This is a genomic window from Paenarthrobacter sp. NPDC057981 (assembly GCF_042886835.1).
Taxonomy (GTDB): domain Bacteria; phylum Actinomycetota; class Actinomycetes; order Actinomycetales; family Micrococcaceae; genus Arthrobacter.
Window position 1 is genome coordinate 1 of sequence record NZ_JBHVQI010000011.1, and the last position, 56,159, is coordinate 56,159.

Below are 56,159 nucleotides of genomic sequence, written 5' to 3' on the forward strand. Positions count from 1 at the left end.
CACTCCGCGGTCTCTTCCGGATCACGATCAGGCAGCTGGGCAGTCAACCCGCTGAGGATGTGTGAGGTCTCTTCTCCTGCAGCCACGTCCAACCTTCCTTTTGGCGCATTCATCGGCGCCTCAAGTCCGGCAGGGTGACTGCCCGTCGTGAACGCGTCGTGTGCGACATCTCGGTTTCAACAGCCCGGTCGGATGCGCCGGGCAGGTCTTGTGAGCGCCTGGCTGCCCAGTAGAATTCTGCGGGGCGATCGCCCTGCAGCCATAGCGCTCATGGCCACTCTAGCTTTCACTGCGCCGCTATGCGTAGCCGCAGGCCCCGCAGGGCGTTGTATGTCACACCCAAACGGCCTCCGTGACGTAAAGCACGCTGCTGCCACGAGCTGTAAACGCCGTCGATGGTGCGGAATGTGCCCTCCTACAGGGACAATGGCTTGAAGCACACGCCCAAAGGGTGTTGGCTGTTAGTAATGGAAGTCACTTCAAAGGAGGAAACGTGAGCGAGGCCGACGCCGCCACATCGGTAAATGTGGCGGAACGAATGGGTTTCAAAGATGGGGATCTGATTCAGGAGCTCGGCTACGACGACGACGTCGACTTCGACTTGCGTGACGATATTGAAGATGTCACGGGCTCCGAATTGCTGGATGAAGACGATCACGATGTCGTTGACGCAGTCATTTTCTGGTGGCGCGATGGCGATGGAGACCTTGTTGATGCCCTCATGGATTCGTTGACCACGCTGAAGGAAGGTGGCGTTGTCTGGGTCCTGACACCCAAGTCGGGCAGGGACAACTATGTTTCTCCCGCCGACATCCAGGACGCGGCTCCTACCTCCGGCCTTCACCTGACGACTTCCGCCGGAGTTTCGAAGGACTGGAGCGCCACGCGACTGGTGCCCAAGAAGAACAAATGACCGAAGTCCAGCAGGCCCCGGCTTCGGTCGGAGTTCCCCAAGCAGGGCAGCCTGCGCCGGATTTCGAACTGCTGAACCAATACGGTGAGCCGGTCCGCTTGACGGACTACCGCGGCGTCAACGTGGTTGTTGTGTTTTTCCCCTTTGCCTTTTCCGGCATCTGCACCGGTGAGTTATGCGAGATCCGCGACAACATTGCCCAGTTCAAGGATTCGAACGCGACCGTGCTGGCAATTTCCGTGGACAGCAAGTTCGCCCAGCGGGCTTACGCGGAGCACGAGGGTTTTGACTTCGATCTCCTGGCGGATTTCTGGCCGCACGGGGCTGTCGCCCGGGAGTACGGAGTGTTTGACGACACCAGTGGAATGGCGTTGAGGGGCACGTTCATCATCGATGCCGCCGGTATTGTCCGTTACGTCGTGGTCAACCCGCGCGGCAAAGCAAGGGACTTCGCCGAGTATCGGCGGGCGTTGGCTTCGCTGGTGGATCAAGGGCCATGACCAACCCCGGGCCCGGAGTCGGAATGACGGGGTTTGCCAGCATGGCGCCCGTAGCTGACGTGCAACTCGATCCTCCGGAGCAGAAAGCCCTTGGTACCGCTGTGCAGGTCCTGCAGGGCAAGCGCCTGGCAGTGCTGACCGGAGCCGGTTTGAGCACAGATTCCGGCATTCCCGATTACCGGGGGCCGGGGTCTGCACCGCGGAATCCCATGACGTACCAGGAGTTCATCGGCAGCGAGGCCAACAGGCGTCGTTACTGGGCGCGCAACCACCTTGGCTGGTCCCATCTCCGGCATGCCGACCCCAATGCCGGCCACGCCGCCGTCGCCCTGATGGAACGGCGGGGCCTGATGACCGGCCTGATTACCCAAAACGTCGATAGGCTGCATGAGGACGCTGGAAGCGTTAACGTCGTTGACCTGCATGGTCGTTTCGACCAGGTGATCTGCCTCTCGCACGGACATACCTTCAGCCGGCAGTTGATTGCGGCGATCCTGGAAGAGATCAATCCTGGTTTTGTGGAAGCCGCAGTGGAATCCGGGCTGGTCGAGATGGCACCCGATGCTGACGCCACGGTAGAGGATCCTGAGCTCATCAGGTCGTTCGTCATGGCGGTCTGCCCGATCTGTGGAGGCATTCTTAAGCCCGACTTTGTCTATTTTGGCGAGAACGTCCCAAAAGATCGTGTTGTGCGCGCCTACGCCATGGTTGATGACGCGGACGCCCTTCTGGTGGCGGGGTCCTCACTGACGGTGCAGAGCGGCCTTCGGTTCGTCCGCCATGCATCCAAAGCCGAAAAGCCTGTGGTCATCATCAACCGGGGAAACACCCGGGGGGACGGATTCGCGGCCGTGAAACTTGAACTTGGAGTCAGCGGTGCTTTGCGCTACTTGGCACGGGTTTTGCCGGACCTGCCCGACGCCAGGGACTCGATTGGTGTTTCCGGCGGTTGATCATGTAGAGTCATTGTTCGTTGGCTGAAGCGCTAAGGAACACAAAGGGCGCGGAAACAACGATTTGGGTCTTTAGCTCAGCTGGTAGAGCGCCACGTTTACACCGTGGATGTCATCGGTTCGATCCCGGTAGGACCCACCAAAGAAAAACCCGCTTCCATCCTTGGAAGCGGGTTTTTTTGTTTCCCGGCCGTGTATTTCCAGCACCCTTTTAATGTCAGGCCTGCCCCCTACGGTTTCCTTTCATGGAGCACGTATACATCCGTACAACCGCACAAGGTGAGCCCGCCGTCGTCGTCAGAGGAGGGCGGGAGTGGCAGCTTGCCGTCGAGCCTGTCCGCTGGTTCGAAAGGATTCCCTGGTGGGAGGAGCGCAGGCGGATGCCCCGGGGAGCCGGGCGCGTGGACATTGAGGTCCTGCAGGTCCAGGTGCGCTTGGGGAACAACGTCCGGTCCGCTCTGGCCACTTGGGAATTGGTGCGTGACGGTTCTGGAGGGGGCTGGTGCCTGAGGGGCGAGGGAGCTGTGGCCGCCTAGTGCCACCGAACCGACACGTGCTGCGCCCGGAAATGGATGAGCTCTCCACCGCGACTATTGGGGGATGCCGCGGTGGAGAGCTCGAAAATGAATATACAGCCAACTTTTAGGTTTGAAAAGCCGGCAGGTTCGAGGCCGCTGGCATGCCACTATGATGGGTATTGTTCAGTGGATTGAACGCCGATTTGCGACGACGAAGGAGAATCATGGCCGATTCCCGCACCACCCGCTCCGAGGGGTTGGGCGCTTCGTCGCCTGCCCCCGCCGTGACCCGCGCTGCAGCCGTCCTGGAAGCCTTGGCAGATTCCCCGTCCGGACGCTTGACGCTCAGTGACTTGTCGCGGGAGCTCGGTATTCCCAAGTCTTCGACATCGAACCTGCTGCTGGCGCTCGAGGAAGCGCGCCTGATTACCAGGCAGGGCGCCGACTTCGCTTTGGGGCGAAAGCTGGTGGAGCTGGGGGCTGCCTATCTGAGCCGCCTCGATGAGGTGCAGGAGTTCTACAAGTACTGCGAGCAGGCTCCTGCGCTTTCCGGAGAGACGGTCCGGATTGCCATGCTCGACGGCGACCACGTCATCTACCTGGCGCGTTACGAGGGTCACCCAGCTGTCAGGCTGACCTCGAACATTGGAGACAAAATGCCCGTATCGCTGTGCAGCGTTGGCAAGGCGTTGGTGGCTCAACTGCACGATCACGATATCGAGGCCATGTTCCCGGACGGCATGCAGTTGCCCACGCTGACCGCCAACTCCCTCAAAACTGCCGAAGAACTCAAGGCGCAGATCGCCACCATCCGCAAGCAGGGTTTTGCCTTCGAGGATGAAGAGTCGACGGTTGGCGTCGTTTGCCTCGCTGTTCCCGTGCCGACCCATGGTGCACATGGCCCCAGTTTGGGTCTGTCGGTTACGGCCTTGAAGGCGACGTATTCAGAGGAGCAGGGCGCTCTCATGGTTAAGGAACTCAAGGAGTTGGCGCGGTCCCTCGGCAACCCCATGGGCTGATTGGCATAAATCTGATTTTAATCTTGGCAACTAGTTCAGCAAGCTGTACTCTGTTCAACATAGTGATCTTGGCGGTGATGCCATCGCTATCTCACGGGGCCAACGGGGGTCCGGTGTGATTTTGAGGGAGTGCTTGTGACAACTCGTACTAAGACAAAGTTCGCAGCTGATGCTGACGAAGCCGTCGTAGAACCGGAGCAGCTGCGGCGGGCAACGCTGGCCAGCTCCGTAGGTTCTGCTCTGGAGTACTACGACTTCTACATCTATGGCCTTGCCTCGGCCCTGATCTTCGGACCATTGTTCTTCTCGCCGCTGGGTCCGGACGGAGCATTGATCGCTTCCTTCGCCACCTACGGTGTTGGATTCGCGGCCCGGCCGTTTGGCGGAGTGATCTTCGGCTATATCGGTGACAGGTTCGGCCGCAAGATGGTGCTGATCCTGACCATTGCTCTGATGGGAACGGCCAGCTTTGCCATCGGTCTTCTGCCCACGTTCGAGCAGGCCGGAATGCTTGGCGCCGTGTTGCTCGTCACCCTGCGCATCATCCAGGGTCTCGGTGCTGGAGCGGAGCAGGCTGGCGCCACGACGCTGATCTCCGAAGTTGCTCCGCGTCGTCGCCGCGGTTTCTTCGCGTCCTTGCCCTTTGTCGGTATCCAGCTGGGCACGCTGCTTGGGGCTGGAACATTCGCTCTTATTGCCCTTGCCGATAAGTCTGTCCTGCAGGGTTGGTTGTGGCGCGTTCCTTTCCTCGCCAGCTTTGTCCTGATTGTCATCGCCGTGTTCATCCGGCTCAAGCTCAAAGAAACTCCCGCATTCCAGGAATTGGAAAAGCACAAGAATGTGGTCAAGAACCCTATCGGTGCCCTTTGGAAGCACTCCAAGAAGAACGTGCTGATTGGAATCGGCCTTCGCATGGGAGAAAACGGCAACTCCTCGATTTACTCGGCCCTGCTGGTTTCCTTCATGAGCATGCCGGCGGGTGTATTTGCTGGTAACAACTCCATCGGCCCGGTCGGTCTGCTGATTGCAGCCGGATTCGCAGCCGTGCTGGTCGTGACCTTCGGCGCTTTGTCTGACAGGTACGGACGTGTTCCGGTCTACCGCTACGGTGCCTTGTTCCAGGCAATCATTGCCGTTCCCGCGTTCTACTTGGTCACCCTGGGCAATGTCACCGTGGTGTGGGTGGTCATGGCTGTAGGAATTGCCATTGGCGTCCAGTCGATGCTTGGCCCGCAATGCCCCCTCCTGCCCGAGCTTTTCGGATCGCAGTACAGGTTCACTGGGGTTGCCATGAGCCGGGAGATCTCTGCAGTGCTGGCTGGTGGCCTGGCGCCCCTGCTTGGTGCGCTTCTGCTGGCCGCCACCAACCACTCCTGGCTGGTCCTTGCCATCTACTCGCTGGTCCTGGCCCTGATCTCGTTCGTCACTACATTCTTCACTCCGGAGACCGCAGGCCGCGACCTCGTCAGCACGGAAGACGCAAAGTAGACAACCTCACGTCCTGGACATACACAGCGCGGCGCCCCTTCACCAGGAGGGGCGCCGCACTGCTTCGGTTAAAGCGCTGTTCAGCTAATTCGTGGCGGTGCGATTGCTGGCCGCCCGGGTGCTGGAATTTCGGAAGGTGCGGTGCAGAATTGGTGCAGCGATAGAGGAGCGTGTCCATGACGGCAACCAAAGGTGTGGCATCGCCGGAAAGCCCCGGTTTGCTTCGGCGCGCCACTGGCACCAGGTTTCGTCCTGAGATCCAGGGGCTCCGTTCCCTGGCCGTACTCATGGTGGTGTCCTATCACATCTGGTTCGGCAGGGTTTCGGGAGGCGTGGACGTCTTCCTGCTGATTTCGGCGTTCTTGATGACACTCCAGTTCGTCAACCGCTACGAGGAGTCGCGGCCTGTATCACTGGTTCGGCACTGGCTGCACTTGTTCTGGCGTCTGCTTCCCGCCGTCGTCGTTGTCCTGACGGGCACGTTGGCGGCAACCTTCATGATCGTCCCCCGGACCCGGTGGGCGGAGATCGTCAACCAGGCGTGGGCCTCGCTCTTCTACGTCCAGAACTGGTTGCTCCAGCGGCAGGTAGTCAACTACTACGCGGCAGACCATAGCCTGGCCAGCCCAATGCAGCACTTCTGGTCCTTGTCCATCCAGGGGCAGGTTTTCATCCTGTGGCCGACGATTTTCGTTGCTGCAGGTTTCTTTTGCCGCAGGGCCGGACTGCGTTACCGGACGGTGTTGCTCTGCGTTTTCGGACTGATTTTCGTGGCGTCGCTGGGCTACTCGATCTATTTCACTGCCGCCCACCAGGAACTGGCCTACTTCGATACTCTTTCCCGACTGTGGGAATTTGCGCTGGGCACCCTGGTTGCCTTGCTCCTTCCCTTCCTTCGTCCCGGCCGCGGTGTCGCGGCCGTGCTGGGTTGGCTGGGCGTGGCTGCAATGCTCAGCTGCGGCATGATCCTTCAGGTAAGGACGGCGTTTCCAGGTTTTGTGGCGCTGTGGCCCACCCTGGCGGCTGTGGCTGTCATCATTGCCGGGCAGACGGGAAGCCGTTTTGGCGTCGACCGGATCCTGTCATCGAAGGTGCTGGTGGGGCTTGGGGCCAACTCGTATGCACTGTATCTCTGGCACTGGCCGCTGTTGGTGATTACCTTGGTCTGGATCGGCGAAGACCACGCGGATGCGCTTACCGGGGCTTTGATTGTGGCTGTGTCCCTCCTGTTGGCCTATCTGACCACCAGGTTCGTGGAGCAGCCACTGCGGTCGTGGAGGTGGCCGGAGGTAAAGCGGTGGCGCTTGGCAGTGTCGGTCCTTGCCTGCCTTGCGGTGGCTGCCACTCCGATGGCGTGGTTCGGGTATCAGCAACAGGTGGAGAAGAACGCCGTTGCCGGCCAGGACGTTGATGACAACCCCGGCGCCAGGGCCTTGCTCCCGGGCTATGTCAACCGCGTCGGAAAGGATGCGAGGACGCTGCCTACGCCTGAGCAGCTGCCGGCGGACTGGGGGAAGCTTGATGGGCCCTGCTCAGGTGATCTGCGGCCCCGGGACCCGGTGCTGTTCGCGGAGTGTCAGCAGAACGACATCGGTGCAGATGCGGACAAGACCGTCTTCGTCGTAGGGCAGTCACATTCCCTGCAATGGCTCGGCGCCATCGGTCCCCTTGCCAAGGAGCACCATTGGCGGGTCCAGGCCATCACCTTTGGCGCGTGCCCCTTCATGACCCCAACGGACGAGGTGGGCGATGAATGCAACGCCTTCAACCGCAAGGTCCGTGAGCATATTCGGCTCCATCATCCGGACGCGGTGTTCCTGGTGGGAACAGCAGCCGTGCCGGATTCTCCCGATGAGGACCTCACCTGGGGGCTTGACGAGCTCGTGGGGGAAATCACCGATCAGGGAGTGGAAGTCATTGCCATGCGCGACAACCCGCGCTTCTCCTTCAGCCCCAGCGAATGCGCCATGGCCTCCGGCGTCAATGACCCGCGCTGCCGCCCTGCTTTGTCGTCCGTGCTTGCCGCCACCAATCCGCTGGATCAGCTGGAAGGGAACTACACGGGCTTGTCCATTCTGGACATGACGGACCTGATCTGTGACGGCGCGTCCTGCCCGGGGGTCATCGGCAATGTTTATGTGTACCTGGACGACAACCACCTCTCGAGCACGTACACCAGGAGTATGGCCGATGCATTGTCCGAGAGGTGGTTAAACGCCACTGGGTGGTAGGCAGGCCTAGTAGAAGTGGACCGGGTCCACGAGGTGGGGGAGTTCGCCGCCGTCGAGGAAAGTGCGCAGGTTGCTGCAGAAGCGCTCGGCGATCAGCCGGTTCTCGGCTGCGCTCAAGGCGGAGGTGTGCGGTGAGACCAGGACCTTGGGGTGGTTCCACAGCGGGCTCTCCTGGGGTAACGGTTCCACTGCAAAGACGTCAAGGCATGCGTACGCAACGTGGCCGTTGTCGAGGGCTTCGAGCAAGGCGTCTTCGTCAACAACCGTTCCGCGTCCGACGTTGACGAAAACCGTTCCGGGCTTCATGGCAGAGAAGATGTCCTTGTTGAACAACTTTTCCGTGTAGGGAGTTCCCGGAAGAGTGTTGACTACTGCGTCGGCGTCGGCAACCAGTGCGGCGAGACCGCCGTTGTTGGTGACTTCCTCGATTCCCTCAATGGCAGCTACGTTGCGTTTGGTTCCACTGACCCTCATGCCCAGGGCGCGTGCAATGCGCGCAGTTTCCATGCCGATTTCACCGAGGCCGGCTATGACTACCTTGGAGCCGTTGGCCAGCTTGGTGGGCGTCCGAAGCTCGGGCCAGACCTTGGCGGCCTGATCCGTGGCCATCTCCGCACTGCGCTTGAAACCGTTCAGGATTCCGAAGGCCGAGAATTCCGCCAAGGGCAAGGCGTGGACCCCGGCTGAGGTGCTGACGTGGAATTTCCGGAGAGTTTCGGTGTCCAGACCTGAGGCCTTTACGGCGCCGCCGGCTCCTGCGGCCATGGCGTGGATCCATTGCAGGTGCGGATTGCTGGTGGCGATGCGTGCCAATCCGGCGGGGCTTTCATTCGGAAAGCCGTACAGGACTTGGGCGCGGTTCAGCATCGCCCAATAGCGTTCTTCCTGCTCAGGCGTCCTTGTGAAGGAGGGATCACCGGCGTGGTCCGCGGGGAACCGCTCCGGGGGCAGGAGGTCGGGTTCGTAGAGAACTGTTACGGAGGGGTCCACAGCGCGGATCTGCTCTACATACTCAGCTTCGAGCGGTACAGCGATGGCGATGGTAAGTTCATCAGTCGTCATAGTGTTCATCATACTGAATGACGGCTAGGATATTGAACAGATTTTCCTTAGATGACCACAACGAAGTGAGGTGTTGCCAGCCATGACCATCCAAAGGCTAGGTTTCGTCGGACTGGGGCTGATGGGAGCTCCCATGGCCTCAAACATTGCCGCCGCCGGATGGAACGTCACCGCGTGGAATCGATCCGAAGCTGCCTTTGGCGGTCTTCCCGGCGTCAAGCGTGCCGCCACTGTCGCCGGGTTGCGGGATCAAGATGTCATCATTTTCATGCTTCCGGACCTTCCCTTCATCGAGGAGGCGGCCGCGGAATTGCTCGATTCCTGGCGGAACCAACCACCCAACCCGGGTACCGCCGTCGTCGTCATGAGCAGTGTCTCGCCCACGGAAGTCCAGCGCTTCGGCGAAACTGTCGGGGAAGCAAGCGGCGGCAATGCCGTGGTGGTGGACGCTCCTGTCAGTGGAGGGACGGCGGGCGCGCGCAGTGGAACCCTGGCCATCATGGTGGGGGCTTCCGTCGAGGGCTTCGAGCAGCTTGAACCGCTTTTCGGGACCATGGGCACCACCATCCGGCGCATGGGCCCACTGGGTGCCGGGTCCCTTGCCAAGGCGTGCAACCAGTTGATCGTCGGAACCACGACGGCGGCCCTCGCCGAAGCGGCCGAACTCGCCGAACGCTCCGGGATGGATGTGGAGGCGCTCTTCGAGGTGCTGTCCGGGGGATTGGCTGGAAGCAGGGTGCTCGAGATCGTGGGTCCGCGCCTGGCCGCGAAGGACTATGCACCCACAGGTCCGGCAAAGTTCATGCACAAGGACCTTGGTTTCGTCCTTGCCAGCGCGGCCGCTGCAGGCTCCGCCGTGCCCATGGCATCAGCGGCCATCGACCTTTATGCAGAACTCAAACGCCAGGGCCTCGGCGACCAGGACCTCGCCGTCGTCCGGCAGACGATCGCGAACCTGGGCGGCGCACTGGCCGCCACACCGTCCAACAGCAACTGAACAGTCCACTACGAACTGAACCGCGCAACCTACGAAGGAATGACAATCACACCATGAGCGCTCTTTTTGATCTGACCGGCCGGGTGGCCTTGGTCACCGGCTCAAGCAGGGGGATAGGCAACGCCCTTGCCCGGGGTCTCGCGGATGCGGGGGCTACCGTAGTACTGAACGGCATCAATCCCGAACGCCTGGAGGCAGCGCGGGAGGCGATGGCTTCGCAGTACCCCGAGGGCAGGGTCCACAGCCGCGCCTTCGACGTCACTGATGCCGATTCGGCCGCTGAAGGGGTCGCTTGGGTGGAGCAGAACGTTGGACCGTTGGACATCCTGGTGAACAACGCAGGCATCCAGCACCGCGTGCCCATGCTGGACCTGGACGTCAAGGACTGGGAGCGGGTCATCACGACGGACCTCACCAGCGCCTTCCTGGTGGGTCGGGAGGCCGCCCGCCACATGATTCCCCGCGGCCAAGGCAAGATCATCAACATCTGCTCTGTCCAGACAGACTTGGCCCGTCCCACCATCGCGCCCTACGTTGCGGCCAAGGGCGGGTTGCGGAACCTTACCCGTGCCATGACAGCGGAGTGGGCTTCCTCCGGCCTGCAGATCAACGGCATCGCGCCGGGCTACATCCACACCGAAATGACGCAGAACCTCGTCGATGACAAGGACTTCAACTCCTGGATCCTCGGCCGTACTCCGGCCAAGCGATGGGGCACCACGGCCGACCTCGCCGGACCGACGGTGTGGCTCGCATCCCAGGCATCGAACTTCGTGAACGGACAGACGATCTTCGTAGACGGCGGAATGACGGTGGTGGTCTGATGAGCATCGACCTTCCTACTTTGGGTCCGGCAGTGGTCGCCCACGGCAAAGGCGACTTGCGCATCGAGGACATTCCACTGACGCCGCCTGCCGCCGCTGAGTCCGTCGTGGAGATTGCCTACGGCGGAATCTGCGGTTCGGACCTCCACTACTGGTTGCACGGCGCGGCCGGAGAATCCATCCTCAAAGAGCCCATGGTGCTCGGCCACGAAATCGTTGGCGTGGTAGTCCGGCAGGCGGCTGACGGAACCGGCCCGGCAGCAGGTACGCCCGTGGCGGTCCATCCTGCGACACCCGCACCCGGAGATGCCAGGTACCCCGAGGACCGGCCAAACCTCTCACCGGGATGCACCTACCTGGGCAGCGCGGCCCGCTACCCCCACACAGACGGTGCCTTCAGCCGCTACGCAAACCTTCCGTCCCGGATGCTGCGTGAACTCCCGGAGTCCTTGGATCTTCGGACGGCGGCACTCGTGGAGCCTGCGAGCGTGGCTTGGCACGCGGTCGCCCGTGCCGGCGACGTGGCGGGCAAGAGCGCCCTCGTCATCGGCAGCGGCCCCATCGGTGCCCTGTGTGTCGCAGTCCTGAAACGTGCCGGCGCGGCCCGGATCGTCGCCGTCGACATGCATGACAAGCCGTTGGAGATCGCCCGGTCTGTTGGTGCCGACGTCGTCCTCAAGGGGGACGATGCGGAAGCTATCGCGGCGGTGGACGCCGACGTCGTCATTGAATCCTCAGGCAGCCACTACGGCCTTGCCTCCGCCATCAAAGGTGCCACGCGCGGTGGCAAAGTGGTGATGGTGGGGCTGCTGCCGTCCGGACCGCAGCCGGTGTTCATCTCCCTGGCCATCACGCGGGAACTGGAGTTGCTGGGCTCGTTCCGTTTCAATAACGAGATCGACGACGTCATCGCGGCACTTGCCGACGGCTCCCTGTACGCGGATCCCGTGGTGACGCATGAATTCGACCTCGCCCACGGCCTGGAGGCGTTCGAGGTTGCCAGGAACTCCGCCGAGTCCGGCAAGGTGTTGCTTAGCTTCCGGGAGTAGCCGGTTTCTGTGCGACAGGGACGAAGACGCGGGGCTGGTCGTCCCAACTGGGTGCCAGCTCCGCGATCGTCTGCCGCATGATCTTGGCCGCTGCCTCACGGGCCAAGGTGCCATCGCCGGCATCAATCGCATGAGCCACGTCCATGTGCCACTGGAGCGCTTCCTTTTGTGGATGCTCCGGCATCAGGCCATGAACGGTCCGGCCCGTGAGGGTTTCGGTGACTTGCCCGATCAGGTTGGCGAACATTTCGTTGCCCGAACCGGACAGCACCAGGGCGTGGAAGCGGATATCGAGGTCAAGGAACGTTGCCATGTCCCCGGCGTCGCCCGCCTGTTTCATCGCCAGCGAGATACCCACCAGCTCCTGCCGGAGGCTCTCGGGCGCATTGCCTGCGGCAAGCTCGGCAGCTACGGGTTCGACGGCGGAACGCAACTCGGCCAACGACCGCAACTGCGCGCCACGGCCGTCGCCGGCCAACCGCCACCGAATGACCAAAGGATCGAAGGGATTCCAGCGATGTGCGGGCAGGACCCGGATGCCAACCCGCTTGATGGTTTCCACGAGCCCGAGTGATTGGAGGACACGCACGGCTTCACGCACCACGGACCGTGAGACGTTGAGTTCATCTTCCAGGTGCTCAGCCAACATCACGTGGCCCGAGGGAAGCGCGCCACCCACAATCCGGGTTCCCAAATGCTCAATGGCGCGGTGGTGAAGGCTCGTTGACATAGAGGTAAGCATAATGGCGCGGGCAGGTCCAGGTGCGGGCAGTGGTGCCCGGCGGTTGTCCCGGGCCGTCGTGTCGGGGCGCGGACATCATAGACTGTTTATGACGCGGCAGCTTCCACAACGTGGGCGCCGCTTTCCCGCCCAAGGTTTTAATACGTATGGTTTATTTCAGCCCCTGGTTTTGAAATCGCTTCCTGCGTGTCCGCTGAGGGTACGTTGGGACTGTTTGTACACGAACGAATTGGAGTTTTGATGTCAGCACACATCGGTGTCACCGGCCTTGCGGTGATGGGCGCCAACCTGGCCCGCAACCTCGCACGCAACGGCTTCACCGTGGCTCTCCACAACCGCTCCGTGGAAAAGACCGACGCCCTGTTGGAAAAGCACGGCTCGGAAGGCGACTTCATCCGCACGGAAACGCTGCAGGAACTGGTCGACTCCCTCGAAAAGCCCCGCCGCGTCCTCATCATGGTCAAGGCAGGCGCCCCCGTCGACAACGTGATCGAGCAGCTGGAACCGCTGCTTGAAGCTGGTGACATCATCATCGACGCCGGAAACTCGCACTACGAGGACACCCGCCGCCGGGAAGCCGCGCTGGCCAAGAAGGACCTTCACTTCGTAGGCGTCGGTGTCTCCGGTGGCGAAGAGGGCGCACTGAACGGCCCGTCCATCATGCCCGGTGGCTCCCGCGAGTCCTACGACGCCCTCGGCCCGCTGCTGGAGAAGATCTCCGCCAAGGTCGACGGCGAGCCCTGCTGCGCATGGATCGGCACCGACGGCGCCGGCCACTTCGTCAAGATGGTCCACAACGGCATTGAATACGCCGACATGCAGGTCATCGGCGAGGCCTTCGACCTCCTCCGCTCCGGCGCTGGCATCGAGCCGGCCGAGCAGTCCAAGATCTTCGCAGAATGGAACAAGGGCGATCTGTCCTCCTTCCTGATCGAAATCTCCGCCGAGGTCCTCGGCCACGTTGACGCCAAGACGGGCAAGCCCTTCGTGGATGTCGTTGTTGACGCCGCCGGCCAGAAGGGTACCGGCCGCTGGACCGTCATCTCCGCCCTTGAACTCGGATCGCCTGTCTCGGGCATCGCTGAGTCTGTGTTCGCCCGCGCGCTGTCCTCCCAGACCGAGCAGCGCAAGCTCGGTCAGGAACTGCTGGCTGGCGAAGAGGCTTCCGTGGAGATCCCGGAAACGTTCGTTGAGGATGTCCGTCAGGCGCTGTACGCCTCCAAGCTGGTCTCCTATGCCCAGGGCCTGGACATGCTGACCTCCGCTGCCAAGGAGTACGGCTGGGACCTCAAGCTGGACGAGATCGCTTCCTTGTGGCGCGCAGGCTGCATCATCCGTGCCGAACTGCTCAAGGACATCACCAAGGCCTACGCAGCCGACGAGAAGCCCGCCAACCTGCTGTTCGCTCCGGCCTTCACCAAAGCCATTGCAGAGGCTCTCCCGGCCTGGCGCCGCGTTGTCGCTACCGCCGTGCAGCTCGGTATTCCGGTACCGGTCTTCTCCTCGTCGCTGGCGTACTACGACGGCCTCCGCCGCAAGCGCGTTGCCGCTGCCCTGATCCAGGGCCAGCGCGATCTCTTCGGCGCACACACCTACGGCCGCGTGGACACCGAAGGAACGTTCCACACCCTCTGGGGCGAAGACAAGTCCGAGATCTCGGCAGTCGACACCCACTAGCACCACCAACTGCAAAGGCCGGGTCCTCCCCATTAGGCTGGGAGGGGCCGGCCTTTGCCGTACGGAGTTCCCGTCCGGTGTCGAGGCCGCCAGCAAAGGAATGATGCCATGGCACCCCGCGTCGCGCTGGTCACGGGAGCTTCCACAGGAATCGGCTTCGAAACAGCCTTGGCCCTGAATGCCGCGGGCTTCACCGTCTACGCAGGGGCGCGCAGGGTTGAGTTGATGGAGCCGCTCAAGGAACACGGCATTTTCGTGGTGTCGCTGGATGTGACTTCAGAGGAGTCAATGACCCTGGCGGTAGCCGAGGTGGAAGCTGTCCATGGGCACGTCGATGTCCTGGTCAACAATGCCGGTTATGGATCCTATGGCTCACTTGAGGAAGTCCCTTTGGCCGAGGGTCGGCGGCAGTTCGACGTCAATGTCATGGGGCTTGCGAGGATGACCCAGTTGGTGATCCCCGGGATGCGGAGTGCCCGGACAGGCCGGATCATCAACGTCACGTCCATCGGAGGGAAGATCTACGAGCCCCTCGGCGCCTGGTATCACGGCACCAAGTTCGCAGTTGAGGGCATCAGCGACTCGCTGCGCCTGGAACTGAAACCGCACGGCATCGACGTCGTAATCATTGAACCTTCGGGTACCGACACCGAGTGGGGAACCATAGCGGGCGAGGGCTTGCTGGCCACTTCGGGCGACGGTCCGTATGCCGATCAGGCGCACATGGTGGCGGCAGCCCTGGCGTCGACGTCCGGCCAAGGGCACGTCCTCTCCACCCCGGCGCAGGCGGTGGCCAAGACCATGGTTCGTGCTGCAACGGCGAAACGCCCCGGTACCCGCTACCCGGTGGGTAGGGGTGCCTGGGGCGTTCTGGCCATGAGAAGGATTCTGCCGGACCGCGTGTTTGACGCCGTCTTCCTGAACTTCTATAAGAGGTTGGCCGGCTAGATCCGGTATTCGATGTAGTACTCTGCCGGATCCACGGCGGGTTTGGTCTCGGACCGGGCATCGCGGTGCCGCCACGTCGCCGGGATGCCCGTGATGATTGACTCCGGGGGAGCGTCCTTGACCACCACTGCATTTGCCCCGACTGCGCTGTCCGCTCCGATGGTGATGGGGCCCAGAACCTTTGCGCCGGCACCGATCGTGACGCGGTCACCAATGGTGGGGTGGCGCTTGACCTTGGCCAATGAACGGCCGCCGAGGGTGACACCGTGATAGATCATCACGTCGTCGCCGATCTCGGACGTCTCACCGATGACGACGCCCATCCCGTGGTCGATGAAGAACCTGCGGCCAATCGTGGCGCCGGGGTGGATTTCGATGCCGGTCAGGAACCTGGCGAGCTGCGAAATCAGGCGCGCGGGAAACCTCAGCGCCGGGTTTTGCCAGAGCTTATGGGTGACACGGTGCGCCCAAATGGCATGCAAGCCGGAGTATGCGAAAAAGTTCTCGAAAGAACCTCGCGCCGCCGGGTCGTGGGACCGGGCGGCGTCGAGGTCTTCCTTAAGTCTTGCGAAGAAGCTCACAAAGACCTTTCTACAGGAAATGAAGGAATGCAGGCGTTGTGTTAGCTGCGGATGTCATCGAACAGCACGGTGGAGATGTAGCGCTCTCCAAAGTCACAGACGACAGCAACGATCAGCTTGCCGGCGTTCTCCGGACGCTTGGCCAGTTCCAGGGCGCCCCACACGATGGCACCGGAAGAAATGCCACCGAGGATACCTTCGCGGGCACCGAGGTCACGGGCGACGCGGACGGAATCTTCGAGCGTGGCATCCAGGACCTCGTCGTAGACGTTGGTGTCCAGGATTTCGGGGACAAAGTTGGCGCCGATTCCCTGGATCTTGTGGGGCCCGGGGGCTCCGCCGTTGAGGATGGCCGAGTCTTTCGGTTCGACAGCAACAATCTGCACGCCGGGCTTGCGTTCCTTGAGGACCTGGCCGACGCCGGTGACGGTGCCGCCGGTGCCGACGCCTGCAACGAAGATGTCCACTTCGCCGTCGGTGTCTTCCCAGACTTCCTCAGCCGTGGTGGCACGGTGGATTGCCGGGTTTGCCTCGTTGGCGAACTGCTGTGCCCAGATGGCGTTTTCCGTGGTGGCGACGATTTCCTGGGCCTTCTCGACAGCGCCGCGCATGCCTTCGGAGCCGGGGGTGAGGACGATCTCGGCACCGTAGGCGCGCAGCATGACGCGACGCTCGGTGGACATCGTTTCAGGCATGGTCAAGATGACCTTGTAACCGCGGGCAGCACCGACCAGGGCCAGTGCGATACCGGTGTTGCCGGAGGTGCCCTCAACGATCGTTCCGCCGGGCTTCAAGGCACCGGACTTTTCCGCAGCGTCAACGATGGCCACGCCGATGCGGTCCTTGACGCTGTTGGCCGGGTTGTAGAACTCGAGCTTGACCGCAACCTGGGCGCCCAGGCCCTCGGTCAGCCGGTTCAACCGAACCAGCGGAGTGCGGCCGACCAGCTGGGTGACGTCGTCGTAGATCCTTGCCATGAAAATTTACGCCTATCTCTGAAGAGGGAATGCTGAGGTCAGCCTAACCAGCGAGAACGAAACCTTGCTAAGCAGTAAGCCATGCAGAGTAATATTTCCTCGCCTTGGCCAGCTTGGGATTAATGATCACCTGGCAATACCCCTGGTAAGGGAACTTCGCATAGTAATTCTGGTGAACTTCCTCGGCCTCGTAGAAGTCCGGGAGGGGGACCACCTCAGTCACAATCGGATCGGACCAGAGGGCCTGGGCGCGTTCGATGGCTTCCTCGAACAGCACCTTCTCTTCCGTGGTGGTGTAGAACATGGATGACCGGTACTGGGTTCCGACGTCGTAGCCCTGGCGGTTCAACGTGGTGGGGTCGTGGAGGGCAAAGAACATGTCCAGAATGACGTCCTCGGGAACCACGGTTTCGTCAAAGGTCACTGCAACGACCTCCGCGTGGCCCGTGGTTCCGGAGCATACCTCGTAGTAGTCGGGATTGCGGACGTGGCCCCCGGTGTAGCCGGAGACCACCGAGCTGACGCCACGGGTCTTCTGGTAAACGGCGTCGAGGCACCAGAAGCAGCCGCCGCCAAGTACGAAAGTTTTCATGTTCTCTTCAATGGTTGGGAAGTCCTGATGATTCCCGTTTCACCTTACGGGAGAATTACGGCTCCCGGCAGATACCCGGCGGCAAGGACTGCCTGATCCGGCACGGTAGTGAAGAATAGAAACATGGAAGCAGTAAACACTGGCATTTCTGATGCGGATTCCGTCGAAGAGGACGAAACAGAACACGACGAAACAGAGGGAGCCAGCGCCGAACCCAGCCTCGGCCAGGTGTTGTTGGCTGTAGAAGAGCTCTGGCCCGAGTCGCTGGCCGAGGATTGGGACGAAGTCGGTCTGGTGGTCGGGCGGCCCACGGTTCCGGTGACCAAAGTACTGTTCGCCGTGGACCCCACCCTGGCTGTCATTGACGAAGCCATCGAATGGGGCGCCGAACTGCTCATCACCCACCACCCCTTGCTGCTCAAAGGCGTGAATTCGGTGGCGGCAACAACGGCCAAGGGCCTTGCCGTTCACCGGTTGATTGAAGCGGGCACCGGCCTGCTGACAGTGCATACGAATGGTGACTCAGCCGTCGGTGGAGTGTCGGACGTGCTCGCCGACGCCTTCGGGCTGGAGAACGTCGCGCCGCTGACAGCCGCATCCAACGGATTGCCTGAGGAAGGAATCGGCAGGGTGGGCGATCTTCCGGAGCTTGAAACCCTGGGTGACTTTGCAGCACGCGTCTTTGAAATGCTCCCGGCCGTTGCCGGCGGTGTGCGGGTGGCCGGTGACAAGGACGGTCTTGTGCGGCGCGTGGCGGTCTGCGGGGGCGCCGGAGACAGCCTGTTCGACGCCGTCCGGGCCAACCACGCCGACGTTTACGTCACGGCAGACATGAGGCACCATCCGGCTTCGGAAGCGCGGGAAGGCGCCACCAACGGCCGTCCCTACCTGATTGACGTTTCGCATTTTGCCAGTGAATGGCTGTGGCTCCCGGCTGCCGCCGAAGCATTGGGCAATGTCCTCGCGGACCAAGGCTACGACGTCGACATCCGCGTCAGCAGCACCAACAGCGACCCTTGGGACTTCATACTGACTCCTGGCGGCGACTAGAGTCTAGGAAAGATCCGGAACTGATCTCCAGGACCGGCGGCGACAAGCGGAGGTAAGCGTGGCAAAAGCAGCACCGGCAGAACAATTGAAATTGCTTGAACTGCAGGGACTGGATGCCAAGCTCAAGTCGCTGGCCGGCCGCCGGAAAGTGTTGGAAAACGATCCCCGCATTACTGACCTGACCGATGCCCTCGCGGTGGCCAACGGTGAACTGGGGGCTGCCAAAGTAGCCGTCCACGACGCTGAAGCCGAACTCCGCCGGGCGGAAGCCGACGTCGAACAGGTTGCCTCCCGCATCGAGCGCGACGAAACCAGGCTCAACAGCGGGACCGGCCTGTCCAAGGACCTGGTGGCGCTGCAGAACGACATTGCCTCGTTGTCCAAGCGCCGATCGGACCTCGAAGACGTTGAACTGGAAATCCTGGAGCGCCTGGACACCCTGCGCGAACGCCAAGCTGCCCAGCAGGCCATCGTCGATGACATCCAGGGCTCCTTCGGGAGCATCCGTGCGGAGCTGGATGAAGCTATCGCAGAGATCGCTGCTGAGGAAACGGTGGTCCGCGGACAGCGGGCAGCCTTTGCCGAGGCCTTGGATGCAGGGATGCTCGCGGTCTACGAAAAGACCATCGCCAAGCGGGGCGTCGGCGCTGCCCGGCTGTTCCACGGCAAGTCCGAAGGCTCGGGGATGATGCTCAGCCCCGGCGACCTCGCCGAGGTCAAGGCCGCCGCCGAAGACGACATCGTTTTCTGCCCGGACTCCGGCGTGATCCTGGTTCGATCGGCGGAGTGGAACTGACCTCGGCTGCGGATCCGGGGCTTAGCCCGTCAGGATGATGTTCAGCGCGTGCGGTTTGCGGGCGGTGCCCTCAACGAGTTCGGTGGTCCAGTGCTCACTGGATGCTTTCAGGAGCTGTTGGGGAGTTGCCGGCGCCTTGCCACGCCTCGTCAGCAGATGCCTGGCCAGTTCACCACGGGTGTGCTTGGCAAAGTGGCTCACCACCGTGCGCTTGCCGTTGGCCTCGTTGAACACGTTGACGGTGACCGTCTGCTCGGCCGGGGGAGCCCACGCCGCGGCGTAGGTGCTCGAGCGGCAGTCGATAAGCAGCTCTCCTTCCGAGCGTTTGGCCAGGGCGGCGTTAAGCTGCGGCTTCCAGTAGGAGGCGAGGCGTCCGACGTCGGGCAGTGCGGTTCCCATGGACAGGCGGTAGGCCGGCACGTGGTCGCCGAAGCCGATGGCGCCCCAGAGCGCCGAGACGACAAGGATGGATTCTGTGGCCTTGCGCCGCTGTGCCGGGGTCATGCTCTTGAAGCCCAGGGCGTCGTACAAGACGCCGGAGTAGACCTGGTGCGCGGGGGCCGCCGGTTCGGCGTGGAGGCGGGTATTGCGCTCGACGTCGTCACGCAAGGAGGCGCCGACGCCCAGCAACGCAAGGGCGTCCTCGTGCGTGCTCACTGTTCCCAAGGCTTCGAGGACCTTCGCCCGATACGGGTTCAGTTCCGGAAAGCTCAATGACTCCCAGTCAATGGCGGGGCCTTTGGTGGCGGGGGTCTTGCCTTCTGAAGGCGGAAGGAGAATCAGCACCAGTCGATATTACCGGTGACTCGGGCCGCCTTGGACGCCGGTAGACTGTACGGCGGATGGGTTGACCAGGCGGCCGCGCGTCACGAAAGTGGCTCGAGGAACGTCCGGGCTCCGCAGAGCAGGGTGGTGGGTAACGCCCACTCGGGGTAACCCGCAGGCCAGTGCCACAGAGAACAGACCGCCTGCGTTTCCGGTATTGCACCGGTTGCAGCAGGTAAGGGTGAAACGGTGGTGTAAGAGACCACCAGCTCTCCGGGTGACCGGGGAGGCTAGGTAAACCCCACCCGGAGCAAGGCCAGACAGGACACGTTCGAGGGCTGCTCGCCCGAGTGTCCGGGTAGGCCGCTGGAGGGCGTCGGCAACGGCGTTCGTAGATGGATGGCCGCCACTCCCTTGTCGGCAACGATGGGGGATGACAGAACCCGGCGTATCGGTCAACCCATCCATTTATGACTGCCGGGATCACGGGCGTGTGAGTGATTTCACGCCTTCGGGACGACTATGCCCCGCCCTTCCCGCCTAGAATGGTTACTGAACGTAGATGTTCTGCCGCCGGGACTGCGTTCGCAGCCGGCGGATTTTCTTTGCTCTCGTTCAAGGCGCTGTGGGTGGACCGAAGCCCGCTGGCGCATGTGCCGCAGGACTAACTCCGGGCGGCCGCTGCCATCTGCATACGAGGACGTATGTGGTTGACCCAAGGAAGGTAGTTCTGTGAGCCAGACGTCAGATTCTTGTCTTGATAAGTGGATGGGCCGGGAGGCTCTCGCCGAGGCCATGATTCCGGTGATCGGCCGGTTGTACCGGGAAAACAACGTGGTCACCAGCATCCACGGCCGGAGCTTGATCAACAAGTCCACCATGAACATCCTCAAGGCCCACCGCTTTGCACGCCGGATGAGCAACCACGAGCTCCTGCTCGAAGAGACCGCACCCCTTCTCAACGCCCTCTCTGAGCTTGAACTCGGTGCCGCAGCCATCGATATCGCACGCTTGACGGAGAAGTACCGGGCAGAAGGCAATGGCGCCTCTCTGGACGAGTACTTGCGGTCCGAATTGGCCGAGATCGTGGGCAGGCGCGGAGCTGACGACCGCACCAGCACCGACGTCGTTCTTTACGGTTTTGGGCGCATCGGCCGCCTGCTGGCCCGCCTCTTGATCGAAAAGGCTGGTGGCGGCCACGGCCTCCGCCTGCGCGCCATCGTGGTTCGCAAGGGTGCAGACAACGACCTCGTCAAGCGTGCCAGCCTGCTGCGCCGCGACTCCGTCCACGGCTCCTTCGAAGGCACCATCCGCGTGGATGAGGAAGCCAACACCATCACGGCCAACGGCGTCCAGATCCAGGTCATCTACTCGGACAACCCCGCGACCGTCGACTACACCGCGTACGGCATCAAGGATGCGCTGGTTGTCGACAACACGGGGCGTTGGCGCGACGCCGACGGCCTCTCCCAGCACCTGCAGAGCAAGGGCGTTGCCCGCGTCCTGCTGACGGCACCGGGCAAGGGCGACCTCAAGAACATCGTCCACGGCATCAACCACCGCGACATCAACGACGACGACAAGATCGTCACCGCGGCGTCCTGCACCACCAATGCCATCACCCCTGTGCTGAAGGCCATCAACGACAAGTTCGGCATCATCCACGGCCACGTCGAAACGGTCCACTCGTTCACGAATGACCAGAACCTGATCGACAACTTCCACAAGGGTGACCGCCGTGGACGCTCGGCCGCACTGAACATGGTGATCACCGAGACCGGCGCTGCAAAGGCTGTCGCCAAGGCCCTTCCCGAACTTCAGGGAAAGCTCACGGGCAACGCCATCCGCGTACCCACGCCCGATGTTTCCATGGCCATCCTCAACCTCAACCTTGAGAACGGCACCACGCGTGAGGAAGTCAACGACTTCCTCCGCGAAATGTCCCTCCACTCCGATCTCCGCAAGCAGATCGACTACATCGATTCCCCTGACGTGGTCTCCACCGACTTCGTTGGATCCCGCCGGGCCGGCATCGTTGACGGACTCGCGACCATCTCCAACGACAAGAACCTCGTGCTGTACGTCTGGTACGACAACGAGTTTGGCTACTCCTGCCAGGTTGTCCGCGTCATGGAAGAAATGGCAGGCGTGAACCCGCCGTCGTTCCCCGCCAAGGACGTCATCGCACCGATTGCTGTACTGGAAACTGCTGACGCCTGATACCCAAGCGGTTCTCACGGGTTTCCCGGCCGGGTCACTGGAATCGGCCGGGAAACCTGAGCACAATGGCACTCATGGACAACGAATCAACCATCGAACATGAGACCACGCTCGAACATGCCTTGGACGTCGCCAAGGCCAACCATAAGCAAGCCCAGAAACTCTTGGACCAAGCGGTCGCGGCCAACGCTGCCGGAGATGTCTCCGACGAGCGCGTGCAGCAACTGCGCGGACTCCTGGACGTGGCTGCCGAGGACCTTCAACGCGTGATGCGCGAGCAATAAAGGACCCTGCTTTCAGCCACAGTGCGGTGTGACTTCTCCTACACACTGTGGATACCGACTCTGACTGTCGGGGCCTTGCCATACGCTCGTAGGACACACCCTGCCCCACTGGATGGAGTCCCTTGAGCATCACCTGGTCCGCCTACAAACGCGCCCGACGTCGGTCACGCCAAGCATGGGCGGTTCTGGCCCTGGCTGCTGCCACCATCGTTGCCGGGTTGTCCTGGTTCTTCACCGCCGGCCAGTTCGATGCAGCCCAACCTGCGCAGTCCGGACCGAGTGAAGCTCCAGTCTTCAACCCCGAGTGGATGAAACCTGTCCGCGGTGCAGCAGCGGTAGCCCCTGAAAAAGCTGCAGACGCCCTGGAGCGCCTTCCGGTCAAAGGCCGGGCTGCGAAATCGGACTACGACAGGGCCGCGTTCGGGCAGGCCTGGGCCGATGCGGACCGTAACGGCTGCGACACCAGGAACGACATCCTCAGGCGCGACCTGACGGCGGTCACGTTTACCGAAGGTTCCTCCTGCAGGGTAGCCTCCGGCATGCTGAACGAACCCTACACGGGGCGGCCAGTGTCCTTCACACGGGGACAGGACACCAGCTCAGCCGTTCAAATTGACCACGTGGTGGCCCTTGCCGACGCCTGGCAGAAAGGGGCCCAGCAGCTGACCGTCCAGCAGCGGCAAACCCTCGCCAACGACCCCCTGAATCTGATTGCCGCCGATGGGCCGGCAAACGTCAAGAAGGGGGCGGGGGATGCCGCCACGTGGCTCCCCGCGAACAAGAACTTCCGCTGCCACTATGTCGCCCGGCAAATTTCTGTCAAGACCGCTTACCACCTGTGGGTTACCCAGGCCGAGAAGGATGCCATGAAGGGCGTGCTCTCGTCCTGCCCCGGACAGCAAACGATCTACAGCGCCAGGTGACCGTGCCCCAGCTGCCAGGTGCCGCCGTCGTCAATCCGCTCCAGCACCACCCGCTGGAGGGACGTTTCCCGGGGGAGCTTGTCCAGGTTCTCCAAGCCCCGCTGACGGAAGGTGAAGTAGACAGCGTCGGTTGGTGCATCGGTGCAGCGGTCAACCGTGAACCGCCGCGCAAATGAGGCGATGTTGCTGTTCGGGAGCCGCTCCGAAAGATACGGATCCAACATCCATGAATCGCAGGTGGCCACTGTTGCGGGCTTGTCGGGAAAGTGATGCGGGAAAAAGGCGCGGGCTTCGGCGAAACTCTCGTCCACCAGGGCAGGGGAGAGGCCGCCGTCCTCCGGGATATGCACACCCAACACCCAGCCCGAAGCAGCACCGTCGGCCGGGACGAGGTGGAACTGCAGCCTGCCAAGCCGGAAGAGGTTGCCGGCCATATGCAGCGTCAGCCAACCCCACGTATCCAATCCGAACCGGCCGTGAACCCGTCGGTTGATCCGCAGCTGCAAGCCCACATCGGCCAGTGACGCCGCGGAAACGGCAGGGCTGATGCCCAACGCCACGTGGTAGGCATGGACGGTGGGGGCGAAGCGCAGGAGTGCTTCGATCCAGGTCGCCTCCGAAGCGTCCTCTGCCTTGATGCTTTCCAATGGAAAGGTGCCCAACCGCGCTGTCATGGCATCCAGGGCTTGCGTCACGCCGGTGTCAGGAGGGGTGGACAGCAGACGTGCACACTCCGGCGCATCCTCGGCGCTGATGTCCAGGAGCGTAAAGAGCTCGTTGTGGGTGCCGGCGGTCATGGGTCAGTGTCCGAACGGATCAGGGTCGACGCCGGGCATCCAGGTCAGGCCGGGCACGCCCCAGCCGTTCTTCTTGGCTTGCTTCATGGCCTTTTTCGAGTAGCGGTCCACCAGGCGGTTGACGTAGAGCTTGCCATCCAGGTGATCGAACTCGTGTTGAATGATCCGGGCGAACCAGCCGGTCGCTTCGAATTCCACGGGGTTGCCATCGCCATCAAAGCCTTGGACCCGTGTCCATTCGGCGCGCTGCAACGGGTAGTACTCGCCAGGGAAGGACAAGCAGCCTTCAACGTCTTCGTCGGGATCGGGAAGGGCACCTGAGACTTTGGACAGGGTCAGTACGGGATTGACCACTACGCCCTGCGGTGGGACGTCGTCGTCGTTGTCGTACTTGTAGACGAAGATGCGTTTGCCTACGCCGACCTGGGGAGCGGCAAGCCCGACGCCGTTCGCGGCGTCATTGGTCTCGAACATGTCCGCAATCAAGGCGCGCAGTTCGTCGTCGAAGACTTCCACTTCGCTTGCCCGGCGGTGCAAGACGGGTTCGCCCCATATGGTGACTGGCAGGACGGTCATGTCGGTTCTTCCTCTGGTGATCGCTGGGGTCCGGGATGTTCCGGATCCGGGTTAAAAGCAAAGGCCGCACCGGATAACCGGTGCGGCCTTTGTGGAAACCGGCTCTGCAGCCAATCTCGGTGGGGTGAGCTACGGGGGTTGAACCCGCGACCTCCTGGACCACAACCAGGCGCTCTGCCAACTGAGCTAAGCCCACCATGTGCCTTCCGTGGTCAGTCCGTTTGACCGGCTTTCCTCGAAGGCAACGACAAATAGCTTACCTGCTGTTTTGGGGTGCAAAGTCCACTTTTGCCGGTTTTTGCGAAAAAACCTTCAAAAATGGCGCAGATCACACCGTCTCGCTGGATCCAAGGGTTTCGGCAGTGGCCATGATCTCCTTGGAAATGCGCTGGGCTGTGGCCGTATCGGGACCCGGTGCTGGAACAAAGACGGCCTCGCGGTAGTAGCGGAGCTCGTCAATGGAGTCCTTGATGTCACCCAGGGCGCGATGGCCACCATGCTTTGCCGGCGACTGGAAGTAGGCCCGCGGGAACCATCGCCGTGAAAGCTCCTTGATGGTGCTGACATCAATAACGCGGTAATGCAGGTGCTCAACAATGTTCGGCATGTCCCGGGCCAGGAACATGCGGTCAGTTCCCACGGAGTTGCCACCCAGGGGGGCCTTGCGGGGATCCGGAACCCATTTCTCGATGTATTCCAGAACCTGGGCTTCGGCCTCGGCCATCGTCTTTCCGAACGGGAGTTCATCCAGGAGCTTGGACCGAGTATGCATGTCGCGAACGAAATCGTTCATTTGTTCCAGCGCGGCATCGTCGGGCTTGATGACGACGTCGACGCCGTCACCCAGGATGTTGAGCTCGGAGTCCGTGACCAAGGCGGCCACTTCGATCAAGGCGTCGTTCTTGAGGTCAAGACCGGTCATTTCGCAGTCGATCCAGACGATGCGTTCATTAGTAATAGGCACGCGCCTAGCCTATCCTTCCGGCTGTTCCAAGTGCTCCGATGGTACGATTTTTGAGCGCAGCAGTGTCGTTTCTTCCTGCTGCTGAAGCCCCGAAGACGCAGAACTTTTGTCCCGAAATTACCGGGCGAACGATTGGATGACGACTACATGACGGTGCCCGTACCCGCCGCCCAGAAGGCAGGGACAGCAGCGCCGACGGCGGATGCTGCAACCAGCGAGGTGGATAACGCGCGTTCGCCGCTGATCGCCGGTTTCATCGGTTCGATGTTCATGGTGTTCGGTTCCCTGGGTGTCGGTTGGCTGGCGCCGGTGTCCGAACTCCGGCGGTTGCCGCTCTTCATTTGGATGCGGACCGAGGGCGCTGGTGTCGCACTCTCCATCGTTCTTTTGGCCATCGGCGGGATGCTGTTGGTCCGGGCCTGGCTGCGCTTGGGCCAACGAGTGCGCGTCTGGGGTCTGGAGGCCAGGAAAGCAACGCTGCAGGCAGTGGTGGCCTGGGGTCTGCCGATGATGTTCACGGTCCCCTTGTTCAGCAGGGATGTCTACGCCTACATCGGCCAAGGCCGTCTGATGGTCGAGGGGATGAACCCGTACAAGAACGGCATCTCTGCCCTTCCCAATTACTTCCAATTGGGTGCCGACAAGATGTGGACCGAAGCTCCGGTCCCGTACGGGCAGTTGTTCTTGTGGATCGAGCAGTTCGTTGTCTGGGTAACGAATGTCCAACCCGAAGCCAGCATCATGCTGTTCCGGCTGGTTGCTTTGGTGGGGATCGTTCTCTGCATTGTCTACGTGCCCAAGCTGGCGGAACTTCACGGGGTCAATCCACACCGGGCTCTGTGGCTGACTGCGGCCAATCCGCTCTTCCTGACCAACTTCATCGCCAGCGTCCACAACGATGCCCTCATGATCGGACTCGCTCTGGCGGGCCTCTATTACTGCGCCACCCGCCGTGTCATCCTTGGCATCGTCCTGGTCACTCTCTCGATCTCCGTCAAGCCCATCACCATTGTGTTCCTGCCGTTTATCGGGCTCCTGTGGGCGGGCAAAGGGGCGTCCTGGCCGCGAAAATTCCTTTATTGGTTCCTCACCGCGGCCATCAGCTTCGGGCTGTTGTACGGACTGAGCCTGGTGAATGGCTTTGGGTTCGGCTGGATCAACGGGCTTTCCGCTCCGGGCAGCATCTGGATCTGGTACGCGCCCGTAGGACTGATTGGGTTGGTTGTAGCATCCATAGTCAACGTCTTTGGCCTGGACGGATGGGGCATGGCCAAGTGGGTTTACGACGCCGGGAAGGTCCTCATGGTCGGCGCCGTTGCGTGGCAGATCTTCCGCGGTGACTACGACCGCCTGATGCGTCGATTGACGTTGGCTTTTGCTGCGATCGTCATTCTCGCTCCGATGATCCAGTCCTGGTACGTGGTGTGGTTGATTCCGCTCTTCGCAGTTACTGGCATCCGCAACGACTGGCAGGTCAAGGCGGTCTACTTCATCGTGTCGTTCTTCATGGTGTACGCCATCTCCGACCAGTTGGACGTATTCCCATACCTGCAAAGTGAAGACCTGGGCCTGGCACTGACCCTGGCCAGGAACGCGGCCGCGATCATCGCGCTCCTCTTCGCCGTCTACCTGATCTTTGTGGACCCGAAGACCAAGAGCTTGTTCCGCAAGCGCGATGAGCCTGGGCACCGTCCCGTCATTTGAACAGCAGGTCAAGTGAGCAGCAGCCGGGTCGCTTCCCGCTTGGACAACGGGCTCAACGCTTCCCGGTTTTCTTCGACGAAGCCGCGGACCCACTCCGGATCCGTCTTGCTGTACTCGCGCAATGACCAGCCAATGGCTTTCCGGATGAAGAACTCCTTGTCCGCCAGATTTGCCGAGATTACTTGAGCCAGCAGCACGGTGTCCGTTGTGGATTTCGCTCCCAACTGCGCCGTGATGGCCGCCCTGCGGATCCACATGTCCGCATCGGAGGCCCACCGAAGCAGCAGAGGGGTCATGATGTCCCGGTGGGCCAACAGAAGTGCGCAGATCCGATGCGATACGCCGTCCACAAGGTCCCACCATGCACCTGTCCGGATAATTTCCTCATAGACCGCCAGCATGGCCAGATCCTCCGTGACCATCCGCAGGCCGGTCAGATCAATGGCGGCGTAGCGTTCTTCCCGAACCCCGGCCTCCCGCCAGAGCGTCAGGGTTGCCATTCGCAACTCTTCCGGTGACGTCGGGGGGAACTCCGTGGCCGCCGACCTGACGATCCTGCGCACCTCGGGCACCCTGACGCCGAGGGAGGGCATCTCGGATTTCATATAGGCCTGAGCGCCACGTGCGCGCTCGGCGTCGCCCCCGGCACGCAGCTTTGAACGGATGGACTCAACGAGCGCTGCGGTGGACATGCACCAACTCTATGGCGGGTTTCCCGGCGGCCGCTCGCTTCTCAAACCCCCGCACCCACCAATTCCCCGGTTGTGGTGTTGACCAGGAGCTGGCCGTTGCCCTCCGAATCCTCAAGACCTGCCGGCACCGATTCCTCTTCCGGGGGCACTTGGTCATCGTCACCGGCATTCCAATCGCTTCCACCCGGTGGATTGCCTGAGCCCTCGGCCACGGGGGCTGACTCGAGAGGTGCCGCCGAGGTGCCGTTCATTCGAGTGAAGTTGGCAGAGCCCCACATGAGGTCGTGGCCAACGGATTCAGCATCAATTTCGGCCACATGGTAAATGCGGCCTTCGTGCTCCCACTGCCTCAGCCGAAGCTTCCCGGCAACCAGGACCCTCTGACCTTTCTTGACGCTGCAGCCTACATGTCCGGCAAGGTAGCGAAATGACTGCACGGTGTACCAGTAGACGGTACCTAATGGGATTACGAACTAGAGGGCAGTCCAAGCAATGTTGTCGAGCGAGATCCAGAAGCTAGCCTTGGCAAGGCTTGTGAATGTTGTTGAGTTCTCAAAGTGCACGTCACCATTAGCGCGGACGTAGAGCGTAGGGACTCCGCCCATGGCCGTAGCGGTCTTGGGCTGAAGGATGATGTCATACGGAGGACGCACGCCAACCGGCAGGGTAGCAATGAGGTACTGAGTGCCACCGGTCATTGTGATTGTGGTTCCCGTTGTGCCGATCATGCCCGTAGTCGTGATGGTCTTGTTGAAGGCCTTCGTGTACTTAGGCGGTCCGTAAGATCCGGACGACGTGTATTGGTTGTAGAGGCCACCAAGAGCCACGTTGGAAGACGTGGAGGACTGGATAGTAACTAGGGCTGCTTCCACGCTGTCAGCGGTCGCCTGCATGGCAAGAGGGACGTTAGGGGCCTGTGTACCTGTCGGGTAGGAGATCCCGTATGTAGTAGTTGTGGGCATTTCGATTCCTTACGGTGTTGCTGCTGTAGAGAGGTCTTCCGGCTGACGGAGCTTGAGGCTCATATCGCCGGAGGGATAGTTGAAGCTGACGGAGGAAACCAACATCTTTCGTTGGTCGCCTTCCGGCAGGGTTGCTGTGACTGTGGAGCCGGGAGTGATCCAAAAGGCGTTTACAGCTCCAATTGAGTAGCTGTTGCCGCGTCGGCCTACGGAGGTCAGGACGGTTGCCGCTGCTGCGTTCGCCTGTGCCTGTGTGGCCGGAATCGAGCGCTCAAGGTAATAGGTGTTGAGGCCGATAGCTGACGTAGCAAACTCACCGGCATTCACAAGAGCGTTGCCGTAGATCACCTGATCGTTGCCGGAGCCGTCGCGCCATGAGTACTTGATCGTCACGGAGTTCTTGAAGTCCTCACGGCTCAAGGTGGCTGCTGACTCGGTGATGATTCCGTCTGTCCCAATCGTGAGATTGAGCGCGGTTACTCCCAGCTTGGGAAGCTTCTCAATGTGCCAACGGCGGTTACCGTCCACATAGATTCGGCATCCTGCGCGGTCCTGTGCGTCCGCCAGAAGGCTCCAAGAGTCCTTGCCTACCTCTTGCACCACTCCGGCAAGCGAGGACGCTCCAAAGCTCGTCACAAAGTCAGTGAGCACAGCCGGAGTGGATTCCGGGATGCTGGCAATGTCCTTGTGGTAGGTCACAAAGTCCAAGAGGTTTGTCACTGGCGGCTGAGTGTCCCAGCTCTGACGCTTGTAGTCCTGAGCTAGGGCCTCATCACCGGCAAGCTTCAGCTCAAGGGTGTTGTCCGGTCGCTTGATATCTCGGTTCCTCAAGTGGAGGTCAGCCAAGAGCTGCACGTCTTCACTTACGGAGTTCCATTGATAACCGGCATAGACCTTCACGCGGACTCTCTTGCGAGGGTCCAGCTTGGCTAGCAGCGCGTTGTCTGACGGGATCTCACAGGACAGGGAAGCCTGAATGCGAGGTGACCAAGACTCATCCAGAGTCACGCTTGCATCCAGTACGTCCAAGTCAAAGGGATCTCCGGTTACCGGGTAAGCAGTAGCGCGTAGAACCTGCCTGTGAGGCTCCCTAATCCTGTCTGCGGCCTCCAGTGCCCAAGGTGCTGTTACAGCGGCCACTAGACACCTCCGATGGTCAGATCATCGAACGTCGGGTAAGCAGCGAGGACGGCTGAGAAGCTTCCGTAAGCAGCGGCCAGAGCATCGAAGTTCCAGCCAAGAGCACCGGACAGGTTGCCGGTAGGACGCTTTACCTCCGTAAACCTCACGGTGAACTTGTAGCGGGTAGCGTCTACGCCTTCAACGGAGTACGGAGAGACCTCCATATCATCGGCGGCAAAGTACATATCAAGGCCGCTGACAGGCTGCTTGAGCATGACTGTTTCTCCACGGTCAAAGACGCGAGCGAGCTTGTTAGCGGAAGCCACGGAGTCAGTCCAGATTTCAAGGGTTCCTGTGCGGGTACCTAGCTTGCCCTGTACAACAATGGGGTCCGCACGTCCGATGATTCGGTGAACGGTCGAGTTGCTAGCGCGGCCACTGGAGTAGTCAGTGATGCTCTCGGCCGTCTCGGAGAAGTTCGGAGCAATCGGAACCATTAGCCACGGCTTGGCAAGCGTGAGGTTTGCTGTGGTGGAAACCGTCGTGACGTTGATTGTGCGAGTGGAGCGGGACGCGTGAGCGGTTCCTGTCCATGCATAATCCGTGTTCGAAGTGTCTGCTGTGGCTCCATCCCAGTACGGCTCTGAGAGTCGAGCTAGAACCTCATCGGAGGTATCGGCGACAAAGGCCTCAACAGCATCCGCCCACATGCGCTTACCGGCAGGAACAAAGTTCGCCGTATCGTCTCCGTTGCGGTACTGAAGGTACAGGGCCACGGAGACAGCACCGGCAGGAGCTTGAGCGACAACCTGCGGCCAGTCGCCAGCGTAGAACGGTGATGCCGTGAAGGGTGACGCAAAGGAAGATCCAGCGATAGACGCGCCAGCGGCATCCCTAAAGATCACCTGTACTCGGGTTTGGTAGTTGGACTGTTCCGTTGCCATAAAGGCTTTGAGGCCGATCCACTGACCTTCCACAATCTGAGGGCGCACGGTGGAACCGATAACGGAGATGCCGGGAACGGTACGTGTTCCGTCAGAGACAATCTGAGCAATGCGAGTCCCAGACTTGAGCATCTGCGGGAAGGACGTTGTTGTTGCCGCCGTGGTTCCGTCAAGGGTCCAGCCGGAGAAGTCCACTTCGAAAGAGGGGTTAGTCACTTGCTGAGTGGCTGTGACGTACTCGTTGCAATAGACCGTGTAGAGGTTGCTTCCGTGGGCAGCTTCGTAGTCCGTGAGGATTGTTGTTCCAGCGGAAGGGCTGGGGAACTGTCCAGCGGAGATACGCACGTCAGCAAGACCGTTGGAGTCCGAACGGGTTACCTTCGTGACAGAAGAGTTCTGCGTGATATTCAGTTGTACAGATCCGGTAGCTGTATCCGGAGTGGCTGTGATGCTAGTCATTCGGTACGCCTCCGCGCGTTTCGATATTTACGGTCTTGGTTACTGGCTGTGTGAGTCGAGCAATGTTCTGTTGGAACTCAAATTCATTGCCGATCTTCAAATCGACATAAACTGTCTTTCCCTTAATGTCGTTGATTCGGTCCTGCACAACCTTGGCTTGGTAGTTGTCATCAACTTCAATGAGAACTTCCTTGCCCTTGATCCCATCAATGCGCTTCTGCACTTCGGAGGCTTGGTAGTTGTCATCAACTTGGATAAGAACCTCTTTGCCCTGTACCGAATTGATGCGGCCTTGGGTTTCCTCAGCTCCGGTCTGGGAGACGTTTACTGTGGTGTCCTGAGTAGCTGGGATGCCCTCAATTTCGGTCTTGGTCTCAGCTACGCCATTTGTCTTGACCTCAGTAATGATGTCTTTCGGGATAAGTCCCATGGCTGCTGCAAGCTTTTCGGAAGCGTCACGAGATCCGGTGATAGCGTCGATCTGCTGAAGGATTGCCTCACGCTGATTTGTGAGGTTGGTTGCTACCTGATCGGCAGAAGTTCCCGCGTCAAGCTGAGACTGAGCCATATCAAGAGCAGCGTTTGACTGGTCGATAAGAGCGCGCTGATTGTCACGGCCAGCTTGGGTGTTCTTATCGAGGGTCTTTCCGTTTTCCTCAAGGATCTTGGAGGTTTCGGCTACTTGGTCCCAGTAGTCCAGCTCTGTAGTGACGCCACCTTGTATCGTCTGATTGCGCTTCTCAAGGGCTGCAACGTCTTCCTTGGTTGCCTCTGTGGTTCCCTCAATGGCAGCTCTACGGATGCGCTCAATTTCAGCAGCGGCCTCAAGCTCTTTGATGTGGTCCTTGACCTTGTCAGAGAGTTCCTTAGTTCCGGAGATCTGTTTCTTGGTGGCCTCATCAGTCGTATCAAGTACGGTTCCGTATTCGTAGTTGATGCTCTTATTGGCTTCAGTCTGACGCTCAAGGTCTTTCAGTCGGCCTGTAAGTTCCTCAGAGACTTTCTTGGCATCCTCAAGCTCTCCGAATTGTCCACGGAAGGCCTCACCAATGGAGATACCGGCATCCTTGGCGTTGTCGCGTAGCTTCTCGAATCCGCTTATCGCGTCTTGCTGGAAGAACTCAAACCACTCTTTAGAGTCCTGAATGGCAAAGCCGTAGTCATCCATGGCTTGAATTGCGTCCGCCATGGAGAACTCTCCACCCTTGTCCTTGAGGGTCTGGGCGAGGTCGAGCATCTTCTCTTTGTTCTCATTGATCTTGTCCGCGTTCTCCTGCAATGCGGAGACAGCAAGACCAATACCAACAGCGGCAATGACACCAGCAGCCATACCGGCAGGGCCAAAGCCAACGAACGCGTTAGCAAGGATCTCCTGTAGAGCGTCGGCTGAGTCCTCAATCGAACCAAAGGAAGCAGCGGCTTCCTTGGCTGTTGACTTGGATTCATCCTTGAGTTCGGAGAAGCCTTCTCCGGCCTTGTCAGTTCCGCGCTTTACGGAGTCCCCAAGTCCCTTGCCGGTGTTCTTGGCGTTGTCCGCTACTTCGTCCAGAGCCTTTGTAAGGTCTCGGTCGATCTGCTTTGCCGCGTCGCTGTAAGCGTCCGCAACGTCCTTGCCGCTCTTGTCAGCGGTCTTGGCTACGTCCTTGAGTTCAGACTTGGCATCATCGAAGCTGTCCGCCAGCTTGTCACCGGCAGAGTCCGCGCTACGGGCTGTCTTGTCCAGAGCCGTATCTAGGTCACCGGCAGAGTCCGCAACGGAGGACAGGGCCTTGTCTCCTGCGTCTGCTACGTCCTTGATAGAGGACTTAGCACCGTCGAAGCCGGAGGCCAGTTTGTCCCCGGCTGCGTTGGCTTCCGTGGATGTGGAAGACAGGGCCTTGTCTACGCCTGAGAGGGAATCCTCTACCTGTGACAGGGCCTTGTCTCCGGACTTGGCTACGGAGTCGAGTCCAGACTCCAGCTTGTCGAAGGCATCCGAAACGTTGGCTGCGCCTTTGTCCACACCATCGGCATTAATGGCAATGGGAATTTCAATTGGGCGTCCTGCCATGGTCCTAACCTCCTACGGAGTCATAAATACTGCGGGTAATCGTTTGTACTGAGAGCGACACAATGCGCTTGGTTGCGCCTCCTGCGGCTGGATATACGACATATCCGCCACGTCTGCGGCTTGGGAGTTGACGGGAAGACCTGCGGGTAACCGTGTGGACATTCCCGTTAGGTGAGCGTCGATAGAACTTGGTGTATTTATCGCGTCTGTTGCTACCGAATTCGGCAGGACGGATAAGCTCGGCGGCTGTTGCGCCACCTGAGAGCTTCCTGTTGGAGCTACCGGCCTTGAGGGTAATTACCGCTCCGGCCTTGATCGTGTTACCGGTCTTGAATACTCGGTCTGAAATAGGGGTCTTCCCAAGGTGAGAAGCAACCTCTGATTTCCAGATCGGTCCCGCCTCCGCACGCTGATACTTGCGGAGATCGTTCTTGACCTCTTTAGGTAGCTGGCGGAATCGCTTGTTAGCCGCACGGAGGCGGGACTGATCTACGCTAAACACTCTTAGCTAGCGCCAACCGTGATGCTTGGCTGACCATTCACAGCAAATTCAGCGGAAGAGGTTGCAACACCAACTCCGCCTCCAAGCTGAGCAGGAGCCTTGAGGACAACTGTTGCGGTAACTGCCTGAGTAGCACCGGCAGGCTTGAAGATAATCGTTGTGGACTTTCCGTGGTTGTTAAGCAGGAAGTTTGTGAACGTGGTTGTTGCTGCGAGGTCTTGACCGAATTCAACCGTTGCAGTCCAGACAGGGACGCCAGTAGTGGACTGGACGTTGCCGGAGATCGGAATCCAAGTGGTATCGGTCGAAGTCTGGTTGAAGGTAACCAGTGTGATTGCGTCAGTGAATTCAATGCCAGATACAGAAGTTGTAGCGGCAGAGATATTAGTGACCTTGTGTGGAAGTGAAGGCATTGCATATTCCTTTCAGGAATTAAGGCTTGTAAATGTTGTCTGTATTGGCGATTACGGTGATCTCGTAGCCAATCCAGTTATCGAAGAATGTTGCTCGGTCGCAGTTATCCCACTGCGTGAAGGTCAGTGAGTTGATGCTCACCAAGACCGCGTGTAAAAGATCCTCTAGCTCGTTCTCTTTGGCCTCTGTCTGAGGTCCGGGAACCATAAGGGCAACCCTTAGGTCATGAGTCACAGAGGCCGTCTGAGGGGAGTTTGTGAGGTTTTCGCGCCACACAAAGACCGTTGGCTTATTGATCTCCGGCTTAGCCGCTGAGAACGCCTTTACGACGTACTCAGGGCTATCCGCCTTGATCTGCTCCGCGATTGTTTCGCGTACTGTTCCGGCCATTAGCGGAGCCTCCCTAGCGGAGAGGTCTTAGGACGGAGCAAGTCGCGAGCAAGCCAGATAAGCGGAGCTGTCGGAATTGCTTGACCGTCGAGGCCAATCTCTTCCGAGTTGCCACCGGTCATTTTGGAAGCGATATCGCGAGCGGTAACGATCTCCGCCAACAGGTAGTTAGCGGGGACAGCCGCACCCTCAGAAAGGGCAGGCGCATACGCCACACATAGAGCGTTTGCTGACTCGAACAGGTTGTCCAAGACCGTTGGGTCAAGGGCTTCCGAATCCGGCCATTCAGCGGCTATGAGGTCCGCGTTGTCAGAGTTCCAGTACGACATAGCGCCTGCCTTTCATGAGAGTGAGTATCGTTCGCATTAAGCGAGCGTTTAAAAAAAAGTTAGGAAACTTTCTTGAGTCCGCGAGCGTCGTTGAGGATGAGCGCGTAGTAACCAAAGAGGGCTTCATCTTCGCCACCCTTGGAAACGTCAAGAGCGGAGACCTGAATAGGAGTTCCCGGAAGCTCGAAGAACGTAATGGCTTCCTTTGCGCCTACGTAGACATCATTCGCGCCGATCTCGGAGCAAGGGATGACAGGCATGAGGGTTTCGCCGCCGTTGAGGCTGAAGCTCTGCTGAAGGAAGGCGAGCTTGTCATCTTCCTTGGAGTTGAAGATCTCTTCGTAAGCCTTGAGGCCAACGAGGGCAAAGGTTGGGTCTGCAAACTCAACCATGGAGAGAGCACCCTTGATGATCTTGGCGGTAGCCGGGGCGACTCCGTCAGCAACAACAGTTCCGGTTACGGGCTGAGCGTTGGCAACGATGAAATCCAGAACCTTACGGTCAGACTTGCGAGCGTAGTCCTCAGTAGCAGCGGCAAAGAAGCTAGAGATAAATTCGGTGTTGCCGAAATCGCGGTACTTGCGGTCAAGCTTCCAGCCACCGGCCAGACGCTCTGCCTCTTCCGAGTAGTGCTCTGTGGTTACGGTGTTGGAAGGGATATCCGCGAGGTCTCCCGCGTAGTCACCAACAACAGGCTTGGTAATGAACTTCCAGCCTTCAACCTTCCAAGAGGTAAGGGAGCCTGTGGAGACAAGATTGACGTACTTGCGGTTATAGGTCTTGCCACTCCAAAGCTGACCAAGCCACTGAGCCTGTTCAATGTTGGAAGTGTGAGCAGATCCAGTGATGCCAGAGAGGGCAAACTGTGCGGCATCCTGACCAACAAGGCCAGCGTCCTCAAGAGCGAAAGCAAGGCGTTCGTCCTTGGTTGCGTAGGCCTTTGCAATCGTGGCCGGAGTGAGGGACAGGTTAGCGCCACTGTTAGCAGCGGCAAGAGCTGTAGGAACAGCAGCGTTTTCAGACATATCGTCTTCCTTTTCGGTTTCTGCCTCTGCGTCTGCTTCGGCGGTTTCTTCCTCTTCCGGTTCTTCCGGGGTCGAGGTGTCTTCGGTTTCTTCGATCTCTTCCTCTGGCTCTGAGTCCTCAGAGAAGGCAGAGATGAGGCGTGCGGAGCCAAGCGCCGGATTGACGCAAATACCGGCTCCGGAGAGGGTTGCTTTGGTGATGAGGCCAGAGCTAGGAGTCATTTCCGATAGCTCCATGGAGATCCCCGTACGGAGGCCTTCCTTGGCTTCGGTGAAGGTGTCGCGGCCTAGGGTTGTGTCCGCCAGCGTGACTGTGGCGTAGAGACCATCAGGCTTGCTCTCAAGCTGGGAGAGCTTTCCGATTGGGCGGAATTGATCGTGCTCAACGTTCACAATTGCGCCTTCTGCGTTGGAGAAGTCGATGCTTCCCTCTGCAAAAGTGGCGTCTCGGTCGCGTGCCTTTTCGTTGTATGGGGCGAGCTTGTAGCGGAGTGTTCCGCGCTTCTCGGAGAAGCTGACAAGCTGACCTTCACTAAATCGTTCAGTCATTGGGTTCCTTATCGGTTAGTTTGTGAACTCCAGAACCGATATCCAAAAACGCGTGAGTTACTTCAGCTTCATTCAAACCACTGAACTTAATGTCAGTAACAAGATCCGCGTCAAGCCCAAATACGGAACAAATCGCGTCATACATTTCAGGAGTCATCTTGTAGACAGAAGTCACGTTTGGAACGTATGTACTTCCGTCTTCCTTGCGTAGAACTAGAAGTTTCTTACTCACTCGGGATACCTCTTACGGGGTCTGTGCATGGATCTTCCGGAGAAGAAACCCAATGTCCGCCACAGATAGGGCAAGGCATTGTTGCATCGGGAGTTTGTTCGGGAGCGTCTGTGGAATGGTCGAGGATTTCGCCCTCTACAATTGGTTCCTCAGGCATCTTCGTTCACCGGCTTCACTCGGTGAGTGCCCTTGAATCGAACACCATTGAGTTCGAAATCAAGCTCGAATTCCGGGAGTAAGAAGTATTCTTCGGCATTAACAACGGCGAATCCGGCAAGATACCATTCGCCAGTAATGCAAACTACGGTGTATTTATCCATCAGTTAGGGGGCTTTCTGTGTTGGCTTGGCTGACGTTGGTCTTGAATGAGGAGTAATCAACGGAGACTTTTACGCCTTCCGGAGTTACGTCATTCTGTGAAAGACGGTCTGCAATGGGTTCCGTGAAGGTCTTTACGGACAGCTCCAGCAGCTCATTACGCTCATCGACGGCGTTGTTATAGGTGTTGGAGTCGCCATTGGTTCCGTCTAGGAGGCCAACCGTGATGCCTAGGAAATTGGCAAGGTCTTTACGGAGTGCTTCGCGAGCCTCAAGCATGAGCGCATTAGTGGAATCCGTAGCTCCGTAGCCAACGATGTCCAGACCGTAGGGAACGTGAACCATTCCGCCACGGCCTGTAAGTGCGGCCTGTAGGTGGTCGCGCATTTCATCGATCTCTTCAGGAGTGGCCTCAAGGGGCTGCGTTTCCTTGGTGAGCACAACAGGCTCCGGAACGGCAACGCGGTTATTTACGGTTGCCATAATGTTTCGGTATTGGCGTACTGAGTCGCGAGCGGCCTCTAGGAAGCCCAAAGGCATTAGGCCAGGAATGTATACGTATTGCTCGGCAGGTACTTTCTTGCCGTTTAAAAGGATGTTTCCTTGTGCGTCAAGAGACCAAAGGGAATGTGGAATGTGTAGGTAGCCAGAGACAAAGCCGGAAGCGTCACGATCAACCTGAACAAGAGATTCGTTGTAGAAAATTAGATCTTGAATAATCGAGGCTGTGCGCTTGGCTGGAGTGATCGCACCCTCAGAGGTGTTGAGCCAAGCGAGATCTCCGGTGTTGGTAGTCAGCGGGAGGCGTGAGCCTACGGAAGAAAGAATGTGGATGCCACGGTAAACGGCTGGAGCTGTGAGTGCTGTAGCTGCATCTACTGGGAACTGGGATGAGTCAACATCCGGGAAAAGGGCAAGGGCCAGCGTAGACGGGGAGAAAAGTCCCGTTACCTGTGAGGATTGCGGGAAGCCGGTTGCGGGATTGTAATCCGCAATGCGCTTCTGTCGATCAAAAATGCCCAATACTGCTCCAAAGTCAAACCAAATAACTAGAGCTGTTTGGCTCTAGGTCCTGCTGTATTTGAATTTGACTTTGAATTTGCCTCTGTGGGCTTTGCCTAGTAGGTGCGGAGAAGGGAGAAAGACTAGACTAAAGAACCTTCTCCGCACCAGACACATTGGATAGAACCATGGCAAGTAGTTCTCTACCATTATATCATGCGAATTTCAAGAAACGCTTTAGAGAGAAAGCAGCTCGCGGCGCTTGCGTGGCTCTTTGTGACGCTTTCCAGCGGCAATGTAGAGAGCATTAGATGCGGCAATGAGAGGGCTAATGTCCTCATTGGAATTTCCACGGCTCCACAGGCGGGAGTCTCCGGAGTAGCGGAATGCTGCGGCCTCTACTGCCTTATCGAGGCTGGGGTCTTTGGCGTGCACTAGAGCGCGGTCCGAAACGTGCATTGTCATGTACGAAACTCCGGATGCAACCTCTTTCATGGTCATTGCTCGGAGGTTATGCGTGCTAATTCGGCGGTTCCTTTGCAGTGTTTGGAACACTGTGAGGTTGTTTCCGATGCTGTCAAAGCCGATTTCAGCGCCTCTGTGCTCGGTTAGGAGCTTGCCAATGTAGGCAGGGAGCCAGTTAATTCCGCCTTTATGCTCAAGAATCTGCACGTGTGGAAGCCCGTCTGACGTGTAGAAGGCCACTGCAACGGCTCCGGCATCCCCTGAAGGTGTCGTATCGAAGGCGATAGAGAAGTTGTCGACAGGGAGATCCAGCATCTCTGGCACCTGTCCGGCTTCCCAGTCCTCTTCTGAGATCGCACGGAGTGAGGACGCCACAGGATCTAGGCATAGGAACTCACGACTGAAGGACAGAAGGCCTTGGGTCTCCAGCGCCTTACGGAGGAACTTGACGGCTACAAGGCCGGATGAGATTCCGGGGTAGACCTTGCTCCACAGCTCTTCGTCTGTGGCGTCATCGGTTGGCTCCATGGAGTAATCAAGGATGCCTAGGTCTTCCGTGCCCTTCCTACCGGCTGTGAGGTACTGCCATAGGAGGCCTTCCCGCGTCCGTGGAGGGGTTCCGGTAACAATGAGCTGAGCGGAGGGACGAGTAGCCAGTACGGGCATGGCTCCGGCTAGGAGATCTTCCGTGGTTTTGGAGTCGTATTCTCCTGCCTCATCAAACAAGATGGTGTCAGCAGCGGAGCCACGGAAGGCGGAGGCCTGTGGCTTGACGGCACGCCAGACAGATCCGTTGTCCCAGACAATGCGGATAGAGCCATTGGACTTGTAGAAGCGGAAGGGCCTTGTCTTGTCATCCGGAAACGCCAGCTCCAACCGGCTTCCAAGCTCGGCTAGGAATTGTTGGGAGAGCGTTCCAGTCTGAGCCGTGGAGATTACTTGATACTCCGGAATGGAGAAGCAGCGGCCTAGAAGTGTGGCCTGAATGCTTGAGGTCTTGGTAGCGCGTCGGCCCATCTGGATAACCAGCTCGGGATAGAGCGGGAGGCCTTCCGCGTTCTTGGCTTCCAACAGGCCGGCCACCTGTTCACCCTGCGGAAAGAGCGGAAGTTTGATGAGGTTAGCGGCCTTGTGTGCCTCTGTAAGGTCCACAGAATCGGGTACAGGGGAGTGGAAGCGCGGAACGGCTGTGTACGTCTTAGGCGTCATCCTGTGCCGCCTCAGGGGAGAGAATTTGAGGGGCAACAGCCGGGGTATTGGAGATCTCTGTCAAAAAAGGCTTCAGCGTCGGTCGCTTGACCTTGGGGACGTGGCGGGTAGGGGTCTGTGCCTTGGATCGAAGTTGATTGCCAAGCTTCGCGCCTGATCGCACGTTGCATGACGCATGGCTTCCGGCTAGGTTGCTTGGGCTATCGATCTCACTGGCTGTCCAGCCTTGAGCCTCAGCTACAACGCGAGGTGTGACGTGGTCGGCCTGCCACTTCATATCGGCTGTGACTACTCGGCCACAGATAGAGCAAGGGCTGGGCAGCATGGCTGCTACTACCTTGCGTGCTGCAACACTGCGGGTACTGGAGTACTGGCGTACTGACATAGCGGTATCCCTCTCGGGTTATCCGTCTTTCTCAGTAGCTCTTTCTCCGGTTGCTCTCCGGTTGGGCCTCTTGCCCTGCGCTAGCTTGCCTCTAGCAATTCCTCTGCTGCTGTCCAGTACATAAGCCGTGAGGTAGTACTGCGTTCCTTGGTTACCTTGCCTTTGCGCTGCAACTCACGGAGCGCACTGTTTACGTGTGGCATTGGCTTATCTGACAGCTCGGATACTTCCTTGGTGGAGAGTGTTCCGTGTTCCCTCAGTAGCGATAGCATCCGGTCTTGGACTTGTCCCCTTGGGCCTGTCGGTGGCTTGGGCTTCCGCGTCCGCCTCAGGTCGCCTATCTGTTGGACTGCTGTTGATCCTCCGGGGTGCACGTCCCTAGCGTGCTCCACTGCCCATTGCTGGGCTTCCTTGAGGTCTACGTAGATAGCTCTCGCGCCACTATGGCAATCACAGCCAACGACAACGGACAACACTGTCTCGTCGTCGTCTCTGCTGATATCCATAAATAGCGCCATTGGAGCCTCTCGTTAAAGTACAAAGGACCGTCTTTCCGGTCTGTCAGCTAATTACCCAATAGCGGGGGTTTCGGTTCTGACGGTGGCCGGTGTTCCGGGTTCATCGTCATCTTTGTTGCGCTTATTGGTCTTGATAGGCCACGCTCGGCGGATCACTTCCCAAACCAGAAAGGCAAGAATTGCGTACGGTACAAGCTCCGGTGGAACCTGTCCGACAAGGGCTGTGAGATCCATTGTTTTAAACCCCCCAAAGTTCAATCGCAGGGGCAACCCAAAGTTAATTCAAAGGGCCATCGCACACTACTATTATATCACGGAATGCGAACGATTCTCATTAAGGATTCGGCGGTATTGGGCCAGTGATTGCCACCTATCCAGTACCAAGACAGTTCCGATTACGAGTAGCGCAATGGTCATCTCTGCTCCGCCGCTTCCGTGCACTTGAGGTCGAGATCTTCCGCTACCGGTCTGCTCTTGACGTTGGTCTCAGGGGTTACGTGGTCAGCCGGGAAGAGGACAACGGGCAATCCGCTTTCCTTCCCGATTCCTACGACTACTAGAGCCTCTCCGTCATGTTCCTTGGCGTAGGTCATTCCGTACTCGTCCGTTGTCGGATGCTGGTAGAGGTCTTTCCTGTTGAGCTGGTAGCGGATCTCTTCGGCAGGGGAGTTATCCCAGAAGATGGGAGTTGGTTCCGGTGTTGTGGTTTCCATGGTGATTCCTTCTGTGTGAGGTGTTTCTTGCTTGTCTTCTGTCCGCTTGTCTGTGTCTATGTCTGTTGTCTGGGGGCTAAAGCCCCCCCAGACAAGACATACAAGGCGGTTGAATGTATGGCAGACATAGAGGCAGACATTGAATGGCCCTACTTCCCTTTATTTGCAAGGGTTTGGCATCCAATGTCTGCCTATGTCTGGGTATTGTCTGTGTCTGTCAGTACTCGGATGGAGCGACAGACAAGGCAGACAATGAATAGGCAGTTTTAGGGCCTGATCCGGTCTTTACGATCTGAGTTGCTTCCTGCATCCACTTCAAAGCCTCACGGAGCTTGGCGGAATCCTTGTTCATTCCAAGGGCATCCGCGATTGCTCGGGCTGAGGTAGCACCGGAACTGATCGCGTTCATTACTTCGCGCTGGAGATCTTCCGAGGGTCGAGCTGCAACGTGTTCCGCTATGCCTTGCTGGAGCTTGGACAACGGAACGCATACAGCGCCTTCAGAGTCGAATCCGTCGATCTCCCGGTATCCCTGAATGTGGTAGCTGATCGTGTCCTGAGGAAGCGCACGGCCTTTGACCTTGGTCCATTCAAGCTTGGCCTTACCGGTACCGATGTTGGTGAGCTTGGCCTGTACGTCACACTTGCCCATCATGCCGGAAGCTCCACGGGCCTTGTTGCCGTCGTGCCCTGTGTGGTGGACAACGATCGCCATAAAGCCTAGGGAGTCTCCCAGTCGCTTGACCTCACGGAGTACTCCAACCATGTCCGTATTCGAGTTCTCATCGATTCCTGGGGCTAGGTCAATTTGAGTATCAAAGACAATCAGCGAGGGAGTAATGTCCACTTCGTTGATTTCGCGGACTAGGCGCATAAACCCATCCTCAGGCTCCGGCTGTTCCTTGCCGATACCTAGGAACATGTGGTGACCTTCGCCGCCGTCGAGGAAGACCAAGCCATTGAGGCGGGAAGGGTCTACGTCCTTGTGGTACTTGAGCCAAGCGTCAACATGCACGGAAAGAGCTGCGCCACCTTCAGCGGCCACGTAGACGGCTTCCTGTGGCTTCCCGTCGTTGTTTAGCTTGTAGCCCTGCCACCGGTCGAGGCCAGCGCACCAGCTCATAACGAGATCCAGCACTAGAAGGGTCTTGCCGGTGTAGGAAGCTCCGAAGATTTGGAAGAGGCCGGAGCGGTGGATCTTATCCTCAACAAGCCAATCGATTTCGGGAGTCTTGAGCATATCCGTAACGGACTTGAGGCGGTTCCGTGCTCGGTCTTCGGCCTCTTCAGCTTCCAGTACGGAAGCCGCGTGCTCTCTGTTGATCTCAGTGAGAGCCTGTACAAACTCGGTGTACAGGAGTTCCGGACCGAAGCTGACGCTGTTGCTGATCTCATCCTTGAGGTAGGAAGGGAGGCCTTGCAGTCCAAGGCTTCGAACTTCGTCCATTGTCTGCACAACGGGAATGTTGAAGCCATTGAACTTCCAGATCTGAGCGTTGCATACGGTGCTACTGCTCATGTGCTGGAGGTGGTTAATAAGCTTGAGTTGCTTGTCGTTATAGGTAGTGGTTTCGGTTGACATTGCTGTTCCTTCTGGTTGTTAGTTCGCTCATGTGAGCCTTTCGTTTGATTTGTTTTGACCTTGACTTTTCCAGCCAACCGCCACGGAAGCCGTGGTATAATTATTAGTGAAGCTGGATTTTTATTCAGTTGATTACGAGAGTAGGCTCCCGCTGTTAATCACAGGTGGCGGGGGCCTTTTCGTTTACTTGGACGGCATCTTGTAGTGCATGTTCACGCCACAGGCCTTCTCAATCTCTTTGTTGAGCTGGTCGAGATCGGCCTCCGTGGAGATCTTCCGATAGTGGCCGTCGAAGTACTCTTGAGCGCACTTGCCTAGCCGCTGCTTCTCTTCCTCTGAGGGTCCACATGCTGTCACTCCGGCCAGTACGGCCAGCGCCAGCGCTCCGGCTGCTAGTCGCTTCACGCGCTAGCCTGTGCCTTCTCGCGTGCGCGTCGGCCTATGTCCCTGAGGGCTTCAACCGTTGCCTTGCGGCGCTCGTCCTCTTCCTCCAGATCTTCTAGCTGCTGGATCTCTTGGTCTAGGTGTTCAATGTGCGCCTTGGCATTCTCAAGGTCCTTGGCGTAGCGCTCTTGCTTACGGGCATACATGGTCTGGGAGTAGCTGCGCTGTCTGCGTAGCTCGGTGAGTGAGGTCATAAAAATTTCTTTCTCTAGGGGTTGTGTTTCTGTGTTCGTAGGTCTATTATATCACAACTTTCGGGCAGGGCGACATTATCCACGCGGGAGCGGATCTGTCAAGCCAAAACCGTTGTACACTACAAAACTTTCCTTTAAACGACTCAACCCCCATCCGGTAAAGGATGAGGGCTGAGCCAAGCAACATGCGAGGTTGTATTATTTCATGGCCGTGGGGTCTGGACCAAATCGGCTACGGGCTTCCGGGGTACAAGGGCTATGTTGTCGTCACTCCAGCGTGCTCCGCGTCCCGTTGCCTTGAGGGTGATTGACTCCCAGACCGTCGAGACGTAGCGCCTCCGCTTCTCCAGACTCAGGGCGTCCCACTCGAAGACGTACTTGATTACTCCGTCTGCATCCTCCGTCGCCTCAGCCAGTTCATCGACTGTCGGCAACCGGACCAAGGAAACCTTCTCAATGGTCGCAATCTTGCCGTCTATGTCCCTGAGCTTCGCCTCATGCTTCTCACGGGCTGGGCGGATCTCGGAAGGTCTGAGGCCTTCCTCCGCTGCTTCCTCCAGCCAGTCAGTCCAGCGCTTGACCTCATGAGCGCGTGCCTCCCGGAGTTCCTTGAGTGAGTCCTTGTCGGCCTCAACCTCCGCGTTATCCGTATTAAGCAGTACGGCCAACGTCTGGAGGATCACCAGATCGTCAGTTTTCTTGAGTTCCTTGGAGACGTGGTTGTGCTCACAACGGTAGATGTAGCCAATCTTGGTAACTCCGGTGGAGAGCTTCCGCTTGGTTTGGCGTCCGTAGCACTTGCCGCCACAGGCCTCACAGGTCAGCAGTCCAGACAGGAAGTACTCATGCTCTGTCCGCTTGGGCTTGGGGCGTCCCTTGGTGTTGAGGGCTGCAACAACAGCGTCCCAAGTCTGACGGTCGAGGACGGCATCCCAGTTGCCTTTAATAAGGTCGCCTTCGTGCTCCAGCAGTCCAGCCAAGCGAGGATGCTCCATGGTGCGCCGGAGCGGCTGACGCTTCCATTCCTTATCAAAGGTGGTCTTGATCCCGCGAGCGTGGAGGATATCCAGACCGGCTGTGAGGGTTCCTCCGTCAAGGATGATTTCCGCAATGTCCCGGATAGCTTGAGCTTCCTCCGGAACTAACTTGCCGTCGAGATCCAGACCGAACGGCCTACGTCCGCGCCAATGGTGGTCGCCGTTTTCGCGGTCCTGTGCGAACTTGGCCTTTTGGCGTGCGCTCCGTCGCGTGAGTTCAGCCTGAGCAACGGCCACCTTGATACGGGCAAAGAGTTGGCCGCTATCTGTGGCAAGGTCAGCGTCTCCGCCTACGGTCGCGAGCTTGAGGCCTTGCTTCTCGGAGAGGTTCAGAAGGTGCTCAAACTCCATGGGAACGCGCCATAGCCGGTCAAGATCCCAAGCGGCTATGGCGTCGATAGCTCCAGCTTCGAAGTCGGACAGCATCCGCTCATAGGCAGGACGCTTGACCTTGCCGGAAGCGGATACGTCGTTGTCCATGTATTCAGTTCCGACGGTCCAGCCTTTGGACTGGAGCAGCTTGTGAATGTCCTTCCGCTGGCGGTCTACGGCTAGGCCTTCGTCAGCGGTACCAAGGCCTTTGTCCTTGGAGATCCTGAGGTAAACAGCGCATGTTGTCATAGTCCCATATGGTACCGCCTACCAATTGGTGTTGCCGTCCACCCAAGTGTTGCTCGCCCGGTCGTAGCGGCGCTCGGTGGTCCCGAGGCGGAAAGTTGCTGTTGCAGTGCCGCGGGTGGTGGTCGAAGTCTTCACGTCCGAGGCCACGAAGCCCCTGACGGTGATCATGTCGTTCATTGGTGGTCCTTCACGATGTAGGGAAGTGCCTGTCCGGCCCTTTCAGCTTCATCGAGTGACCTTCGGGATGGCAGTACTGTCCTTTGCTATGTGAATAACTCCTGGGTTGGCCCAGTTGTTGAGGAACAGTGATGCCTGGAGCGCAGATGGCATGCGGCCGAGCGATCGCATGTAAACTCTTTGTGGCGCGGACGGCCCATGTGGTCGTCGAGTCAGTGCGCCCCAGTAGCTCAGGGGATAGAGCAGCGGCCTTCTAATCCGCCGGTCGGGGGTTCGATTCCCTCCTGGGGCACCGTTCACCCTCCTTGGTTACCTCCAAGGAGGGTGTTTTTCCCTGAGACGGACTCCAGAAATTCCTTCAGGTTGCTCAATACCAGTTGCCACGTGGCAGTGGAGGATGCAACTTCGTCCTCGCTTGAATTGTTGCTCTGAGTGATGGTCACAGTGGTGCCGCCCGGAGTCCGGTCCAAGACGTATTCCACGGTGTGATGATTCTCGGGGATGTCCGGAAGCCCTGAAGCAGGACTGAAGTGAGTGGTCTTAAGCCTCGCAGGAGGATCGAAAGCCAGGATGGTCCCTGTGCCTTTGTACACCGTGCCGTGGTATTCGCCGGAGTACGTCATCGGATCGCCCACTTTCCAGGTGGTGGTGACCTGGGTGCCCAAAAAGTACTGCTTGATGAGCTCGGGATCAGTTAGGGCTTCCCACACTATTTCCGGCTGTGCACCGATCGTGGTTGACGCGACGACGTCATTGACTCCTTCACCCACAGTGTCCGCTCCCTCTCACTTTCAGGCTCTTGGGGACTCCCAGCACACGCTACGCCGGTCCAGGCCTCATGTGAATGGCACAATGGCTAGGTGATAAGCAGGGGAACCACACAAAATCTTGGCTTGGCTGCACAGGCGTCCACCACCAGCGTCCGGCGTTCAGGTGGGGCGCTGATGTTTGCCGCGACCGTCGTGATGATGGCGGCGTGCACTGCCGCGCCCGCCTCTCCCACGCCCGCCGGTTCGTCGACGCAGCCCGCGGGCATCGCGAGCCAGGGCACCGGCAGCGCCGTTCCGTCGGCCGGCGCCGAAACAAACCCCTCAACAGGCGCCCGACCCTCGGAAAGCCCCGATCCTGCCGTGCTGGCAACCACGAAGACCGTCGAGTCCACACTGAAGAGCCTCGTGGCCGGCAATCCCAAACCGGACCGGGAATCGCTGCGGGCTGCCCTGGTATCGGCTGGGATCCCTGAGGGGAACCTCGAGGTATCGGTCAGCCGAACGCCAACCGGGCTTGATGTCGACGCCATCGAGGCGGCCGCGTTGTCGGGCAATTCCTGCGTCATGGGCCAGATACGTGACGGCGGCGTCGTGGTGACCGTGCTGCCCGTCCTGGCCACTGGAAAGTGCTTCGTGGGAGACGCCCGCTAGTTCACCCGCGGCCTGCGAATGTGAGTTATGTACGCCTACCCATTAGATTTAAAGGCATGGCGGAATTCATTTACACGATGACCAAGGCTCGCAAAGCCGTTGGCGACAAACTTATTCTGGACGACGTCAGCATGTCGTTCTACCCCGGCGCGAAGATTGGCGTCGTCGGCCCGAACGGTGCTGGCAAGTCCACCATCCTCAAGATCATGGCCGGTTTGGACACCCCTTCCAACGGCGAGGCCCGCCTGAGCCCCGGATACACCGTGGGCATCCTCCTGCAGGAACCGCCGCTGAACGAGGAAAAAACCGTTCTGGGCAACGTCCAGGAAGGCGTTGGCGAGATCTACGGCAAGATCCAGCGCTTCAACGAAATCTCCGAAGAGATGGCCAACCCGGACGCGGACTATGACACGCTGCTCGACGAAATGGGCAAGCTCCAGGAAGCCATCGATGCCGCTGATGCCTGGGACATCGATTCCCAGCTTGAGCAGGCCATGGACGCACTGCGTTGCCCGCCTGCAGATTCCGACGTAACGGTCCTGTCCGGTGGTGAACGTCGCCGCGTCGCCCTGTGCAAGCTCCTGCTGCAGAAGCCTGACCTCCTGCTCCTTGACGAACCCACCAACCACTTGGACGCCGAGAGCGTTCTGTGGCTCGAGCAGCACCTGTCCCAGTACCCCGGTGCTGTCCTCGCCGTCACCCACGACCGGTACTTCCTGGATCACGTGGCCGAATGGATCGCAGAAGTGGACCGTGGCCACCTCTACCCGTATGAGGGCAACTACTCCACCTACTTGGAGAAGAAGAAGGCACGCCTTGAGGTTCAGGGTAAGAAGGACGCAAAGCTTTCCAGGCGCCTGAGCGAGGAACTTGAGTGGGTACGCTCCAACGCCAAGGGCCGCCAGACCAAGTCGAAGGCGCGTTTGGCCCGCTATGAGGAAATGGCTGCCGAGGCCGAGCGCACCCGCAAGCTGGACTTCGAAGAGATCCAGATTCCGCCGGGACCACGCCTGGGATCCTTGGTGATCGAAGCCAAGGATCTGAAGAAGGGCTTCGATGACCGCGTTCTTATTGAAGATCTCTCCTTCTCCCTTCCCCGCAACGGCATTGTTGGTGTGATTGGCCCCAACGGTGTGGGTAAGTCGACGCTCTTCAAGACGATCGTCGGGATGGAACCGCTCGACGGCGGCGACCTCAAGATCGGCGAGTCGGTAAAGATCTCCTACGTTGATCAGTCGCGTGGCGGTATCGACCCCAACAAGACCCTGTGGGAGGTTGTTTCCGAGGGCAATGACTTCATCCAGGTGGGTCAGGTCGAAATGCCTTCGCGCGCCTACGTCTCGGCTTTCGGCTTCAAGGGCCCGGACCAGCAGAAGAAGGCCGGAGTCCTCTCCGGTGGTGAGCGCAACCGCCTCAACCTGGCACTGACGCTTAAGCAGGGTGGCAACCTCCTGCTTCTTGACGAACCCACCAACGACCTCGACGTCGAAACCCTGAGCAGCCTTGAGAACGCGCTTCTCGAATTCCCGGGCTGCGCCGTGGTGGTCTCCCACGACCGCTGGTTCCTGGACAGGGTGGCGACGCACATCCTCGCCTACGAAGGTGACGACGAGAACCCGTCCCGGTGGTACTGGTTCGAGGGCAACTTCGATTCGTACGAGGAAAACAAGGTGGAGCGCTTGGGTCCTGATGCCGCCAAGCCGCACCGCGTGACGCACCGTCGCCTCACCCGCGACTAGTACATAAAAGAAGAGGCCGGTCCCTGCTGGGACCGGCCTCTTCTTTTGTCTCGTCAGGCTACGGAATCCTGACCATGCCTTCCTGTGCCACCGTGGCGACATGGACGCCGTCGCGGTTGAAGATCCTGCCCGTGGCCAATCCGCGGGCTCCTTGGGCGCTGGGGGACTCCTGGACGTACAGCATCCACTCGTCCACTTTCACGGGCCGGTGCCACCACATGGCGTGGTCGAGGCTGGCAACGCTCATGCCCGGCGTCATCCAGGACAGGCCGTGCTTGCGGAGGATGGGTTCAAGCAGCGTGTAGTCGCTGGCGTAGGCCAGGGCGGCGATGTGCAGCTGCGGATCATCGGGGAGCGGACCCATGGTTTTCATCCACACAGCGTTGGTGGCCACGTGGTCGCTTGGCGGGGAGACGTAGAGCGCGGGGTCGATGTGGCGGACATCGAAGGGGCGCTCGGAGGACATATGCCGCGCCAGCGGGTGGTCGTAGTGGGACAGCAGTTCGGCCGTGCTGGGCAGCGTTTCGGGATCCGGGATGCCTTCGGGCATGGTTGCCTGATGATCCAGGCCGCCGTCTTCGACCTGGAACGAGGCAATCATCGAAAGAATGGGGACACCGTCCTGGTAAGCATGCACGCGGCGGGCGGAAAAGGAACGGCCGTCGCGCAGCCGTTCAACGCCGAAGGTGATGGGCTTGTTCGCGTCGCCCGGACGCAGGAAGTAACCGTGCATGGAGTGGGCCACTCTGTCCGGCTCAACAGTGCGCATGCCGGCCATCATGGATTGGGCCAGGACTTGCCCACCAAAAACACGATGCCGTGGCTGCTTCTGTGATGGGCCGAGGAAGATGTCCTCGTTGGTCCTTGCACCGTCAAAGTCACCAAGGTCCAGCAGGCCAATCAGCACTTCCATGGGGTCTACTTCGGGTGCTTCCACCTGGAGGCCAGCGTTCGTCTCAGTCATGGTTCGACTTTAGACGCCGCCCCGACCCCTCTCAACCGGGGACATGCCGGTAGAGTCGATGATGTGACAGACGTTTTGACCCAGTCCTTCCGCTTCGCCGATCCCCGGGACCTCGCTGATTTGCGGACCTTCGTCACCCGGGCAAAGAGCATCGACGACGGCGGCATCCGGCTCCAGGCCGCAGGCAACGTCCTGGCCGCCTACGTGTGCGTCTTGAGGCCGCGGATTCTCGGTGAATCGACGCCCACGATTCTTGGTCTCCGCACCATGGCCCTCGCGGAGCCGGCGCACGCAGACGTGACAGTAACGCTCGCCTCCATTACGGACCGCCTGGCACGCTCGGGTGCCGACGACGTCGAACTGCCCGTGCCGCCGGCGACCGTTTCCGAGTCGTGGGCCGGCGTCAGCGCGCCGCGAAGCGGGTGGGAAGCCCAGGGGTCCATTTCCGACGCCGAGCTCAAGGCAGCCGCCGAAGCCGGCATTGCGGAGGTGGCCAGCGTCATTCCCACCTCTGCGGGATCCGCAGTGGTCAATACTGCAAGGGCTGCCGTGTGGGGCCGACCGCTTCCCGGCGAAGAGGTGCTGCCGGCCGGGGCCGCGTTTGCAGCTTTTGCGCTGGGGTTCCTTGGGGATGACGCCCAACAAGTCTTCCGGAACGGACGCTGGTTCCGGCTGAGCGGAACCCGCGGCCACGTGCTGGTGCGCACGGGCGCGGGGCTCGGCCTAGGTTTTTCGGTCTAGTTGCGCGGACCCTGGGAGGGGCTGTTGACCATGGTCAGCGCAGCCCGTTCCATGTAGTCCCACAGCGTTCCCTCGTGAAGCGGCGAAAGGCCCAGCGAATCTACGGCTGTACGCATGTGGAACAACCACCGGTCCTTGGCCTCCGGCGTCACCTGGAAAGGCATGTGGCGCATGCGCAGGCGCGGGTGGCCACGTTCCTCGCCGTAGGTGGTGGGCCCGCCCCAGTACTGCTCCAGGAACATCAGGAAGCGGCGCTTCGCCGGTGCAAGGTCCTCTTCGGGGTACATGGGGCGCAGCAGCGGATCGGTAGCCACGCCGTCGTAAAAGACATCAATGAGCTTGACGAACGTTTCATGTCCGCCGACGGCAGAGTAGAAGCTGTCCGTATAGGCAGGTTGGCTGAACGGATCGTTTTGCATCAACTGGCGTCGAGGACCCGCCTGCGGCGATTGCGGCTCTCCGCCTGCAGTGTTACTCATTGGACTTCTCCTCGGCTTTGGCGACGCGCGGCGCGCCAGCTGTGACGGGCGCAGCTGTTGCGCCGGGTTGGTTGCTGTCATCGGGTGAATCCAGCGGCACATAGTCTCCCTGGGAACGGTTGCCGACCCGCAGGATTTCACCGTTGCGCAGGTACCAGATGGCCCCGTCTTCGGCCCGGACGCGCGTTATGCGCAGGCCCACGGATTCAACGGTACCAATCACTTCACTGGTGACGATCACGTCGCCGATCCCGTACTGGTCCTCAATGGTGATGAAGATCCCTGCGAGGAAGTCGCGGATCAGTTGCTGGGCGCCAAAACCTATGGCAACACCAAGGATTCCCACGCTGGTCAGCAGAGGTGCGACGTCGACGTTCATGAACTTGAGGACGTAGATGATGACGATCACCACCACTACGACGCTCACCAGGCTTGTGAGCAGCGAGCCGATGGTTTCAGCGCGCTGGGAACGGCGTTCGTGGTCCAGCGCACGGATGGCAGGCTGAACCCATTTGAAATGGGCCTTCTTGAAGAACGAACTGCCGGCGGAGACACGCCGGGTGATGCGCACAATGATGAAGCGTGCCACTATCCACACCAACAGGCCGACGCCTACGGTGATGAGAATGGATACGAGGTCGATCTTTTCAGGTTCGATGTTGATGGCTTCCGCAAGGGGGATGAAGGTCAAAGTGGAAAACTCCTTGTGGTCGGCCCGTGTTCGCCGGGCGCGGAACACTCTGTCCACGTTTAACCCTAGCGCCGTAGCGTGACGGTATGCGCATCCTGGTTCTCGGAGGTACTGCCTTCCTGTCAGCAGAAATAGCCCGGCAGGCGGTGGCCGCCGGGCATGATGTCACCTGTTTTGCCCGGGGTTCTTCGACCAACCCGCCCGACGGCGCCACCTGGGTGCGGGGCGATCGCGCCTTGGGTGCAGCAGCCTATGCGGAACTGGCAGGCGGCTGGGACGCGGTGGTGGACGTGTCCAGGGATCCGGTCCAGGCCCGGGATGCGTTGGAGGTGCTGGGACCTGGCACGGCGCACTGGACGTTCGTCTCCAGTTGTTCGGTGTATGCGGACCACTCAGTACCTGGCGCGGATGAAAGTGCGGCAGTGTTGGAGCCATTGCCCGAGGGGCGGCCGGGCAGCCCGGAAACCTATGGAGAGTCCAAATCAGCGATCGAGCACATGACGCTGGGCTTGGTGGGGGAGAAAGCGCACATTGTCCGGGCAGGGCTTATCAGTGGCCCAGGGGACGGTACTGACAGATATGGCTACTGGCCGGCCCGCTTCGCTGCAAACAGTGAAACCGTGCTGGTGCCGGACATAACCGCCGCTGCCATCCAGACCATCGACGTCCGGGATCTCGCTGCGTGGATTCTTCGATCCGCTGAAGGAGGGCTCACGGGCACGTTTAACGCCTTGGGTGACGTGGTGCGGTTCGGAGACTATATCGACCAATGCCGCGCTGAGGCGGGCTCCGGCGGAGACGATGTTATCCGCCCTTCCGAGGACTGGCTCGTGGAGCACGGCGTGGACTACTGGGCCGGGCCAGATTCACTGCCCCTGTGGCTTCCTCCGGGCCATGACGGTTTCCAAGCACGCTCCAATGGGGCCGCACGGCGTCGCGGGATGGTGTTGCGGCCATGGCAGGAAACCCTTGCAGCCACGCTGGCTGACGAGCGGATACGTGGCTTGGACCGGCCGCGCAAGGCCGGGCTCAGCCGCGGGACAGAACAAAGACTCGTGGCACAGTGGCGGGAGCAACAGCGTTAGGCGAGGGCCGCCGTCGTCGTCGGTTCGTGGTGGACCGGGAAGTTGACGCTCCTGGCGATGAAGCAGACCTGGTTTGCTTCATGATGCAGCTGCGCCATCAACGGCGCCTTCGACGGATCGGTGATGGTGACGTTCGGTTTGAGTGTCACGCTTTCGAATTGGCCGCTGCCGTCACGGTTGAGTTTCATGACGCCTTCGGCATTGTCCGTGTACTCCGTGACAACCACACCATGCTTGACGGCAACGTGCAGGAAGGACAGCATGTGGCACTGCGACAGAGCGGCGAGCAACAACTGCTCAGGGTTGTAGCGGGTCCGGTCTCCGTGGAAGGTGGGGTCCGCGGAACCCTTCAACGTGGGCAGCCCACTGATCTCGACGTCGTGGTCCCGCGAGTACGCGCGGTAGCCGGCGGTTCCCTCCCCGAGGTTTCCGGTCCAGCGGACGGTGAGCGCGTAGTGGTGTTCATTGAGCCCCATGCGGACAGTCTAGCCAAGCACAGCCGACTGCCCGCACGGGCCAACGAGCTTAGTTGTCAGCTGCCCTTGCACGGAGCGCACGGGCTACGCCGTCGCGGTTTTCCAACATCATTCGGCGAAGCGCAGCACTCTCCTCGGGAAGGGCCGCCAGGAATTCATCGGTACGGTCCACAGTAGCCTGCGTTGTGAGCTGGGCCGGGTAGAGACCCACCACGATCTGTTGGGCGAGGGCGTGGGTCCGCTCCTTGACGATCCCGGGCACCGCCTGGAAGTACTTTTCCGCGTACGGTTCCAGCAGGGCGGTGTCCGGGACGCGCATGAAGCCTGCCACCGCAGAGGACTGAAGCGCGTTCGAGAGTTCCCCCTTGACCACGATCGACTCCCACGCAGCTGCCTTGGCTTCCGGGGTAGGAATGGCCGCCTTGGCCTGTGCGGCAGCGTTCTGGCCATTGGAGGTGTTGTCACGGGCAAGTTCTTCGTCAATGCGTTCCTGGCCTTGACGGCCGCCGGCGACAAGGGCGGTCAGCAACTCCCAACGCATGTCCTGGTCAACAGTGAGCCCGTTGAGGGTGTCCGTCCCGTCCAGGAGAGCCTGCAGGCGGTCCAGTTGGGCGGCGCTCCGGGCGAGCTGCGCGTAGGACTTTGCAAACTGCAACTGGGCATCGGAACCAGGCTCCACTGAGGAGGCAAGCTCCCATAGCGTGTCCGCTGCTGCGATAGTCGTGTCGAGTTTGTGTTCGGCGGCGACGTAGTACGTCAAGGTGGTTGCCAGCTGGCGCAGCTGGACCAGAATCACCGAGGAGTCTGTTTCGTGGGCAATGTTGGCCAGGATCAGGTCCACGTAGCCACGCGCGGGTGTTTCGCCGTCGCGGGCAGCATCCCAGGCCGAGCCCCACACCAGGGTGCGTGGAAGGCTCGTGGCGAAGTCCTTGAGGTGCGCCTTTGCCGTGGCAAGGCTGTCCGGGTCCAGCCGGACTTTGGCATACGCGAGGTCGTCATCGTTGAGCAGGATCAGGTCCGGCCGGGTAAGTCCTGCCAGAGCCGGGACGTCGGTGCGGGCACCGTCGACGTCGAGTTCTTCACGGTGCGTGCGCTCCAGGGCACCTTTTGCTGACAGCGAATAGAAGCCGACCGCGAGGCGGTGCGGGCGCAGGGTGGGTTGCTCTTCGATGGCGGTCTGCAGGATCGCGAAGCTGGTGATCGTGCCGTCCGCCTCGACTGCAAGCTCCGGCGAAAGGGTGTTCACACCGGCTGTTTCGAGCCAAAGCTTCCCCCATTGGTCAAGGTCGCGCCCTGACGCGGCTTCGAGTTCCACCATGAGGTCAGCGAGCTCTGTGTTCTTCCAGGCGTGCTTGCTGAAATAGCTCCGGACTCCGGCCATGAACTGCTCAGGGCCTACCCAGGCCACCAGCTGTCGCAGGACAGAAGCGCCTTTGGCGTAGGTGATGCCATCGAAGTTGACCTCGACGTCCTCGAGATTGTTGATCTCGGCGAAGATCGGGTGGGTAGTGGGCAGCTGGTCCTGCTTGTAGGCCCAGGACTTCTCCACCGAGGCGAAGGTGGTCCACGCGTGGTCGAACTCGGTGTTTTCCACTGCGGCCAGGTGTGACATGTACTCGGCGAAGGACTCGTTGAGCCAAAGGTCGTTCCACCAGCGCATGGTGACGAGGTCGCCAAACCACATGTGCGCCAGTTCATGCAGGACCGTGATGGCCCGCCGTTCGATCTGTGCGCCGGTGACCTTGCCCCGGAACACATAGCCCTCGAGGATGGTCACGGCGCCTGCGTTCTCCATGGCGCCGGCATTGAACTCAGGGACGAACAACTGGTCGTACTTCTCAAACGGGTACGGGCAGCCGAACTGGGCCTCAAAGAATTCGAAGCCCTGGCGGGTCAGCTCAAAAATGTTGTCCGCGTCGAGGTACTGCATCAGCGATTTGCGGGCGAATACTCCCAGGGGAATGACCCTGCCGTCCGAACTGGTGACCTCGGACCGGACAGACTGGTACGGTCCGGCAATCAACGCAGTGACATAGGACGACAAGCGTGGAGTGGGTGCGAATTCCCAGACCGAGCGGGCGCCTCCGTCCTCACCAGGCGTGGTTTCTGAAGGAACCGGGGTGGGGGAGTTGGAGACAACGTCCCAGTGCGACGGTGCCGTGATCCTGAACGTGAAGCTGGCCTTCAGGTCCGGCTGTTCGAAGACGGCAAACATGCGGCGCGAGTCGGGAACCTCGAACTGGGTGTAGAGGTAGGCTTCCCCGTCCACGGGATCGACGAAGCGATGGAGGCCCTCACCGGTATTCATATAGGGGGCGTCCGCCACAACCGTAAGCTCGTTCTCGGCGGCAAGTCCCGGCAACTGGATGCGGATGCCGTCGGAAACTTCCGCGGGGTCCAGTTCTTTTCCGTTGAGCCTCACGCTGTGGACGGTGCGGGTGATGGCATCGATGAACGTCGATGCTCCCGGGGTGGCGGAAAATTGGACTGTGGTGGTGGATCCGAAGACTTCCGGCCCTTTCGTCAGATCCAAGGTGACGTCATAGGAGTCGACGGTGAGCAGTTCGGCGCGGTTCGCGGCTTCATCGCGCGTGAGGTTCAGGCCTGGCAAGTGGTGCCTCCGGGGATCGGGATGACCGGCCGGTCGGCCGGCCGCTGGTATGAAGTTATTCTTTCACTCCGCGGGCGGAAGGCAAGGAGTGATCGCCGCAGTGTCGCTCCCACGGAGTAGCGTTGGGATATGGGAATGATCCGCGAAAAACTGGATTTCCGCGCCTTGAGGTTCGCGGTTGCTTTTCCACTGCTGCTCGCCACTGGCTTTGTGGTGTGCGCCCAGATGCTGCGCAATGATCTTCCCAATCCCGTCGCGGTCATGTGGAGTGCCGACGGCGGCACGTCCTTCGCGCCTTTCGGCGCCTATGTCACTGGCGGCGCAGCCCTCATCACCTTCTGTGGGTGGGCGGTGTTCGTGCAGGCCGTCCCAATTTCCAGGCCCGTCATTATGCGGCGGGTGATGATGGGTGTTGGGCTGATGGTCAGCCTGTTCATCACCACCGTGCTCGCGGCCGGACTGGTAGG

General features: G+C 59.9%; 57 protein-coding genes, 3 tRNA genes and 1 other RNA gene (1 of these 61 running past the window's edge). 26 read left to right on the forward strand and 35 right to left on the reverse strand.

Going from position 1 to position 56,159, the window contains the following annotated elements; genetic code table 11:
• Positions 1–493 precede the first annotated feature (493 nt).
• From ACFVSI_RS11715 to ACFVSI_RS11750, 8 genes are all read left to right on the forward strand, one after another.
• Positions 494–913, forward strand: coding sequence for a DUF3052 domain-containing protein (locus ACFVSI_RS11715; RefSeq protein WP_144659084.1), 420 nt, complete (start codon positions 494–496; stop codon positions 911–913).
• Positions 910–1,413: a peroxiredoxin gene (locus ACFVSI_RS11720; RefSeq protein ID WP_387823471.1), complete on the forward strand. Its 504-nt coding sequence runs from the start codon at positions 910–912 to the stop codon at positions 1,411–1,413. Before ACFVSI_RS11715 ends, ACFVSI_RS11720 begins: the two co-directional genes overlap by 4 nt.
• Positions 1,410–2,366, forward strand: coding sequence for an NAD-dependent protein deacetylase (locus ACFVSI_RS11725; protein ID WP_387823474.1), 957 nt, complete (start codon positions 1,410–1,412; stop codon positions 2,364–2,366). Before ACFVSI_RS11720 ends, ACFVSI_RS11725 begins: the two co-directional genes overlap by 4 nt.
• Positions 2,367–2,432: 66 nt before the next feature.
• Positions 2,433–2,508: transfer RNA gene (locus ACFVSI_RS11730), tRNA-Val, on the forward strand.
• A gap of 103 nt (positions 2,509–2,611) precedes the next feature.
• Positions 2,612–2,902 carry a hypothetical protein gene (locus tag ACFVSI_RS11735; protein ID WP_387823477.1) on the forward strand — a complete coding sequence of 97 codons (291 nt, stop codon included), beginning with the start codon at positions 2,612–2,614 and terminating at the stop codon, positions 2,900–2,902.
• Positions 2,903–3,108: 206 nt separating this feature from the next.
• Positions 3,109–3,903, forward strand: coding sequence for an IclR family transcriptional regulator (locus tag ACFVSI_RS11740; protein ID WP_387823480.1), 795 nt, complete (start codon positions 3,109–3,111; stop codon positions 3,901–3,903).
• 129 nt (positions 3,904–4,032) lie between these two features.
• Positions 4,033–5,391 carry an MFS transporter gene (locus tag ACFVSI_RS11745; protein WP_387823483.1) on the forward strand — a complete coding sequence of 453 codons (1,359 nt, stop codon included), beginning with the start codon at positions 4,033–4,035 and terminating at the stop codon, positions 5,389–5,391.
• Positions 5,392–5,567: 176 nt separating this feature from the next.
• On the forward strand, positions 5,568–7,622 hold the full coding sequence (locus ACFVSI_RS11750; protein ID WP_387823486.1) for an acyltransferase family protein: 2,055 nt from the start codon (positions 5,568–5,570) through the stop codon (positions 7,620–7,622).
• Between the two features lie 6 nt (positions 7,623–7,628).
• Here ACFVSI_RS11750 and ACFVSI_RS11755 read toward each other — a convergent pair whose 3' ends face one another.
• Positions 7,629–8,696 carry a D-2-hydroxyacid dehydrogenase gene (locus ACFVSI_RS11755; RefSeq protein WP_387823489.1) on the reverse strand — a complete coding sequence of 356 codons (1,068 nt, stop codon included), beginning with the start codon at positions 8,694–8,696 and terminating at the stop codon, positions 7,629–7,631.
• 70 nt (positions 8,697–8,766) lie between these two features.
• On the opposite strand from ACFVSI_RS11755, the gene ACFVSI_RS11760 reads away from it, so the two are divergent.
• From ACFVSI_RS11760 to ACFVSI_RS11770, 3 genes are read left to right on the forward strand one after another with little or no spacing between them, the layout of a single operon-like run.
• Positions 8,767–9,681: an NAD(P)-dependent oxidoreductase gene (locus ACFVSI_RS11760; RefSeq protein WP_387823492.1), complete on the forward strand. Its 915-nt coding sequence runs from the start codon at positions 8,767–8,769 to the stop codon at positions 9,679–9,681.
• A gap of 53 nt (positions 9,682–9,734) precedes the next feature.
• Positions 9,735–10,505: an SDR family oxidoreductase gene (locus ACFVSI_RS11765; RefSeq protein ID WP_387823495.1), complete on the forward strand. Its 771-nt coding sequence runs from the start codon at positions 9,735–9,737 to the stop codon at positions 10,503–10,505.
• A complete protein-coding gene (locus tag ACFVSI_RS11770) occupies positions 10,505–11,554 on the forward strand; it encodes an L-idonate 5-dehydrogenase (protein WP_387823498.1) in 1,050 nt (349 codons plus the stop codon). The genes ACFVSI_RS11765 and ACFVSI_RS11770 overlap by 1 nt, the downstream gene beginning before the upstream one ends.
• Here ACFVSI_RS11770 and ACFVSI_RS11775 read toward each other — a convergent pair.
• Positions 11,538–12,284 (reverse strand): FadR/GntR family transcriptional regulator, encoded by a 747-nt coding sequence (locus ACFVSI_RS11775; RefSeq protein ID WP_387823500.1) that lies wholly within the window; start codon positions 12,282–12,284, stop codon positions 11,538–11,540. The genes ACFVSI_RS11770 and ACFVSI_RS11775 overlap by 17 nt on opposite strands.
• A gap of 252 nt (positions 12,285–12,536) precedes the next feature.
• On the opposite strand from ACFVSI_RS11775, the gene gndA reads away from it, so the two are divergent.
• The gene (gndA, locus tag ACFVSI_RS11780; protein WP_387823503.1) at positions 12,537–13,973 is read left to right on the forward strand and encodes an NADP-dependent phosphogluconate dehydrogenase; all 1,437 of its coding nucleotides are present in this window, start codon (positions 12,537–12,539) and stop codon (positions 13,971–13,973) included.
• 108 nt (positions 13,974–14,081) lie between these two features.
• Positions 14,082–14,921, forward strand: a complete 840-nt coding sequence (locus ACFVSI_RS11785) for an oxidoreductase (RefSeq protein ID WP_387823505.1) — start codon at positions 14,082–14,084, stop codon at positions 14,919–14,921.
• Here ACFVSI_RS11785 and epsC read toward each other — a convergent pair.
• The 3 genes from epsC to msrA all read right to left on the reverse strand — a co-directional run bounded on the left by epsC (position 14,918) and on the right by msrA (position 17,071).
• Entirely contained in the window at positions 14,918–15,502 is a 585-nt protein-coding gene (gene epsC / locus ACFVSI_RS11790) for a serine O-acetyltransferase EpsC (protein WP_144659071.1), read from the reverse strand. The two genes, ACFVSI_RS11785 and epsC, sit on opposite strands and share 4 nt — an antisense overlap.
• A 41-nt stretch (positions 15,503–15,543) precedes the next feature.
• Positions 15,544–16,479: a cysteine synthase A gene (cysK, locus tag ACFVSI_RS11795; RefSeq protein WP_387823508.1), complete on the reverse strand. Its 936-nt coding sequence runs from the start codon at positions 16,477–16,479 to the stop codon at positions 15,544–15,546.
• 67 nt (positions 16,480–16,546) lie between these two features.
• Positions 16,547–17,071, reverse strand: coding sequence for a peptide-methionine (S)-S-oxide reductase MsrA (gene msrA, locus ACFVSI_RS11800; RefSeq protein ID WP_144659069.1), 525 nt, complete (start codon positions 17,069–17,071; stop codon positions 16,547–16,549).
• Positions 17,072–17,194: 123 nt separating this feature from the next.
• Between msrA and ACFVSI_RS11805 the strand changes: the two genes are divergently transcribed.
• Complete coding sequence (locus ACFVSI_RS11805; protein ID WP_387823512.1) at positions 17,195–18,121, forward strand: Nif3-like dinuclear metal center hexameric protein; 927 nt, start codon at positions 17,195–17,197, stop codon at positions 18,119–18,121.
• 58 nt (positions 18,122–18,179) lie between these two features.
• Positions 18,180–18,917 carry a zinc ribbon domain-containing protein gene (locus tag ACFVSI_RS11810; protein ID WP_387823514.1) on the forward strand — a complete coding sequence of 246 codons (738 nt, stop codon included), beginning with the start codon at positions 18,180–18,182 and terminating at the stop codon, positions 18,915–18,917.
• Positions 18,918–18,938: 21 nt separating this feature from the next.
• On the opposite strand, the gene ACFVSI_RS11815 is transcribed toward ACFVSI_RS11810, so the two are convergent.
• Entirely contained in the window at positions 18,939–19,703 is a 765-nt protein-coding gene (locus ACFVSI_RS11815) for a YaaA family protein (protein WP_387823517.1), read from the reverse strand.
• A gap of 57 nt (positions 19,704–19,760) precedes the next feature.
• Between ACFVSI_RS11815 and rnpB the strand changes: the two genes are divergently transcribed.
• The 4 genes from rnpB (at position 19,761) to ACFVSI_RS11835 (ending at position 23,109) form a co-directional block, all read left to right on the forward strand.
• An RNA gene (gene rnpB / locus ACFVSI_RS11820) (RNase P RNA component class A) lies at positions 19,761–20,149 on the forward strand.
• Positions 20,150–20,414: 265 nt separating this feature from the next.
• Entirely contained in the window at positions 20,415–21,902 is a 1,488-nt protein-coding gene (locus ACFVSI_RS11825; protein ID WP_387823520.1) for a glyceraldehyde-3-phosphate dehydrogenase, read from the forward strand.
• A 74-nt stretch (positions 21,903–21,976) separates the two neighbouring features.
• Complete coding sequence (locus ACFVSI_RS11830) at positions 21,977–22,186, forward strand: hypothetical protein (protein WP_387823523.1); 210 nt, start codon at positions 21,977–21,979, stop codon at positions 22,184–22,186.
• Positions 22,187–22,308: 122 nt separating this feature from the next.
• Positions 22,309–23,109, forward strand: a complete 801-nt coding sequence (locus ACFVSI_RS11835; protein ID WP_387823524.1) for an HNH endonuclease family protein — start codon at positions 22,309–22,311, stop codon at positions 23,107–23,109.
• On the opposite strand, the gene ACFVSI_RS11840 is transcribed toward ACFVSI_RS11835, so the two are convergent.
• From ACFVSI_RS11840 to orn, 4 genes are all read right to left on the reverse strand, one after another.
• Positions 23,094–23,906: an acyltransferase domain-containing protein gene (locus ACFVSI_RS11840; RefSeq protein ID WP_387823526.1), complete on the reverse strand. Its 813-nt coding sequence runs from the start codon at positions 23,904–23,906 to the stop codon at positions 23,094–23,096. The two genes, ACFVSI_RS11835 and ACFVSI_RS11840, sit on opposite strands and share 16 nt — an antisense overlap.
• Before the next feature lie 3 nt (positions 23,907–23,909).
• Complete coding sequence (gene def / locus ACFVSI_RS11845) at positions 23,910–24,482, reverse strand: peptide deformylase (RefSeq protein ID WP_387823528.1); 573 nt, start codon at positions 24,480–24,482, stop codon at positions 23,910–23,912.
• A gap of 120 nt (positions 24,483–24,602) precedes the next feature.
• A tRNA-His gene (locus tag ACFVSI_RS11850) sits at positions 24,603–24,678 on the reverse strand.
• A 132-nt stretch (positions 24,679–24,810) separates the two neighbouring features.
• Entirely contained in the window at positions 24,811–25,446 is a 636-nt protein-coding gene (gene orn, locus ACFVSI_RS11855) for an oligoribonuclease (RefSeq protein WP_387823531.1), read from the reverse strand.
• A gap of 147 nt (positions 25,447–25,593) precedes the next feature.
• Here orn and mptB point away from each other — a divergent pair, with 147 nt between their 5' ends.
• Positions 25,594–27,150, forward strand: a complete 1,557-nt coding sequence (gene mptB / locus ACFVSI_RS11860; protein WP_387823534.1) for a polyprenol phosphomannose-dependent alpha 1,6 mannosyltransferase MptB — start codon at positions 25,594–25,596, stop codon at positions 27,148–27,150.
• Between the two features lie 8 nt (positions 27,151–27,158).
• Here mptB and ACFVSI_RS11865 read toward each other — a convergent pair whose 3' ends face one another.
• The 19 genes from ACFVSI_RS11865 to ACFVSI_RS11955 form a co-directional block, all read right to left on the reverse strand.
• Positions 27,159–27,842, reverse strand: coding sequence for a DNA alkylation repair protein (locus ACFVSI_RS11865; protein WP_387823537.1), 684 nt, complete (start codon positions 27,840–27,842; stop codon positions 27,159–27,161).
• Between the two features lie 41 nt (positions 27,843–27,883).
• Positions 27,884–28,279: a single-stranded DNA-binding protein gene (locus tag ACFVSI_RS11870; RefSeq protein ID WP_387823539.1), complete on the reverse strand. Its 396-nt coding sequence runs from the start codon at positions 28,277–28,279 to the stop codon at positions 27,884–27,886.
• 36 nt (positions 28,280–28,315) lie between these two features.
• Complete coding sequence (locus ACFVSI_RS11875; RefSeq protein ID WP_387823542.1) at positions 28,316–28,804, reverse strand: hypothetical protein; 489 nt, start codon at positions 28,802–28,804, stop codon at positions 28,316–28,318.
• A gap of 9 nt (positions 28,805–28,813) precedes the next feature.
• Positions 28,814–29,704, reverse strand: a complete 891-nt coding sequence (locus ACFVSI_RS11880) for a hypothetical protein (protein WP_387823545.1) — start codon at positions 29,702–29,704, stop codon at positions 28,814–28,816.
• Between the two features lie 239 nt (positions 29,705–29,943).
• Positions 29,944–31,329, reverse strand: coding sequence for a hypothetical protein (locus ACFVSI_RS11885; protein WP_387823548.1), 1,386 nt, complete (start codon positions 31,327–31,329; stop codon positions 29,944–29,946).
• Positions 31,322–33,379 carry a hypothetical protein gene (locus ACFVSI_RS11890; protein WP_387823551.1) on the reverse strand — a complete coding sequence of 686 codons (2,058 nt, stop codon included), beginning with the start codon at positions 33,377–33,379 and terminating at the stop codon, positions 31,322–31,324. The genes ACFVSI_RS11885 and ACFVSI_RS11890 overlap by 8 nt, the downstream gene beginning before the upstream one ends.
• A 504-nt stretch (positions 33,380–33,883) precedes the next feature.
• A complete protein-coding gene (locus ACFVSI_RS11895) occupies positions 33,884–34,294 on the reverse strand; it encodes a hypothetical protein (protein ID WP_387823554.1) in 411 nt (136 codons plus the stop codon).
• A 19-nt stretch (positions 34,295–34,313) separates the two neighbouring features.
• Positions 34,314–34,685, reverse strand: a complete 372-nt coding sequence (locus ACFVSI_RS11900) for a hypothetical protein (protein WP_387823557.1) — start codon at positions 34,683–34,685, stop codon at positions 34,314–34,316.
• 388 nt (positions 34,686–35,073) lie between these two features.
• On the reverse strand, positions 35,074–36,588 hold the full coding sequence (locus ACFVSI_RS11905) for a hypothetical protein (RefSeq protein WP_387823559.1): 1,515 nt from the start codon (positions 36,586–36,588) through the stop codon (positions 35,074–35,076).
• Positions 36,581–36,763 carry a hypothetical protein gene (locus tag ACFVSI_RS11910; protein ID WP_387823562.1) on the reverse strand — a complete coding sequence of 61 codons (183 nt, stop codon included), beginning with the start codon at positions 36,761–36,763 and terminating at the stop codon, positions 36,581–36,583. Before ACFVSI_RS11910 ends, ACFVSI_RS11905 begins: the two co-directional genes overlap by 8 nt.
• 369 nt (positions 36,764–37,132) lie before the next feature.
• Entirely contained in the window at positions 37,133–38,161 is a 1,029-nt protein-coding gene (locus tag ACFVSI_RS11915) for a phage portal protein (protein ID WP_387823565.1), read from the reverse strand.
• Positions 38,162–38,377: 216 nt separating this feature from the next.
• Positions 38,378–39,850: a hypothetical protein gene (locus ACFVSI_RS11920; RefSeq protein WP_387823568.1), complete on the reverse strand. Its 1,473-nt coding sequence runs from the start codon at positions 39,848–39,850 to the stop codon at positions 38,378–38,380.
• A 429-nt stretch (positions 39,851–40,279) separates the two neighbouring features.
• Positions 40,280–40,717, reverse strand: coding sequence for a helix-turn-helix domain-containing protein (locus tag ACFVSI_RS11925; protein WP_387823571.1), 438 nt, complete (start codon positions 40,715–40,717; stop codon positions 40,280–40,282).
• Positions 40,718–41,130: 413 nt separating this feature from the next.
• On the reverse strand, positions 41,131–41,430 hold the full coding sequence (locus tag ACFVSI_RS11930) for a hypothetical protein (RefSeq protein ID WP_387823573.1): 300 nt from the start codon (positions 41,428–41,430) through the stop codon (positions 41,131–41,133).
• A 217-nt stretch (positions 41,431–41,647) separates the two neighbouring features.
• Positions 41,648–43,012: an AAA family ATPase gene (locus ACFVSI_RS11935; RefSeq protein WP_387823576.1), complete on the reverse strand. Its 1,365-nt coding sequence runs from the start codon at positions 43,010–43,012 to the stop codon at positions 41,648–41,650.
• 183 nt (positions 43,013–43,195) lie between these two features.
• A complete protein-coding gene (locus tag ACFVSI_RS11940; RefSeq protein ID WP_387823579.1) occupies positions 43,196–43,417 on the reverse strand; it encodes a hypothetical protein in 222 nt (73 codons plus the stop codon).
• Positions 43,414–43,650: a hypothetical protein gene (locus ACFVSI_RS11945; RefSeq protein ID WP_387823581.1), complete on the reverse strand. Its 237-nt coding sequence runs from the start codon at positions 43,648–43,650 to the stop codon at positions 43,414–43,416. Before ACFVSI_RS11945 ends, ACFVSI_RS11940 begins: the two co-directional genes overlap by 4 nt.
• A 203-nt stretch (positions 43,651–43,853) precedes the next feature.
• A complete protein-coding gene (locus tag ACFVSI_RS11950) occupies positions 43,854–45,308 on the reverse strand; it encodes a recombinase family protein (protein ID WP_387823583.1) in 1,455 nt (484 codons plus the stop codon).
• Positions 45,309–45,326: 18 nt separating this feature from the next.
• Positions 45,327–45,485, reverse strand: a complete 159-nt coding sequence (locus tag ACFVSI_RS11955; RefSeq protein WP_387823586.1) for a hypothetical protein — start codon at positions 45,483–45,485, stop codon at positions 45,327–45,329.
• Positions 45,486–45,704: 219 nt separating this feature from the next.
• On the opposite strand from ACFVSI_RS11955, the gene ACFVSI_RS11960 reads away from it, so the two are divergent.
• Positions 45,705–45,777, forward strand: a tRNA-Arg gene (locus ACFVSI_RS11960).
• A gap of 4 nt (positions 45,778–45,781) precedes the next feature.
• Here the strand turns inward: ACFVSI_RS11960 and ACFVSI_RS11965 are convergent.
• Entirely contained in the window at positions 45,782–46,255 is a 474-nt protein-coding gene (locus ACFVSI_RS11965; protein WP_387823589.1) for an SRPBCC domain-containing protein, read from the reverse strand.
• Positions 46,256–46,378: 123 nt separating this feature from the next.
• On the opposite strand from ACFVSI_RS11965, the gene ACFVSI_RS11970 reads away from it, so the two are divergent.
• Together ACFVSI_RS11970 and ettA are read left to right on the forward strand one after the other, a co-directional pair.
• Positions 46,379–46,906, forward strand: a complete 528-nt coding sequence (locus ACFVSI_RS11970; protein WP_387823592.1) for a DUF6993 domain-containing protein — start codon at positions 46,379–46,381, stop codon at positions 46,904–46,906.
• Between the two features lie 56 nt (positions 46,907–46,962).
• Positions 46,963–48,645: an energy-dependent translational throttle protein EttA gene (gene ettA, locus ACFVSI_RS11975; protein ID WP_387823594.1), complete on the forward strand. Its 1,683-nt coding sequence runs from the start codon at positions 46,963–46,965 to the stop codon at positions 48,643–48,645.
• A 58-nt stretch (positions 48,646–48,703) separates the two neighbouring features.
• Here ettA and ACFVSI_RS11980 read toward each other — a convergent pair whose 3' ends face one another.
• Entirely contained in the window at positions 48,704–49,609 is a 906-nt protein-coding gene (locus tag ACFVSI_RS11980; protein ID WP_387823597.1) for an acyl-CoA thioesterase, read from the reverse strand.
• Positions 49,610–49,672: 63 nt separating this feature from the next.
• Here ACFVSI_RS11980 and ACFVSI_RS11985 point away from each other — a divergent pair, with 63 nt between their 5' ends.
• Positions 49,673–50,350, forward strand: coding sequence for a hypothetical protein (locus ACFVSI_RS11985; RefSeq protein ID WP_387823600.1), 678 nt, complete (start codon positions 49,673–49,675; stop codon positions 50,348–50,350).
• Here ACFVSI_RS11985 and ACFVSI_RS11990 read toward each other — a convergent pair.
• Both ACFVSI_RS11990 and ACFVSI_RS11995 read right to left on the reverse strand, forming a co-directional pair.
• Positions 50,347–50,829 (reverse strand): globin, encoded by a 483-nt coding sequence (locus ACFVSI_RS11990; protein WP_387823603.1) that lies wholly within the window; start codon positions 50,827–50,829, stop codon positions 50,347–50,349. The genes ACFVSI_RS11985 and ACFVSI_RS11990 overlap by 4 nt on opposite strands.
• Positions 50,822–51,520, reverse strand: coding sequence for a mechanosensitive ion channel family protein (locus ACFVSI_RS11995; RefSeq protein ID WP_387823606.1), 699 nt, complete (start codon positions 51,518–51,520; stop codon positions 50,822–50,824). The genes ACFVSI_RS11990 and ACFVSI_RS11995 overlap by 8 nt, the downstream gene beginning before the upstream one ends.
• Before the next feature lie 86 nt (positions 51,521–51,606).
• Here ACFVSI_RS11995 and ACFVSI_RS12000 point away from each other — a divergent pair, with 86 nt between their 5' ends.
• Complete coding sequence (locus tag ACFVSI_RS12000) at positions 51,607–52,605, forward strand: epimerase (protein ID WP_387823609.1); 999 nt, start codon at positions 51,607–51,609, stop codon at positions 52,603–52,605.
• On the opposite strand, the gene ACFVSI_RS12005 is transcribed toward ACFVSI_RS12000, so the two are convergent.
• Positions 52,602–53,081, reverse strand: a complete 480-nt coding sequence (locus ACFVSI_RS12005) for an OsmC family protein (protein ID WP_387823612.1) — start codon at positions 53,079–53,081, stop codon at positions 52,602–52,604. The genes ACFVSI_RS12000 and ACFVSI_RS12005 overlap by 4 nt on opposite strands.
• A 49-nt stretch (positions 53,082–53,130) precedes the next feature.
• Positions 53,131–55,692, reverse strand: coding sequence for an aminopeptidase N (pepN, locus tag ACFVSI_RS12010; RefSeq protein ID WP_387823615.1), 2,562 nt, complete (start codon positions 55,690–55,692; stop codon positions 53,131–53,133).
• Between the two features lie 129 nt (positions 55,693–55,821).
• Between pepN and ACFVSI_RS12015 the strand changes: the two genes are divergently transcribed.
• A protein-coding gene (locus tag ACFVSI_RS12015) for a hypothetical protein (RefSeq protein ID WP_387823617.1) crosses the window boundary here: on the forward strand, positions 55,822–56,159 show its start. 667 nt of this gene lie beyond the right edge of the window; 338 of the gene's 1,005 nt are visible here — the first part of the coding sequence; the start codon lies at positions 55,822–55,824; the stop codon falls past the right edge of the window.

Bases quoted from the DNA above. Each gene is read 5' to 3' on its own strand.
- ACFVSI_RS11720 (WP_387823471.1), top strand. From the start codon at position 910: ATGACCGAAGTCCAGCAGGCCCCGGCTTCGGTCGGAGTTCCCCAAGCA.
- ACFVSI_RS11725 (WP_387823474.1), top strand. From the start codon at position 1,410: ATGACCAACCCCGGGCCCGGAGTCGGAATGACGGGGTTTGCCAGCATG.
- ACFVSI_RS11735 (WP_387823477.1), top strand. From the start codon at position 2,612: ATGGAGCACGTATACATCCGTACAACCGCACAAGGTGAGCCCGCCGTC.
- ACFVSI_RS11740 (WP_387823480.1), top strand. From the start codon at position 3,109: ATGGCCGATTCCCGCACCACCCGCTCCGAGGGGTTGGGCGCTTCGTCG.
- ACFVSI_RS11750 (WP_387823486.1), top strand. From the start codon at position 5,568: ATGACGGCAACCAAAGGTGTGGCATCGCCGGAAAGCCCCGGTTTGCTT.
- ACFVSI_RS11755 (WP_387823489.1), bottom strand. From the start codon at position 8,696: ATGATGAACACTATGACGACTGATGAACTTACCATCGCCATCGCTGTA.
- ACFVSI_RS11760 (WP_387823492.1), top strand. From the start codon at position 8,767: ATGACCATCCAAAGGCTAGGTTTCGTCGGACTGGGGCTGATGGGAGCT.
- ACFVSI_RS11765 (WP_387823495.1), top strand. From the start codon at position 9,735: ATGAGCGCTCTTTTTGATCTGACCGGCCGGGTGGCCTTGGTCACCGGC.
- ACFVSI_RS11770 (WP_387823498.1), top strand. From the start codon at position 10,505: ATGAGCATCGACCTTCCTACTTTGGGTCCGGCAGTGGTCGCCCACGGC.
- ACFVSI_RS11775 (WP_387823500.1), bottom strand. From the start codon at position 12,284: ATGTCAACGAGCCTTCACCACCGCGCCATTGAGCATTTGGGAACCCGG.
- gndA (WP_387823503.1), top strand. From the start codon at position 12,537: ATGTCAGCACACATCGGTGTCACCGGCCTTGCGGTGATGGGCGCCAAC.
- ACFVSI_RS11785 (WP_387823505.1), top strand. From the start codon at position 14,082: ATGGCACCCCGCGTCGCGCTGGTCACGGGAGCTTCCACAGGAATCGGC.
- cysK (WP_387823508.1), bottom strand. From the start codon at position 16,479: ATGGCAAGGATCTACGACGACGTCACCCAGCTGGTCGGCCGCACTCCG.
- msrA (WP_144659069.1), bottom strand. From the start codon at position 17,071: ATGAAAACTTTCGTACTTGGCGGCGGCTGCTTCTGGTGCCTCGACGCC.
- ACFVSI_RS11805 (WP_387823512.1), top strand. From the start codon at position 17,195: ATGGAAGCAGTAAACACTGGCATTTCTGATGCGGATTCCGTCGAAGAG.
- ACFVSI_RS11830 (WP_387823523.1), top strand. From the start codon at position 21,977: ATGGACAACGAATCAACCATCGAACATGAGACCACGCTCGAACATGCC.
- ACFVSI_RS11840 (WP_387823526.1), bottom strand. From the start codon at position 23,906: ATGACCGCCGGCACCCACAACGAGCTCTTTACGCTCCTGGACATCAGC.
- def (WP_387823528.1), bottom strand. From the start codon at position 24,482: ATGACCGTCCTGCCAGTCACCATATGGGGCGAACCCGTCTTGCACCGC.
- mptB (WP_387823534.1), top strand. From the start codon at position 25,594: ATGACGGTGCCCGTACCCGCCGCCCAGAAGGCAGGGACAGCAGCGCCG.
- ACFVSI_RS11865 (WP_387823537.1), bottom strand. From the start codon at position 27,842: ATGTCCACCGCAGCGCTCGTTGAGTCCATCCGTTCAAAGCTGCGTGCC.
- ACFVSI_RS11875 (WP_387823542.1), bottom strand. From the start codon at position 28,804: ATGCCCACAACTACTACATACGGGATCTCCTACCCGACAGGTACACAG.
- ACFVSI_RS11885 (WP_387823548.1), bottom strand. From the start codon at position 31,329: ATGACTAGCATCACAGCCACTCCGGATACAGCTACCGGATCTGTACAA.
- ACFVSI_RS11890 (WP_387823551.1), bottom strand. From the start codon at position 33,379: ATGGCAGGACGCCCAATTGAAATTCCCATTGCCATTAATGCCGATGGT.
- ACFVSI_RS11895 (WP_387823554.1), bottom strand. From the start codon at position 34,294: ATGCCTTCACTTCCACACAAGGTCACTAATATCTCTGCCGCTACAACT.
- ACFVSI_RS11900 (WP_387823557.1), bottom strand. From the start codon at position 34,685: ATGGCCGGAACAGTACGCGAAACAATCGCGGAGCAGATCAAGGCGGAT.
- ACFVSI_RS11905 (WP_387823559.1), bottom strand. From the start codon at position 36,588: ATGACTGAACGATTTAGTGAAGGTCAGCTTGTCAGCTTCTCCGAGAAG.
- ACFVSI_RS11925 (WP_387823571.1), bottom strand. From the start codon at position 40,717: ATGGCGCTATTTATGGATATCAGCAGAGACGACGACGAGACAGTGTTG.
- ACFVSI_RS11930 (WP_387823573.1), bottom strand. From the start codon at position 41,430: ATGGAAACCACAACACCGGAACCAACTCCCATCTTCTGGGATAACTCC.
- ACFVSI_RS11935 (WP_387823576.1), bottom strand. From the start codon at position 43,012: ATGTCAACCGAAACCACTACCTATAACGACAAGCAACTCAAGCTTATT.
- ACFVSI_RS11945 (WP_387823581.1), bottom strand. From the start codon at position 43,650: ATGACCTCACTCACCGAGCTACGCAGACAGCGCAGCTACTCCCAGACC.
- ACFVSI_RS11950 (WP_387823583.1), bottom strand. From the start codon at position 45,308: ATGACAACATGCGCTGTTTACCTCAGGATCTCCAAGGACAAAGGCCTT.
- ACFVSI_RS11955 (WP_387823586.1), bottom strand. From the start codon at position 45,485: ATGAACGACATGATCACCGTCAGGGGCTTCGTGGCCTCGGACGTGAAG.
- ettA (WP_387823594.1), top strand. From the start codon at position 46,963: ATGGCGGAATTCATTTACACGATGACCAAGGCTCGCAAAGCCGTTGGC.
- ACFVSI_RS11980 (WP_387823597.1), bottom strand. From the start codon at position 49,609: ATGACTGAGACGAACGCTGGCCTCCAGGTGGAAGCACCCGAAGTAGAC.
- ACFVSI_RS11990 (WP_387823603.1), bottom strand. From the start codon at position 50,829: ATGAGTAACACTGCAGGCGGAGAGCCGCAATCGCCGCAGGCGGGTCCT.
- ACFVSI_RS12000 (WP_387823609.1), top strand. From the start codon at position 51,607: ATGCGCATCCTGGTTCTCGGAGGTACTGCCTTCCTGTCAGCAGAAATA.
- ACFVSI_RS12005 (WP_387823612.1), bottom strand. From the start codon at position 53,081: ATGGGGCTCAATGAACACCACTACGCGCTCACCGTCCGCTGGACCGGA.